Below are 57,671 nucleotides of genomic sequence, written 5' to 3' on the forward strand. Positions count from 1 at the left end.
CACTGTAATATAAATTGAACCGCCGTATACGGAACCGTACGTACGGTGGTGTGAGAGGGGCGAAAATATATAAATTATCTTCCCCCTACTCGATTATAGGGCCATTTAATGGAGGACAAATATGATAGTCAAAGCAGAGGTAATAAATCAACCTTTTTCAGGAGAATACAAAGAAAGGGTCTATGATATTTCAAGTCCTTGGAACTCTCAAAGTTGGAGTTGGATAAAATTCACCAACGAAAATTCAACTGAATGGTGTGGGAATTTTAGAGGATTTCCAAGTGGAGTTGCAGTATCAAGTAAATATAATGCCGTTCTTGTCCTAACTTCTGATTATTTATTTAGACTTAACGCTAATAATGGAGAATTAATTGGATATGAAGACCAACCTCAATATCAACACATAACAGTTAGTCCTTCAGGAGAGTTTATAGTAGCTGATTATTATGATATTGAAATTATAAATTCAACATTAAATAAGAAAGTACTACTAGCTAGTCCAATAAAAATGGATAGAATAAAATTTCATAATTGGTATAACAATAGACTCTTAATAACTTGTGAAGAATTTTTAAACTGGGACAACAAAGTGGAATTGGAACTTGACGGTGTGACGTATGTAATAACAATAAAATGATCAGGTTCACATAAATAGCAAAAATAACCGTAGTTCAATTAAAAGGCGCTTATCCGTAGCAAAGATAAGTGCTCTTTTTCAATTTTTGGGTCATTCCGTTAAATAAGGCATATTGAGATAAAAGAGCAAGCAGAATAGTTCAATCATTTGCCTCCCTGAATATAAATATATAAAGAAGTAGTGGACTCTTTTTTGCACTTATAACTCTCATAATCGCTATTATTGTCGGTGTTCATTTTCTTCCATTGGTCCATCTTTTCCAAGTAAGAATTGGTTAATAGCCCAAAATTTTAAGTATCATAACGTAAGAAGTAGATTAAGTGTTAAGTACAAGTCTTACACAAAGGATCTTAGGATACTGTCGAGGTGATCGTTAGTGGATACGAATCTGTCGTCGAAACCAGCGCAATCAAAATCGTCCTTTTGGGCGGGGATCGCTGTTTTTGTATGGTCCATTGCTTATATGCTGCCACACCTATATTGGGCTTTAGGCGGAAGAATGGGGCTGTTCCTACTAAAACCCAGTGTGGCTGCATCTTCCCAGTTTCAACTAATTAATTGGGTTGCTACACCAATCTTTATTGCTGCAGGACTCGTAGGCATTGGTTTCATTTATATAGGCAATAATAAAATTCTGCGCTCGTTGTTGCTTTCCATATCTATGTTAGGGTGTTCGATAGCCACTGCTCATGGCATTTTTGGCATTGTTTATCGTGGCTTGCAAATTGCAGGTGTGATTGGCTTGGGGAATGAGACATACCATATCCACGATGATATGTACGTAGTGTGGGATATGGTCATGTTCGAACCGTGGTTTTTGATTGAGGGCATTTTACTTGCTATTGCAGGATGGTGTTTATTGAAAGGAGCGCGGAGCAGGAAAATTTGGCTTGCGGTGTGTATATTTGGCACGCTTGTTGGGTTGGTCACAGCGATGCTGGGTGTGCGATTTGCCTAGTTAATGTGTTAAAGATACCAAGTGATGAGCTACTGGGACTGTTATACTGAGGTAAATACCGTATGAGGGGCAATAAATCGGTGGTAAAGTTTTAAATTGTCTGAGGTTATTGAACAATCGGGCGCTTTCCTTGAATAATAAGTTTTGAAGCGGGCTAGATGTGTTGAATCTTTTCTAAAGTCTTTGGATTTTTATGTTTGAATATATATGGATTGTGAAAAGACATTCTTAAACTATGGTGCAGAAAACTAAAAAAAGAGTTTTAAAATATATGGGTTTATCTATTAAGGAAGTCAAATAAATTCATATTAATCTTTATTTTCGAAAAATTAAGTATTGACAACTTAAGTCTATCGATATATTATCGTATTTAATTAAATAACAACAAGCAAAGATTGGAATTAGTAAAAGGATTTATAATTTTGTAGAGAGCCGATGGTTGGTGAGAATCGGTAGTTATAGCCTTTGAACTCATCCATGAGCTACTCCCTGAACATAAGCAGTAGGGGATGTCGGTTTTCTACCGTTATGAAGATAGGTGGTGATTGCCACCGAAAATAAGTGGGTTAATTTTATTACGATTAATCAATTAGAGTGGTACCGCGAGCAATGCCTCGTCTCTATAAAAATATAGAGACGGGGCTTTTTTATTTTAAAATAATCTAATCATTATAAATGAAAAGGTGGGAATCAGGATGAAAAATGTCGATAAATATTCCAGAGGTTACTTTATGCCCCCAGTGCAAAGCTTGAAATGGGCAGAGAAGGAGTATATTACAGAAGCTCCTACCTGGTGTAGTGTGGATCTTCGCGATGGAAATCAAGCGTTGGTCGTCCCGATGAGTCTAGAGGAAAAGCTAGAATACTTTCAATTGCTTTTACAAGTAGGTTTCAAGGAAATCGAAGTAGGTTTTCCTGCTGCTTCGGAAACTGAATTTGCTTTTTTACGTACCTTAATTGAAGAAAATCTAATTCCAGATGATGTAACCATTCAAGTTTTAACACAGTCAAGAGAACATATTATCAAAAAAACTTTTGAGGCGTTACGGGGTGCGAATAAAGCTGTGGTGCATTTGTACAATTCCACATCTTTGGCGCAGCGTGAACAAGTATTTAGAAAATCGAAGGAAGAAATTATTGATATTGCTGTAACAGGAGCAAAAATGCTTAAGAAATATGCAGCTGAAACGGAAGGGAATTTTCAATTCCAATATTCCCCAGAAAGCTTTACGGGTACAGAAATGGAGTTTGCACTTGAAATTTGCAACAAGGTACTTGATATTTGGCAGCCGACAGCTGAGAACAAGGTTATTATCAACCTGCCAGATACGGTACAAATGTCTATGCCTCACGTTTACGCAAGTCAAATTGAGTATATGAGTGATCATCTGAGCTACCGAGATCATGTCATCCTATCTCTTCATCCACACAATGACAGAGGAACTGGGGTTGCAGCTGCCGAGCTAGGAATGCTTGCCGGGGCGCAAAGGGTCGAAGGAACGTTGTTCGGAAATGGAGAAAGAACAGGGAATGTGGACATCGTCACGCTTGCATTAAACATGTTTTCACATGGGGTGGATCCAAAGCTTAATTTTGAAAATATCCCTGCCATTATTTCCAAATATGAAAAATTAACAAGAATGAAGGTTCATGAAAGACACCCATACGGCGGTGAACTTGTCTTTACAGCATTTTCAGGTTCCCATCAAGATGCCATTGCAAAAGGGATGAAATGGCGCGATGAAGAAGTACGTCAATATTGGACTGTACCTTATCTAACAATTGATCCGTTGGATATAGGCAGAGAATACGAGGGAGATATCATCCGAATTAACAGTCAATCCGGTAAGGGGGGGATCGGTTTTATCCTTCAGCAAAGTTATGGAATCGATCTACCTGCCGAAATGCGTGAGAGCTTCGGATATAGTGTGAAAAATGTTTCAGATCGTCAGCACAAGGAACTTATGCCGAATGACATCTATGACATTTTCATCAATGAATATGTGAATGTTAACACTCCCATCGAATTTATCCGCTACAAATATACTCAAAATGATCATTACGAAACGATTGTATCGGTCCAGATGAATAATGAAGAACATGATTTTACCGGTGTGGGAAATGGTAGACTTGATGCGATTAGCAACGCTCTTCAAACACAACTGGGCCTCGACTATACAGATTTGGTTTATAAGCAGCATGCGCTAGAAATAGGCTCAGGATCAAATGCTGTATCTTATGTAGGAATTACCGTGAAGAATGATGCTGTATATTGGGGTTGCGGAATTGACACTGATATTATGACTTCCTCGGTAAAAGCTTTGTTTAGTGCCGTTAACAATATGGTATCCATCTTACAACTCCCTGTTGAAAAAGATTATATCTATTCAAAATAATAAATTAATTATGCTGATAATTCTAAATAATAGAATTATCGGCTTAATTATTGAAAAGTTAGTTCTTGTTCAAGAAACCAAGAGGAAATTTGCAGTTTTACAATTCCTTTGTTAAGCAATACCAGCTAATAGAAGCTTTTTGTTTATTACAGAAAAGGGCGTGATTCTTCAATAAAGAAGATCGCTTTTTTTCGTTATAGGGCCATTTAATTGAATAAAGAGATTGTGGAATTTATGGTGATTTGAAATAATTGTTATTAAATAAATGTCAAAATTAAGAACTAAATAAAGGGAGAGATTAAATGTTTCCTACATTAGAAACAGACAGACTAGTATTACGAGAATTAACATATGAAGATGCAGAAGGCATTTTTGCTTGTTTTTCTAACAATGATGTAACACGTTTTTACGGACAAGAAACATTAAAAAGTATTGAAGAAGCAGAAAAATTCGTAGATTTCTTCTCAAGAAACTATTATGAAAAAAGAGGTATACGATGGGGGATTGAGCGAAAAGAAACCACAGGCATAATTGGAACAATTGGCTTCAATGCTTGGTCACCAAAACATAAACGAGCTGAAATTGGTTACGAAATTCATCCAGAACAGTGGAGAAAAGGATACACTTCAGAAGCTGTATCTAAAGTTCTTTCATATGGCTTTGATGTGATGGGTTTAACCCGTATAGGTGCCGTTGTATTTATTGAAAATGAAGCATCGAATAAATTATTAGAAAAAGTAGGTTTTCAAAAAGAGGGAGTTTTAAGGGATTATATGTACCAAGATGGAAATGCATATAATACATATGTTTATTCCCTCCTTAGGAAGTAATCTTCCATATAATGAAGCTTTTCTTTAACATCTGTGGAGCCTATATCCTACAAATAAACTTCCGTTATAGGGCCATTTAATAGAATAAAATAATGGTTTATCAGCGATGTACGATTAAGAAAGGGAAAGGATAAATCTATGTTATGATTAATAAAGACAATTGTTATGGGAAGGAACATTAGCTAGGAAGGAGAAACTAAAACAGTGGTGAATTTAAGTTTTCCAACTATTCAAAGTGGCGATAAAATAATTGAAAGAAAAATACGGTACGACTCCGTAGTTGTAGAATATAGCTGTAAGCTGTTAAAAGTACAAAATCAAAATGTAGTGCTTTTCCATATCATACAAGAATCCTTTACGATGATAGCAAACCAAACCACATTAATTATTCCTAAAGGTAGCTATACAATCGCATATTACTGGAAAGATCGTCCATATAATTTATACATCTGGAGAGATAATAAAGGGAAGTATTTAGGCTCCTATTTTAATATTGTAAAAAATACATATTTAACCGATAAATTGGTATCCTTTGAGGATTTGATTATTGATATTATGGTTCTTCCTAATGGAGACTATTTTATTTTAGATGAGGATGAGTTACCTGAGCCATTGGATCAATTTGAGAATGGGTCAGTCCTACAAGCGCTAAACTCATTAACGGATTCCATTGATATTCTTCTTTCTCAAATTATTTCAGAAACTGAAAATACCTATAAACATGAAGAAGTTCTTCCTTGGTTGAACAACAGATAACATTTATGAAAGTTTGTTTTAATACTTTGAATTACCACAATCGGGCGCGATTCTTCAATAAAGAAGATCGCTTTTTTTCGTTATAGGGCCATTTAACAGAATAAGCCTTTGGGGATATTCCTAGTAACAGGGGATGCGCCTTGTTCCACAATGGACAGCCAACACAACACCGCATGTATTTTGTGCTAAATGTAGCTTTCCTGACTAAAAGAAGTTTAGGAAAAAGGAAAAAAGGGAAAATCTGTTTATGGAATTAAACTGAAAATAGTATAGAAAATTCATAAACTAAAAGGTGAGAAATAAAAAAGAAAAGAGGAAGTGCGATGAAAAAACTAATAATACTAACTTTTATTATTGTGGTAATGACTGCTTGTGGAAATGAAGACGAAACAGTGTTACAAACGCAAAATAAAGAACAAATAGTAAACGATGTTGAAGTAGCTAATGGTCAGACGGAAGAACAAGGTACAGAAAATGAAGAACGTGTTGAAACAAATACAAATGGAGCAAGTGAAAGCGATACAGATCCAAGAAGTTTCCAAAGCATTATTCCAAGTGAATGGGACATTACGTTACCTACAGATTTCTTTGTCACACAAGGAAAATATTTAACTGCTATCGCATCTTCACAACAGGATGTAGTAACTTTTGAATTTTATGAAACAGAAAGAGAACTAGCTATAAACGATCCGAATATAAAAAAAACTGGGCAAATAATTGGGCATTTAGTAATTACTAAATATGCAACGGCAGAAGCAGCAAGTGAAGAAATAGATAAAACCGTTTTCACTGATGGTGAAACTGTTAATTTAGGTCATGGCATAACTGGGTATCAAGATGCAGGAGCGGGCTCATTATTTACAAGTTGGAATGAAGGACGCTGGGCCATTATCGCACGTTCAACAACAGAAAAATTAGAAGAAAGCTTAGCGACAGCAAAAGAAACTGTAGAATTTTTGGAAACGAATAGGATACCAATTCCAAAGCAGTATGGGCATTTGCATATTGATACAGAACATAAAGGTAGCCTTGCAAAATGGCAAAAACAAAACTTAGTTTATACTCTAACAGATTTTGGTGACAAAACACTCAATTGGCTTGTAACTTTTAAATAAATGGTATGAGATATTTCTCATACCACTTTTGTTTTTAAAATTCTTCTTTATAAGATAATATATTCTGCAATAATTCACAATTACATGTGCATGGTTATACAGATTATAATGGTAGTCCATAAATTCACGAGTTTTGTAACAAAAAATAAACCCTATCGTAACTACAAGATCAAGAGTTAACTATTTTTTCAGCACTGTTAAGTGAGAAAAAAGTTGTTTAATATAAATAAAGTTGTATAAAAGGATGTGAGTCATTCTATTCAACAATCAGACCATATTGTGGAGGAGCATTTTAAAAGAAAATTGGATATTTATCGATGAGATTGTGAGGATTGTACTTAAGCTAAACGAAGCAGGTTAGCGTGATTGTTAAGTGTTAGAATATTAGTTAAAATAAGAAAATATTACCCAATACTTAAGACTTTAGTTGTAGGGGATTTATTTACGAGGGGGAACGTACTATGCATTATGACGTAATTGTAATTGGAGCAGGTTCGATGGGGATGGCGGCAGGTTATTTTTTATCAAAGAGTGGGAAAAGAACTTTATTAGTAGATTCCTTTAGCCCGCCCCATAACAAAGGGAGTCATCACGGTGACACTAGAATCATTCGACATGCGTATGGTGAAGGTGAAGAATACGTTCCGTTGGCGCTCAAGGCTCAAAAATTATGGAACGAATTAGAGAAAGTGACGGGAAAACAATTATTTCTCCCAACCGGAGTTCTAAACGCGGGCCATGAAAAAACGGATTTTATTCAGAATATCATCTCAAGTTCAAAAGCCTATTCATTGCCACTTGAGGTTTTAGATTCAATTGAAGTGAATAAGCGTTGGCCGGGCATCACTTTACCAAACAAGTATATTGGCTGCTTTGAACCAACATCAGGAGTGCTGAAATGTGAGGAATGCATTGAAGCCTATCGAGAACTTGCAGAGCGACACGGAGCTACCATCTTAACCAATAGTAAAGTGAGAGAATTATCGGTTCATGATAAAAGAGTTACCATCAAAACCGAGGGTCAAACTTTTAACGCAGATGCGTTAGTAGTTTCAGCAGGAGCATGGTCAGGAAGTCTCCTTTCCATGTTAGATTTAAATCTCCCTCTAAATCCAGTAAGAAAAACATTTGCTTGGTTTGATGTCAATGAAGATTTGTATAATCATAAGGATTTTCCAGCCTTTACGTTTGAGACATCTCAAGGACAATATTATGGTTTTCCAAGCATCAATGGTTCCGGATTAAAAGTAGGCCGACATGATGGAGGAGAAACAATCAATCCAGATGAAGCCATCCTAGGATTTGGTGAACTAGAGAAAGACGAGACAGATTTAAGACAATTTTTACATCACTATATGCCTTCTACACAACAATTGAAGTACGGTAAAACCTGTATGTATACACTGACTCCTGATGAAGATTTCATTATCGATTTGCATCCTAACTATTCAAACGTTGCCATTGCATCAGGCTTCTCAGGACATGGCTTTAAATTTAGCAGTGTAGTTGGTCAGATTTTAAGTGAATTGATTATTTCAGGGAAGACAGAACAAAACATTTCTCCTTTTTCAATCAATCGATTTAAATAAACTTCTTTAACTAACGGAGTGCTTTAGCTTAGGATCGGAGCAGTCTTTAACAGGCAGCTTTTTTTTATGCAACTATCTGGGCAGTATAGTTGAAGAATCGTCTTTAGCTCTTATTCAACAATCGGGGTAGTTTGTGGAGCAACACATCTAAAGGTAATTGGATATTAAAGTGTTGAAGCAAATAATTGTATAAAGAAATTCAATAAACCTCCTTAAATAACCATTTGCCTTTTTTTCTGAATAAATATATAATAACGTCTAATTATTCGAATTTGATTTAAATTCTATGAAGAGAAAGAGTACGTTATTGTTTCTGTTCCAAAGAGAGCTGGTGTTTTGCTGAAAACCAGTATTCAGATAATAACCGAAAATCATCTCCGAGAAGTAAAGCCGAATGTTTAGTAAGCTTTATCGGTTTCCTCCGTTACAAGGGACAACGTATGATTGTACGTTTGTAAAGGGTAGTAAAGTGTTATTCAAACATTTTATTAAACAAGAGTGGTACCGCGAGTTTCAATCTCGTCTCTTACTGAGACGGGATTTTTTTGTTTTTTGGGATGTTTTTACAATAAAAATTTAAGAAAAGCAGGTGAAGGCGTAATGCAGACGCTACTATTTGTAACAGATTTATATTATGAAGCAAAAGGAAGAAACTATTATGAAGAGGATTTTTTTCTAACTTCTAAACTTAGAGAAGCCTTTAATTTGGTCATCTGTCATCCTGAAGATATTGAAGCATTTGAAGATCATGCTGATTTAATTGTTTTCCGAAATGCAGGTATAGTCGCAAATTTTAAAGACAAATATGAAGCATTCCGCAACCGAATTGTTTCTAAACATTTAAACACATATAATTCGTTTGATGGGAAGGCTGATATGAACGGAAAAGAATATTTAATTGAACTAACAAATGCTAATTTTCCTGTTATTCCAACGATTGATACCCTTGATTCCCTAAATAAACTCCCTAGCGTAGACAGGTATATCGTAAAGCCGAAAGATGGAGCAGACTCTATCGGGATGGAATTTGTTACAAAAGATGAACTGAGTGAAAAAGTTAATTCAGAATCGAAAAATACATTGGTACAACCATTTATCAATTTTGAATATGAAGTCTCATTTTATTTTATCGACAAAGAATTTCAGTATGCTCTTTATGCACCAGATAAAGATAAAAGATGGGAATTGAAAGAGTATGTACCTATGGAAGAAGATTTAGCTTTTGCTAAACGTTTCATCGACTGGAATAATCTTGACTGGGGAATTCAACGAGTAGATGCCTGTAAAAGCAAACAAGGGGAGCTTTTATTAGTCGAATTAGAAGATTTAAATCCCTATCTTTCCTTATTAGAATTATCTGAAGAGACACGTCAGAACTTTGTAGAAGCAATGAAAAAATCAGTACAAAAAGCTCTTCAGATTTAAATTTTTACTGTTCTTATAGAACTATACCAGGCTAATATAAGTACCTTAGTTATTCCATTGTAGGGTGCTTTTCTTTAATAAGAGGGCGTCTTTTGGTAATGCCTCAACACATTTAAGAGATTAGAGCTTGTTAGGATAAAGAAAAGATCGTGAAGATTTCTACTTAAACTTTAGGGTGGTTTACTACAATAAGGAGTAGGACCACTAATGTGTTCTCATCCTAATGGAGAAATATGTTTCAATAATTTTTCATTAGGATGGGAATTAAATAACTATAAACTAATCTTTTTTAACTGTATATCTAACTTGTTTAAAGGTTACTATGTCTCCATTTTCAGTATCATCTTTAGTTTGCATAAGTTGAACTTTTGGCTTGTAGTCCGTCCTATGAGCATCTTTGATACCCATAATGTTAAGTTTGTAGGATTCATCATTTTTTATTTTTTGTTCAAATACTTTTTTATTGGCAACAACGATAAAGGTCATTTTATTTTCATCAATTCCCTCAGTTATAAATTCTAATTGATTATCTTTTGTTGTAATTGTTGGTGTTAATAATTCAATACTTCCGTTTCCAGTTTCTTGTTTAATAGCAATTTCATAAACAGCTCTATCACTTGAATCTAAAGAATTTTCTATTATACCGGAACATCCGGATAACGTGATACCAGCAAATAGAATAAAACTTAATCCAATTATCTTTTTCATAAGAACATCCCCCAAAAAAATTTCGATTACGTCAGTCGTCAGCAAGGGAATGAATTGTCATTCCTAACCCGTTAGCGTAGAACATAACAACTCCCATGAAAGAAAGTAATAATCTTTCATTTTCTGTAGTGTAGTGTTGATTTTGCGCTACATGGATGGCTAACGGGGGCTTTACTTGAAGATCCTTGAGCTGTTTAGACAGCTCTTTTTTTCTTATTGTGTTAACGAAGCAGTTTAGTTGAAGAGTGTTATTTATCTTGTGTTCAACGGGCCATATTGCGGAATAGTTGAAAACTGACATATAACAATTGTTTTGTTATATGTCAGTTTTTTCTTCATATTCGAGTATATCACCAGGCTGACAATTTAATGTCTGGCAGATTTTTTCTAATGTGGCAAAGCGAATACCACGCTTTACCTGTTTTTAGTATTGATAAGTTAACTTGGGTAATTCTAATTTTTTCTGCTAACGCTTTTGTAGAAATTTTTCTTTCTAGCATTACTCGATCTAGATTGATTTTTATCATAGGGATTTCCCACCTAAATCACATTGTTAGAATCGTCTTGTAAAGATATGCCGTATTTTAAAACCACATAAAGCGTATAAACGATGGATAACAAAAGAATGTTTCCTATTAAACTTGGCCAAGAATCTGGAAAAATATCACTAACATTGTACACATGTACTTGCGCAAATAAGAGCTGACTAATGAAGTTCAAAACGGTAAAGCTAGTGATCGAGATTAAGATTAGTTTTAGGTATTTAAGATTTCGAGAAACAAAGAAGTGTTGTTCGTAAATATTACCAATTATCTTGTGTAGAGCGTACATAATGATAAACAAACAAGTAATAATTGCTAGCGCGACTAAGCAAGAAAGTACTAAAAACCATACTGATAGATTTGTGTTTGAGTTTAAATCTGCATACTGTAGCAATTGTTTTTTGACTCCGGTTGGTACTAACAATAAAGATCCAGACGCAAATAATAGCACTAATCCAACAAAGGCACATAAAACTTGAGCAATTAGCGACATAATTGATAAAAATTTTAGAACAGTCTTGGTAAAAAGATCTATTGGAAATCTCCTCCCTATTTTACATATTATACTAAAGAAGTAAAACATTATCGTCAAACGATAATGTTTTTAATGATTTTTTTCAAGGAGATTGATTCCTGAACTATAGCTTTAATATTTAGTTTGATCAAAACAATTCAAAAGTTTGGTGGTGTTCAAAATGAAAGATGGGCGAGGGCGGCTGGAAAGAAATCTTCCATAACTAAAACGATTGAAAATAGCCGTAATAATAGATTTGTTGATCCAACATAGCTTCCACAAACGGGAGTATTCAAGTTTCGTGCATTGCAACGTTTATATCACTCTTTGTGAGTGTCATTAATTATTTAGTAGCGTATTCGATAGGAAAAACGCGTATAACTGATGCGATTTTTAATAATCTTTATGTAAAGTATTTGGTTTACCTGACAGTTTTGTTCCTGGGGCTAACAATTCTCCTGTTAGTCTTTTTAATACTAAAACCTAAGAATAAGCAATTATATATAACCAATCAAGGTAGTGAATATACTAATACATATGCTTACCCAAATACGAGTGGGAATGGCCCGGTTGATGAATATGTGAATATACGCATAAAGAAAACTGAGTTATCCAAATTTCAGCAATAGGACTGGAATAAGGTAGAGTGAAGATGTTTAATATATCCTATTGTTGTCTTTTCAAGTATGCAATGCTAAAGGCTTCCGATGGGAGGCTTTTTTTCTTGTTTTACTAACGGTGCTGGTTAGTTTAATAATAGCTCTAATCTCATATTAATATTAGGAATTTTTATATTTTAGGGGAAGTAAACAAAATAAATGGAAAAAAGTTGATTTTAATCATATTCATATCGTGGTTTAAAAAATATATGAACTGCTTTCGAGGGGATGATCAGGGGCATCAGCTTACTTTATGGTAGCGTCTAGCTATTTTTTTGAACTCTTCCTAATTTAATTATAACATTTAAAAAATGGTTAATATAGACTTATTATTCTCATTTACTACTGCTAAAATCAATAGAACATTAATGGTTAGGAGAGATGTAGAATGAGTTCTTTGGTTCTCGGTTTTCAGGAGATAGAAAAAACACAGCTTTTGCTCGTTGGAGGAAAAGGGTTAAATTTAGGGAAATTATCAAAAATTGATGGAATACAAGTACCAGAAGGATTTTGTATTACAACAGTTGGATATCAAAAAGCCATCGAACTAAACAAAACGTATTTTGCTTTGTTGGATCAGCTAAGAATGCTAAAAGTAGAGGATCGTGATCAAATTGGTGAAATCAGCAGGAAGATTCGACAAATTATTATAGAAGTAGAAATTCCTTCCGATGTTGTGAAAGCAGTTGCTGACTATCTCACCCAATTTGGCGATGAACATGCTTATGCTGTGCGTTCTAGTGCGACCGCTGAAGATTTGCCACATGCCTCTTTTGCTGGTCAACAAGACACCTATTTAAATATCATCGGAAAAGAAGCCATCTTGCAGCATATCAGAAAATGTTGGGCTTCTCTATTTACAGATCGGGCGGTAATATACCGAATACAAAATAGATTTGACCACAGACAAGTTTATTTATCCGTTATCGTTCAAAGGATGGTTTTCCCACAGGCTTCAGGGATTTTATTTACCGCTGATCCGATTACCTCTAACCGAAAGTTACTATCAATCGCTGCCAGTTTTGGGCTTGGAGAAGCACTGGTCTCCGGCTTGGTATCTGCCGATTGTTATAAAGTGCAGGAAGATAAAATCGTCGATAAGATGATAGCAGCTAAAAAATTGGCTATCTATGGACTAAAAGAGGGCGGAACAGAGACACAGCAGATCGATCCTGATCAGCAAAAAGCTCAAACACTTACTGAACTTCAAATATTACAACTAGCTCAGATAGGAAGACAGATCGAATCTTATTTTGGTTGTCCACAAGATATCGAATGGTGTTTGGTTGATGATACATTTTATATTGTCCAGAGTCGGCCAATCACTACTTTATACCCGATCCCTGAAGCGAATGATCAAGAAAATCACGTTTACGTATCTGTCGGTCATCAACAAATGATGACCGAAACCATGAAACCACTGGGATTGTCTTTTTTCCTGTTAACGACTCCTGCACCAATGCGTAAAGCTGGTGGAAGGTTGTTTGTTGATATCACACATAATTTGGTTACACCTGTTAGCAGAGAAATTTTATTAGATACCCTGGGACAATCCGATCCGCTCATCAAAGACGCACTTATGACCATAATAGAGCGAGGAGATTTTATAAATTCGTTACCAAACGATAAAAAAGAACTGAGTCCCAGTAAAAGCAATAAAGGTATGTCGTCTGCAGGTTTTCAAGCACAAATCGAAAACGATCCGACAATCGTTTCTGATTTGATTAAGAGTAGTCAAACATCGATAGAAGAGTTAAAACAAAACATCCAAACGAAATCAGGATCTGAATTATTTGATTTTATTCTAGAAGATATCCAGCAATTAAAGAAGATTTTATTTGACCCACAAAGTTTGGGTGTGATTATGGCGGCACAGGATGCTTCATCATGGATCAATGAAAATATGAACAAGTGGTTAGGTGAAAAAAACGTAGCAGATATGCTTTCTCAATCCGTACCAAACAATATTACTTCGAAAATGGGTCTTGCGCTATTGGATGTCGCAGATGTGATTCGTCCTCATCCAGAAATAATTGATTTTTTACAACATGTAAAAGATGATAACTTTTTGGATGAACTGGTTAAGTTTGATGGTGGACAGGAAATCCAAGACGCAATAATAGCTTTTCTCAGCAAATACGGAATGCGATGTACCGGAGAAATCGATATGACTAAAACTCGTTGGAGAGAAAAACCAACTACACTTGTCCCTATGATTCTCAATAACATCAAAAACTTTGAGCCTAATGCAAGCAATCGGAAATTTGAGCAGGGGCGGCAAGTTGCTTTGAAAAAAGAACAAGAGTTATTAGATCGATTGAAGAAATTTCCGGATGGTGAACAAAAAGCCAGAGAAACAAAACGAATGATCGACCTAATCCGGAATTTCAGCGGGTTTAGGGAATATCCAAAATACGGCATGATTAATCGCTACTTCGTATATAAGCAGGCTTTACTGAAAGAAGCCGAACAACTCGTACAAGCCAACGTTATTCATGAAAAAGAAGATATATACTATCTCACATTTGAAGAACTTCACGAAGTCATATCCACAAATAAACTAGATTACCAGATCATCAGCAAACGAAAAGACGAGTACAAATTATATGACAAACTAACTCCGCCACGTGTAATCACGTCTGATGGTGAAATCATTGTAGGGGAGTACAAACGAGAAAATCTCCCAGCCGAAGCTATTGTAGGTCTACCTGTTTCTTCCGGTGTTATAGAGGGACGAGCACGTGTCATCTTAAACATAGAAGATGCTGATCTAGAGGATGGAGATATATTAGTCACCTCCTTTACTGACCCTAGCTGGACACCATTGTTTGTATCCATAAAAGGCCTAGTCACCGAAGTTGGTGGACTGATGACCCATGGAGCAGTTATCGCACGTGAATATGGCTTACCAGCAATTGTTGGGGTGGAAAATGCCACCAATCTGATAAAAGATGGGCAACGAATTCGCGTGCATGGAACAGAAGGGTTTATCGAAATATTGTAATTGCTGAATACGTCCAGATTTAATTAGTAGCACCGCTTCAGTGGCAAACATTAGTCATCTATTATTAAGATTGTAATGAGTATATCAGTGGTCTTGTAAAAATCGGCGAAATCACAGAGGGAGTCGAAATATTAGAAAACGATCCAGGAAATATCGAAATAACGATTGATATTGAAGAGAGGTGATTAATAAAAATGGACATGAAAGATTTTATAGTTTTTTGTAAAAGTGGCAACCCCATTTCGGGTGAGGATAAAGAATTGCATGTACTATTAACTCAATGTAGCTTTGAAATCCAATGCGAGCCATTCTATACAACAATTAGGCCATTTAACATTCATTATTTGGAATTATTTTTATCGCAGATTAACAATGTAATTATGCAGTTAATACAAAATATGATGACTAATAGCATAAACTTTGTAATTAAACTCCAATTTAAATGTTTACACAATAGAGTTATGTTAGAAAAAAGAATTTCTATTATCTAAATATTTAAAAATATTTTACTCTTTATTTTTAAAATTAAACGGTTAGAGCCTAAAACAATTATATACGTGCAAACACGAATAGATTTGAGGTGTTAAATGATTGGTGATAACCTGAAAATTTGGAAATATGCTTTTGCAAGCATAATGGTTACGATAAGTGTTCAAGGTTTTGGGAGAATGTCTTATGGTATTTTGATGCCATTTATGAAAAAAAGTTTATCGCTTACATATGCACAGGCTGGTCTGTTAGGGACGGCAACATCAATCGGCTATTTAGGGATGGTTCTTTTTGCCGGTATTTTAGCATCGAAGTGGGGATCGAAGAAATTAGTCATTCTCGGGACATTGCTTGTTGCCTTTGGGCTATTTTTCATTTCGATGATACAAAGTTATCTTGCTTGTTTGGCAGGAATGGCGCTACTTGGAATCGGAACGGCGTTTGCATATACGCCACTAGTTAATATTGTTGTTGGTTGGTTTCCGAAGCATAGAGGGCTGATGATCGGATTTCTTCTCTGTGGATTAGGCTTGGGAACTGTTATATCAAGCTTGTTCATCCCGTATTTTACCGCATGGTTTTCAAATAATGGCTGGCGCATCCTGTGGATTTTATATGGGATAATCTCCTTGCTGTCTGTCGTTTGTGCCTACTTTATCCTGCGGGATCCTCCCGTTCCTTTACGCAAGAAGGCTCAAAAAAGCGGATCCTTAATCCGTGAAGTCTATTTGCATAAAGGGGTCCTTACTGTAGCAATTATTTATGGATTGATTGGCTTTGCTTATTTAATCCCGCAAAGCTTCTTATTCAGTTTTATGTTAGAGGCGAATCTTGACCGCTATTCTGCTGGCCGGATTATGGCGTTAGGCGGTTTTATCTCGATATTTAGCGGACCAATATGGGGCGCGGTTTCAGATAAAATCGGCCGGAAGAAATCGCTGCTTATTACACTGTTTATTGGAGCTGTTTCGATGGTGTTTCCAGTCATTTATCCAGAATATATTGGCTTTGGCATCAGCCAGATTCTTTGGGGCAGTACAATTGTCGGCATGCTTTCACTTATTCTGGCGCTTTCAACAGAGCAGATTCATCAATCATACGCTCCGATCGCATTAGGCTACGCTACGGTCTTTTTTGCCGTTGGACAGCTGGCAGGTCCCGGACTTGGCGGCTGGATGATTGACCATATGGGAGGCATACCGTCTGCATTACTGCTTTGCTGCGGACTTTTGCTTTTAGGATTCATTCTATCTATGCAATTGAAAAAAGATGTGGTTAATGAACAGGCTGCACTTGAAAAAAATCGATGGAATGTTAATTCTAAATAGATAATTTTTTGGAAAGAGGATGAAATTAAAGACCAAATCGCAAATGTGATTTGGTCTTTAATTACTTCTACAAGGCCAGCCTTCCTGTAATGAGTTGTTCCACAGTCGGGCGCTATTGTTTAATAAAATATAGATTTTTTAACGACTTTATAGTTATATTTTTTAGTTTAGTGAAGAATCTTACATCAAAATAAAACAACTATATTTTTACCTCGTTTAAATTTAGAACGGGGTAACAAACATCTGCATAATCTCAACAAATAAGCAGCATTATGGAAGAAGTAGCCTTTCTGTTCTATTCAAAGGACGTGAATTAAATATACAGTTTGATCATTTAAAATTTGTTTGTTGTAAATGGACAAGAAATTGATTGAGAAATGCGAGTCATCTATTCAATAATCGGGCCATTTTCTGGAATAAAGAGAAGGGGTTATTAGGAAGTGAAAGAAGCTCTAAGTTATTCGATTAAGGGTCTAGTTAATGAAAAAAGAAGTAGATGTAAACGCTAGGCTGAATTTTACACTTTTGCTTCATCAATTTAAAACTCTAGTAAACTAATAATAATTGTTATTTTATTGAGGGGAGGATTTTGGAGGAGAAATTTATGTTGTATTACAGATACATCAATTGTATGTGCAAAAGTTTAGAAAGTCACAAATCGCAAAAGAACTTAAAGTGTCACGATCTACGATCTATAAATACTTACAGATGACATTTGAGGAGACTAAAAAACTTTTAGAAGGCCCTCATCGAAAACCTAGAAAGTTAGCATCTTATCGAGACTGGATTATTGCCTGGCTGGAAGAGTATCCGCACCTTAGTGCAGCAAAAATCAGAGATTGGCTCCTGAAGCGTTATCCTGACTTGGTGATTGGGGAAAGTACTGTCAGAACATATGTGAAAGAAATGCGTGAGATCCATATAACAAAGTTATAGAAATACTTTAACTAGCCATATTTACTTGACAGAAATTTCTTAAAACTATAACATTGAATATAACTTAAATATATGCACTAGGGGTGTTATTTAACTGAGATGAGGATTACCTCAAACCCTTTGAACCTGAACTAGCTGATACTAGCGTAGGAAAGTGTAAACTCTAATACATACTTAAAGAGCGATTGTGACTTATTCTTGCTATGTAGTTATTTGTTTTTACGCAACTTTCCTATGGGAAGGTTGCGTATTTTTTATTTTATCTATCATTTTATTATTTAAGTTTCATCAAAATTAAAAAACATAGGAGTTGTAATGATGAATAGAACAGTATTAGTAACTGGTAGTAGTAGAGGTTTAGGAGCAATTATTGTAAAGACATTGGCACAACAAGGATTTCAAGTGGTAATCAATTACTATAAAAGCAAAGATGCTGCTGAGAAGCTCGTTTCTGAGATTGGTGAAGAGAATGCTATTGCAATTCGGGCTGATGTAACAAATCGTAAAGAAGTAGATAACTTGATAAAAAAAGCAACGGAATATTTTGGTCAAATTGATGTTGTAGTCAACAATGCATTAGTAGACTTCAAATTTGATCCAAACAAACAGAAACCCTTCACAGAACTCACTTGGGATGATTATCAAAAACAACTAGATGGTACTTTAAAAGCATCATTTAATGTAGTTCAAAGCGTCATACCTCAATTTATTGAGCGGCAAAATGGGAGTATTATAGGTATAGGTACTAATTTATATCAAAATCCTGTTGTACCCTACCACGAATATACAACAGCTAAAGCTGGATTAATCGGTTTTACACGTAATATCGCTTCTGAATTGGGTATATATGGTATAAAAGCGAATGTAGTTTCAGGTGGATTATTAAAAACGACTGACGCAAGTGCTGTTACAACACCAGAAGTATTCGATTTAATTGCTCAATCAACGCCATTGAAGAAGGTGACCACACCTCAAGATGTAGCCAACATGGTCGCTTATTTATCTTCGGAAAATGCGAACGGTATTACAGGTCAAAATTTCACAGTAGATGGCGGTTTGACCATGAACTAATAGCTTAAATTAACATAGATAATCCTTCAAAAAAAGGAGTATACAAGTCAATTAATAATGATGTATTTTGAGGTGTAAACAAATGACAAAAACTAAAGAAAAACAACTGCACCTTGGTGTTTTGCTGTATGGTTGTGGACACCATAAAGCTGCTTGGTCAATGCCTGACTCAAGCGTTGAACGTATTGGAGACATTTCTTATTACCAATCCTTAGCACAGTTAGCAGAAAAGGGTTACTTTGACGCAGTATTCTTTGCTGATAATCAATCATTTCAAGGTAAAGATTCTAGTGATATGCCAGCATTTTGGTTTGATCCAGTAGTCAATTTAACTGCTATTTCTCAAGTGACAAATCATGTGGGATTAGTTTCAACAATTTCAAGTACTTTTTCTAATCCTTTCACAGCTTCACGACAACTATTAAGTTTAGACCATATTACAAAAGGACGTGTTGGTTGGAATCTCGTTACGTCAATGACTGATTTAGAGGCGTTAAATCATAGTATGGAAGAACTACCTTCTCATGACAAACGCTATGAGAAGGCAGATGAATTTGCTGCTTTAATGAATAAGTTATTTCTTTCATGGGACAGTAATGAGTTTCTACATCATCGAGAAGAAAGAAAATTGATAAATCCTTCAAACATTCAGCCTTTTAATCACATTGGTACCTATTTTAAAGTGTATGGCCCATCCACTACGCCAAAAAGTCCGCAAGGTAAACCAGTATCAATGCAAGCAGGAGCATCTAAACAAGGCATTGCATTAGCCGCAAAATATGCCGATGCAGTCTATTCAGTGTCGTGGAACTTAAAGCAAGCAAAAAAATTTCGTGAAAAATTAGATGAACAAGTTAAACAAAGCGAAGACAGCGATAGACATATTAAAGTATTTCCAGGCTTAGTAACCTATGTAGGTCATACTCATGAAGAGGCTTTAGCCAAAAAAGCAGCATTAGATGAGCAATTACCTCTTGAAACAGCTTTAAAACAGTTGAGTTTCTTTATTCAACAAGACTGTTCTAAGTGGGAAATTGATAAAGAAGTACCTCAATTACCCCCAGTAGAAGAATTTACTGGTCCAGTTGGACGTTACGAAACGATACTAGAAATTATTAATGATACACAACCTACAGTAAGAGAATTATTAGGATATCTTAATGCAGGCGGTGGACATCACACGCTGATAGGTACACCCGACGAAATTGTGGATCAGATGGAAGTCTGGTTTGAAGCTGGTGTGGCTGACGGATTTAATCTTATGCCTCCTACATTACCCGGTAGTTTAGAAGACTTTGTTGAACTAATTGTTCCTGAAATGCAAAAAAGAGGTATTTTCAGAAAGAAATATGAAGGTCATACCTTCCGTGAACATTTAGGATTAACATACTAAATTATTATAAAATGACTTTACTAGTAGAAGAGGTAAGATGTTGGTATTAGTATAAAAACTTGAGAATCTTCTAACCAGCCTCAAACATGTCTACACGTAGGGGATGAACTGTTTTACGTACAGGATCATGGTCCCGTGGGCCATACGACCTACCCCGTCTACAGTGTCATATATCGATATTAAAAATGCTCAATCAGAATCAACTTGCTAACCTTATAATACGATCGGGCCAAATAATTCAGGAAGGATCTAGAAAAAAATTGAAGCTCAAAAAAGAGCTGTGGACCTTCTTCATTTTAAATAAGAAGAATTAAATAAGCCCTCATCTTAATTGAGAGGGGCTATTTTTTATGTCCACCAACCAACTTGCTCTGATGCAATGCAGTTCCGGCGGTTGTAAATGATCCAGCTCTTAACAGGGATGAGGCACCAAATTTATTTCTAATCTTGTCTACTATATATCCAAGCTCTCGTTTTTTCCATCCGTCTGGCTCAAATAAATCTATTTGCATTTCATAAACATCAACCAAGTTACTAATGGACAGAGATATCTGCCTAACTGTGTTTCCTCGATAGCTTCCTTCAATAGTTGTAAACAAACATTGTATATTTCCATCGTAGTATTTGTTAGGCCCTCAATAGTCCTTGAACGATAAAAACCTCCACCAAATTCATCCTTCGAATAACCTAATCCAAAACTGATTGTTCTCCCAGCCTTTCAACGATTGAACGAAGCGTAAGCGAAGGTCTTAGCGAGAGTAGAACGGGACTAACCATCAGTGGGGGATGAAAAAACCCCCACTGATGGAAGTTTCACTTTATGAACCTTCTTCATCAGCTATATTTAAACATATATCTGAAACGTCGAAAAAGTTCTTAATAACTAAAGCACAGGCACCCATTATACATGCCTTTTTTCCGAATTCTGATATTAGCAGTTTACGGTAATGACCAACAGTTGACTTTAGTTGGGACTCGATTTCGGAGATAGCATTTGGATATAAACGAAGTAATTCACAATTAATAACTAATATTTCTGGGTTATACAGATTAATAATATTATTTAGGCCAATTGAGATATACTTGATGAATTGATCCATTTGATGACATATGACCGGATCTTGTTCTGTAATCCAATTTTGTATATCTCCATATTTAATATTCGTTTTGTTTTGGATTTCGGATACTTGTTTAAAAAAACTATATTCTGAAGCATATTGTTCCCAGCAGCCTGAATTCCCGCAACTGCATGGTCTGCCATCAGGCACTACAATCATATGACCAATCTCACCAGCATAGCCATGATACCCTTTGAGAGATTCACCATTAATCATAATTCCAAGGCCGATTCCCGAATACAAACTTACACTTAACAAATTCTCACTTTGATGATGCTTATATACTCTTTCGGCAAATGAACACAAATTCGCGTTATTTTCAATGTATACATCTATGCCTATTTCATTTTTAATGTCGGTTTTTAAATTTTTGTTATGCCATTGATGCTGAGGCACGAAATAAATCATCTCTTCATTATTAACAATACCGTGAATGCCGATGACTACGCCGACAAGTCCATAACGGGTTTTCATGCACCGTTTTTTATAACCCTTGATATGCTTGATTAAAAGCTCAAGAACTACATCGTAATCAGAAGTTTTCAATTCAACTGTATCGGTATGAACTGGAAAACCCAATAAATCAGAAAGAGTAAATGTAATTGTATTCTTGTCAAGATCAATACCTAAAGCAAATCCTGCTTCTTGGTTTATTGAAAGCATAATCGGCCTTCTGCCTAGATTTTTATGCTCTTGAAGCGTTTCGATGATTAATCCTTCATCTAATAAATCAGATGCCTGTACTGAAATTGTCGCTTTGTTTAAACCAGTAATCTTTGCTAAGTCAGCTCTAGATATCATTCCGTGCTCTATAATTTTGCTAATGATTATACATCTATTAATATTTTTAATATATGCAGCATCTCCAGTAAGCATATATTTCCCTCCTCGTGTTTTATAGGTTAATAAGCATCTCTTAAATAGAAGAGTACCGTTTTTTTACTTAGATACTTATTTAAATAAAAAAATTAATAATTCATGAATCTTTACTCAATAATAATTGACGAAAGAATAGCTTAATGATATTATACAGTTAATTAATTTGTTTGGTAAACAAATTAATATAAAAAATAATATATTTTAGTTATATAACAATGATACAATCATTATACTTCTATTTTTGAAAGGGATTACAACTATACTCTTTCAAATACTATTTTTGCGTAATCTATATTCTTATTTTGCAAAACTTTGAAGGAACTTAAAGAAAAGGGAGTGTAGTTATTTATGGGTATTTTACAAGAATTATTAAAAGATATTCCAGTGCCAAAAATGGCAAAGGTAAAAGTAAAGTTTGACGACAAGCAGATAGATGATCTTGAACAAGAATTGATGAAAAAATTACAACAAGATTCGATTGGAAAACTGATTCAGCCTGGTATGGAGATTGCGATTGCAGTAGGTAGCAGAGGATTAGATCGTCTTGTGGAAACGACTGCAACAACAGTGAAGTTTTTAAAAGATTTAGGAGCTAAACCTTTCATTGTACCGAGTATGGGAAGTCATGGCGGTGCAACAGCGGAAGGTCAGCGTGCAGTATTAGAACATCTTGGAGTTACTGAAGAAACAGCAGGTTGCGAAATTCGATCTACGATGGAAGTAGTGAAGCTAGGTGAATTACCGAACGGATTGCCTGTTTATATAGACAAATATGCTTCACAAGCAGATGGTATTGTTGTTATTAACCGCGTGAAACCTCATACAGCATTTAGAGGACCGGTTGAAAGTGGATTAATGAAAATGTTAAGTATTGGTTTAGGGAAACAAAAAGGGGCCGAGGCTTGTCACCAAATGGGCTTTAAATATATGGCTGAAAATGTTCCCGCTATGGCGAAAGTTATTATGGAGAAAACGCCAGTCCTTTTCGGTGTTGGAACAGTTGAAAATGCTTTTGATAGGGTAGCTGTTGTTGAAGTTTATACACCTGATGACATTATTGAAAAAGAACCAGCACTTCAAAAGAAAGCGAAAGAACTATTACCGAAGCTTTTCTTTGACCAATTAGAAGTTCTTGTTATAGATGAAATCGGTAAAAATATTAGTGGGGATGGTATGGACCCAAATATTACGGGACGTTATCCAACTCCATATGCACAAGGAGGACCAGAAGTTAACAAAATGGTCGTACTGGATGTAACACCGCAATCTGAGGGGAACGCTAATGGAGTTGGGACGGCAGATTTTACAACTCAACGTTTAGTAGACAAAATGGATAAAGAAGGAACATACGCGAATGGATTAACATCCACGGTTTGTTCTCCAACCAAAATAGCTACTACATTACCGAACGATCTACAAGCTATTCAAGCGGCAGTTAAAACAAGTAATGTATTAGATTTTACAACAGTAAAAATGGTACGCATAAAAAACACATTAAAGTTAAGTGAAATTGAAGTATCTGAAACATTATTAGATTATGTTGCTAAACATCCAAATATGGATCAAATTTCAGATGTATATGAACTTGGATTTGATGAAAAAGGAAACTTATTTTAAAAATTGGGGGAGTATTAATATGACAAAATTATTCGATTTAACAGGGAAAACAGCAGTTGCTATTGGCGGAAATAGTGTATTAGGATCATCGATTGCAAAAGGATTAGCTGCTCAAGGAGCGAAAGTTGCGATTGTCGGTCGTAATTTAGAAAAAGCAAATGAAGTTGTCAAAGAAATTGAAAGTAATGGAGGAACTGCAAAAGCGTTTCAAGCAGATGTAAGTTCACGTGATTCTTTAGTACAAGTTGCAAATGATATCGAAAAATGGTCAGGTGGATGGGATATTTTATTGAATGCACCTGGTACGAATAGTGCGACACCATTTTTTGACCTTGATATGGATGAGTGGGATAATATTATGGATGTTAACTTAAAAGGAATTGTTTTAACATGCCAAATTTTCGCTAAACGAATGATTGAACAAGAAAGAAAAGGTAGTATCATTAATATTTCATCTGTATCATCTACTACACCATTATCAAAAGTATTTACATATTCAGTTTCGAAAGCGGGTCTTAATAGTGTAACTCAGTATTTAGCCCGTGAATTCGCTCCAAACGGTATTCGTGTTAACGCGATTATTCCTGGCTTCTTCCCAGCAGAACAGAACCGGAAGATTTTAAGCCCTGAAAGAGTAGAGTCAATCATGAATCATACACCAATGAATCGTTTTGGTACTCCAGAAGAACTGCAAGGGGCTGCGGTTTGGCTTGCTTCTGAACAGGCTTCAAGCTTTGTTACAGGAACTCTTATTCGCGTTGACGGTGGTTTTGGAAGCATGACCATTTAAATTTGTGCACATAAAGCAATCAACAATTTAATATGGTAAACTGTGGTTGATTCATTCCTAGATAAAGAAACTTAGACTTAATGATGGAGGGAGATGAGACCGTGCTAACAGAGAAATACAATCAATTAACGTCGATTCTCCGAGAAATGGAATCAGTTGTCGTAGCATTCTCAGGGGGAGTAGATAGTACGTTCTTATTAAAGGCTGCTGTAGATACATTAGGTACAGATCACGTGCTTGCCGTAACAGCTGACTCTGAAACGTATCCATCTAGTGAATTAAAAGAAGCAATCGTATTAGCAGAAAAAATTGGTGTCAAGCATCAAGTAATAGAAACATCTGAATTGGCGATTCCAGGCTACTCAGAGAATAACAAGAATCGATGCTACTTCTGTAAAAGCAGTTTATTTGATCACTTACTTCCGGTTTTGGAGGAAAAGGGATTTCAAAATGTGGTATATGGAGTCATTGCTGATGACATGAATGAACATCGGCCTGGCATGAAAGCAGCTAAAGAAAAGGGAATACGAGGTCCATTGTTAGAAGCTAATTTGTTTAAAGAAGAAATTAGGGAACTTTCACGTAAATATGATTTACCAACATGGGATAAACCTTCATTTGCCTGCCTTTCATCAAGGATTGCCTATGGTGAGTATATTACAAAAGAAAAGTTAACAAAGGTTGAAAAAGCAGAAGCCTATCTAAAAAGCCTTAAGATTCGTCAAGTTCGGGTCCGAACGCACGAAGATATTGCTAGGATTGAGGTAGAACCTGAAGATATGAAGACCGTTTTAGAAAATCATGATGCTATTGTCAAAGAGCTTCAAGATTACGGTTATAAATATATCACATTAGATTTAATTGGCTATCAGAGTGGAAGTATGAACAAAGTTCTTACAACTTAATCTCATCCCACATTAACAGGCAGCCAAAAATGGTGGAAAATGCAGTAATGGCCCGATTGGTAAGATACAGTGAAACTTACCTTTGTGGTCTTCAATAGGATAGGTGAGGCCCACAGGATGTGGGTTATTACGACGAAAGTCTATAAGACGTGGAGTACTTGGTCTGTGTTCGTAGAACCTTAGATTGTAGTATCGCTTTATCTATGTTGCACGAAGGTATTAGCGGCACTAGGGTTGGACTAACAATCAGTGGGTTGAAAAAAACCTACTGATTGAAGTTTCACTTTATTGCTGCTTTTGTGCGATTTAGGTTAAAATTGTATCGGATACAAATGAAAAGGCTTTGGAGGGATCCAAAGCCTTTTCTATTAAGATTATGAATCAATATAGTTTTTTACTATAATTAATGTTTATATAAAAGGAAGATGAATCATGTCAAGAGAATTTGTAATTGGCCTTGATATTGGAACAACAAGTGTTAAAGCATGTGTTTTTAACTTGAATGGCAATGTAGTTGCAGAAGTTGAAAAAATGAACACATTTTATTACCCACAACAAGGCTGGGTAGAGCAGGATGCAGTAGAAATAGAACGATCAGCTGTAGTAGCCGTTAGAGAAGCTATTGAAAAAGCAAATATCACTAAAAACGAGCTGATTACGCTCGGGTTTTCTGCTGCCATGCATTCAATTATTTGCGTAGATCCCAATGGTAAACCACTTTCACCAGCGCTTATTTGGGCGGATGGAAGAGGTATTACGATAAGTGAAAGAGTGATGGAATTTCATGGGGACGAAATTTACTCAAAAACAGGGACTCCGATTCATCCTATGACACCATTCATAAAATTATTATGGATGAAAGAAACGGGATATAAACCATATCATGAAGCAAAATACTTTATGTCGATTAAAGAGTATTTGCTTCATAGCTGGTTTAATAAAAGGGTTATTGATTTCTCGATGGCATCGGCAACAGGGTTATTTAATCCAACAAATCGGGAATGGGATCATGAATTATTGGAATTAACGGGAATTGATATTGAACAGCTTTCTGAAATTGTCTCACCGACGGAACGATTAACAGGGATCAAAAGCAATATAGCTGAAGAAATGGGAATAATGCCTGAAATGCCTTTTGTTGTAGGGGCAGCTGACGGCCAATTAGCTAATTTGGGAATCGGGGCAATACTACCGGGAGAAGTTGCCGTATCTGTTGGTACAAGTGGAGCAATCAGACAAATAACTAATGGGTTTAAAATAAGTGAAAATCGTGAAACATTTTGTTATTCTTTTACGGAGGATTATTCCATTGTCGGAGGTCCGACAAATAACGGTGGGATTGCTTTACAGTGGTTAAAGGACTTATTGAATTACGAAGGCAGCTTTGAGAAATTTCTTGCAGAAGCGGAACAGGTAGCTCCAGGAGCAGAAGGAATGATCTTTCTTCCTTATGTTAATGGTGAAAGAGCACCATTATGGAATCAGAATGCAAAAGGGAATTTTTATGGAATGACCCTTACACACAAAAGAGAACACTTTATTCGTGCAGTTCTTGAAGGAATTACTTTAAATCTTTATCAAATTGGGAAAGCTTTAGAAAAGATAGCTGGTGAACCTGAAAAAATTTATGTGAATGGCGGCTTGGCAAGGTCTCCTTTATGGCTTCAAATGATGGCTGATGTTTTTGGAAAAGAAGTTTTAGTGCCAGAGAGTCATCATAGTGCCGCATGGGGAGCTGCCTGGACAGCGTTGGTTGCCATTGAAAAGGTTGAATCTTTTGCGGATATTAAAAAGAATATTCCAATGGGTGAAGTGATTAAGCCGAATAAACAAACGAATGAGTTTTATAAACATATGTATGAGAAATATGAAATGATGGTAAAAGACTTGTCGAAGTATTTTTAATTTTTTCCTACCACGAAAAAGAGCAAGAAATATTGGGGAGTGAAGATATGCTAGAGAATATTTTGGAACAAGTCCAAAACGGAACGTTAAGTGTAGCAGACGCAAAAGAACAATTAGCTACATATGAGAATTTAGGTTTTGCAAAAGTTGATCATCATCGGAAGAAAAGACAAGGTTTCGCGGAAATTATCTTCGGAGAAGGTAAAACGGCTGAACAGATTATTTCTATTTCCGAGGCACTAAGAAGCAAAAACAATCAAGTCTTAATTACTAGAATTTCAAAAGAAAAGGCTGAAATTGTTCTGAAAGCATGTCCTGACTTTATTTATAATGAAACGGCACAAATTCTTTATTGGAAAGATCAAGAAGTGTCCGATAGTAACTTACAAGGGTACATTGCTGTTATTTGCGCAGGAACATCTGACTTACGTGTAGCTGAAGAAGCAGCCGTAACAGCAGAAGTACTAGGAAGCAAGGTACATCGAATTTATGATGTAGGTGTTGCTGGAATTCATCGGTTATTGAATAATTTAGATGAAATTCAACATGCTACAGTCTCAGTTGTAGTTGCTGGAATGGAAGGGGCTCTCCCAAGTGTAGTAGGTGGACTTGTTTCCCATCCTGTTATTGCTGTCCCAACGAGCGTGGGGTATGGTGCGAATTTTAATGGCTTATCGGCTTTACTTACCATGTTAAATTCATGTGCTTCAGGGATAAGTGTTGTCAATATCGATAACGGGTTTGGTGGAGGATACAACGCTGTTTTAATACATCAACTTGCACAAAGAGGGGCAGAAAAGAATGAAGACACTTTATTTTGATTGTATATCTGGTATTAGTGGAGATATGGTTATCGGAGCACTTATCGATGCCGGAGCAGATCCAATGATTCTAGAAGAAGAGTTAAGAAAGCTTCAGATTGAAGAAGAATACCAATTGAAGTGGGAAAAAGTAATAAAAAACGGAATTACTAGTACGAAGTTTGATGTTTTATTAACGGACAAGCACAGTCATAACCACCAACACGATCATGCTCCTAAACATACACATGACCACGCTCATGAGCATAGTCACGATCATAAACACGACCACGCTCATGAGCATAGTCACGATCATAAACACGACCACGCTCATGAGCATAGTCACGATCATAAACACGACCACGCTCATGAGCATGGTCACGATCATAAACATGAGCATAGTCACGAACATGACCACGACCACGATCATGCACATTCTCATCATCATCGTGGCTATCAAGATATTGTGGAGTTAATTGAAGCTGCTGGATTTACTGACCATGTAAAAGAAACAGCTTTGAAAATTTTTAAGAAAATTGGCGAGGCAGAAGGACGTATCCATGGTATTCCATTAGATCGTGTCCATTTTCATGAAGTAGGTGCAGTTGATTCAATTATTGACATTGTTGGTGCAGCAATATTACTTCATCAACTCGATATATCGGTCATTAAATCATCGTCCATTCCTGTTGGTGCAGGAAGAATTCATATCGATCATGGTATTTATCCAGTACCTGCACCTGCTACATTAGAAATTTTAAAAGAAGTACCAATTGAGCAATCGAATATTAGAGCCGAGCTTACGACTCCAACAGGAGCAGCAATTGTATCGGTACTTGCAGAGGAGTTTTGTACCATACCTTCTATGAAGGTTAAATCAATTGGGTATGGAGCAGGGACAAAGAGCTTCCCTAATCATCCTAATGTGCTCCGTGTTATTATTGGGGAATAAGCTAAAACGAACCTAATAGCGAGAGGAGCAAAAATGATGGGTGCCCAACATCCTCCAAACCATGAACATGTTGATGAACAAATGATTAAAATGGAAGTCAATCTTGATGATATTCCAGGAGAATGGCTTGGATATGTGATGGATTTACTTTTCGAATCTGGTGCTAATGATGTATTCTATACCCCAATTTTTATGAAAAAAAATCGACCGGGTATATTACTTCAATTACTCTGTTCATCTAGCAAAATAAACAAAATGAAAGAAATCCTTTTTAAAGAAACAACAACACTTGGTGTACGCTACTATCCATTAACGGTTCACCGGTTAGAAAGAATGTTTAGTAAAGTAACCACTGAATGGGGAATAGTGACTATCAAAGAGGGAATATATGATGGACAAGTTGTACAACGAGCACCAGAGTATGATGAATGTAAAAACATCGCCCAACTCCATGATGTTCCTTTAAAAAAAGTGTATGAGCAAGTTTGGAAGTCATTTGAAAATGAAAAGTAAACATATCCATTTAATATATTCTTATTGAGACATGGAGTTCACACATTTGTTACACTCATAGCTGTATTAGTAATATCAGTGAGGTGTAATACAAATGTGTGAATTCTTTTTATTTCTATCTAATTTTACTAGATTAGACTAGCAGCTTTACGTGCAATGCCAGGACTTTCTATTATTCGTCCTGCTGATCAAAAGAAACAGCATGGCAATTAGCTTTGGAAAGCAAGGATACACCTACTGCACTCGTTTTAACTCATCAATGCTTACCGACTTTAAATGTGGATGAGCAGACTGTTTATGAAGGAGTGAAAAGATTTAAAGAAGTTACTTCCTCAATGAATTGATTTTAGAACTGACAATATAATACCAAAAATTTGATACTTTACTGAGTATGTTATAATTCCCCACAATTTAGCCTGTTGTGAACATTTAATATGATGTGTTTACTAGCTACCTGTGAGGGGATTTTTTATGGTGAAAAAGGACAAATCTTTACTTAGTCAGAGGCTCTGTTAAACTTGCCTGTTAATTGAAACGAAAAGCGTTCGCTTTCCGCTCCAATCAACATAGTGCTAAAAATCAACAATGAGCTTTAACACAGCCAGTCATTAAGAGTGAAGTAAGATAAGTTTACGGTTTTGAGCACACCGCAACTCATGAAATCAGAATGGAAATGATTATCTTATCTATTTATTTTTCAACTTCAACTTTTATGATAAGCATTTTTTCTATGATTGCTTTTTGTTCTGAGGGCTTATTGCTTCTTGTTTTTGTTTTCTATGATACAAAATTATGTCAATCGCTATAAAAAGTATAAAAAGAAACACGACGATATAGTCGAGAGTATTCCCAACACGAAAGGGACTAATAGCATTGTAAACTGCTGATTTTCGATTAAATCCTTGTATAATATCTAAGCCAAAATTAAGGCCAATTAATAGTACCATTATCAAAATTGAAATGCCTATGATTTTCACTCCAATCACTCTCCTTTACGTATCTTTAGCCAATCCTCTACGTCTATACAAAATTAATTGTATAAATAAAAACTTATTAAGAAACATTACTAATAAAACCCACGGAAGGTAATTACTTATGTATTTCAAACGTAATAAACAGAATAAAAACCAGCAAAATGTTCAAAATCACACAACTGAAGAAAAGATCAGCTCTTCTTTAACTGCCAATCTCGATTGGATTAAGAAAAAAACTGGTGAGAGTTCAGACCTTGTCATTCGCCCAATAAAAGCAGGGGTGAACTTTGATTTGAATGCTACTATTGTTTTTATTGAGGGGATCGTAGAAGGAGCATCTATCAATGATTTCTTAATTAAATCAATTTTAAGTTATCAGAATTGGAAGGAAGTAATTGCTACTGAACAGATTTTCGACATAATTTCTGAACAGGTGATTTCACTTGGGTCTACGAAAAAAATATGTGAATGGAACGATTTATTTTTGTCATTAATGGCAGGTGAATCCATTATTCTTGTAGATGGAGTAGTGGGAGCTTTGAGTGCGAGTACGACAGGCGGCGAGAAACGTTCTGTGTCAGAACCAACTGCTGAGAATGTCGTTCGTGGTCCTCAACAAGCTTTTACAGAATCAATTAGAACAAATACTGGTTTGGTTCGACGTATCATAAAGAATCCGGATTTGTGGCTCGAGTCTTTAAAGATTGGAAAAATGACCAATACTGATGTAGCCATCATGTTTATAAAAGGCACTGCTAATGAAAAAGTTGTTGAAGAAGTACGTAGCCGTTTACAGAGAATTGACATTGACAGCATTCTCGAATCTGGCTATATTGAGCAACTTGTTGAAGATCAGACGTTAACTACATTTCCAACCCTGTACCATACGCAAAGACCTGATGCAGTTGCTGGCAATCTTCTTGAAGGAAGAATAGCGATCTTTGTGGATGGAACTCCTTATGTGTTGCTGGCTCCCGCTGTCTTTATTCAATTTTTCCAGAGTACCGAAGACTACTATACACGTTTCGATATAGCTACATCTATCCGTTTATTAAGAGTAATTATATTTATTATTTCGATCCTTGGTCCTGCCATCTATATCGCGGCGACAACTTTTCATCAGGAAATGATTCCAACACAACTGTTAGTGATCATCGCCGCACAGCGCGAATCCGTTCCTTTTCCTACACTGATTGAAGCATTTATTATGGAGGTTGTGTTTGAAATTTTAAGAGAAGCGGGGATTCGTCTTCCTAAGGTTGTAGGCTCTACAGTGTCGATTGTAGGAGCTTTGGTCATTGGACAAGCAGCTGTTCAAGCAGGGATTGTTTCGCCAGTTATGGTAATTGTCGTAGCGATAACAGCGATGGCCAATTTTGCAACCCCAGCCTTTTCCATCGCTATTTCTGCTCGATTGATCCGGTTTTTATTTATGTTTGTTGCTGCTGTATTTGGCTTCTACGGAATTGTCCTTGGAATTATTATGCTGATTGTTCACTTATGTAGTTTACGTTCGTTTGGCACTCCTTACATGACACCACTAGCACCTTTTATTCCGGCTAACATAGGGGATTCAATCGTTCGTCAACCATTATGGGCGATCAATAAAAGGCCAAAATTAATCAGTAAAGAAAATGAGACAAGGGAAGGGCATGGCCTAAAACCTCAACCTGATGATGAACGAGGCATGAAAAATAGTACCCTAAAAAAAGGTGACCAAAATGAAGTGTAAAACGTTCTTTTTATCCTTGATGATTTCAAGTATCCTATTTATTACTGGTTGTTGGAGTCAAAAAGAGTTAAATGATTTAGCTATTGTCTCGGCATTCGCAATTGATAAAAATGAAAGTGAGAAGAATAAGGGACGATACGAAGTAACTCTTCAAGTGATTAATCCAGGAAATGTGGCGGGTAGTTTACAGGGAGGTGGCGGGCAAACCCCTCCTATTTCCACTTATACTTCTACTGCGAATACTATTCTGATAGCTAGCCGAGAGTTATCAAAGAAGGTATCACGTAAGCGTTATTATGCCCATACTAACTTGGTGGTTATTAGTGAAAAGCTTGCAAGGGAAGAAGGTATCACAAGAGTTCTAGACGCCATTGAACGAAGTCCGGAATTTCGAACAACAGCACAAATTGTCATTGCTCATAATGCAAAAGCAGCTGATATTGTTAAAATTTTGACTCCCATAGACAAAATATCTTCTAATGATGTAATTAAAACAATAAAGTTTACTGAAGATATATGGGGAGAAGTTGTAAAAGTTAATCTTCAAGATGTAATCAGGGCCCTTGTAACACCGGGGAAGGAACCAGTCATTACTGGATTTCGAATATTAGGAAGTAAAGACAAAGGAAGCAAATTGGAAAATATTCAAGATACGAAACCCTCAGGTAATATTGATGCTAACGGTATTGCTATTTTTAAAGAAGGGAAATTAATTGGTTGGTTTCATAATAAAACATCACGGGGAGTATCGTGGATTTTGAATAAAATCAAAACAACAGCAGTCGCTGTAGATTGGGAAGAAGAAAAGGAAGCGATTGTTTATAATGTAATCCGTCAAAAAACGAAGGTGAAGGCGGATATGGAAAAAGGAAGTCCAGTCATTTCCATACATACTGAAGTGGAAGGGGATATTGGTGAAGTAAATACTTCTATTAAGCTATCTGACCGTGATACATTATTCAAGATTGAAAAATCATTTGAAAAGGAAATTAAAGAAGAGATCAAACAAGCTGTTAAACAAGCGAAGAAAAATCAATCAGATATTTTTGGTTTTGGTGAAAAAGTATACAGGGCTAATCCAACTGAATGGAAGAATCTTGAACAGGATTGGAATGAAGTTCATTTTCCAAAGGCGAAAATCCGAGTATCAGTCGAAGCTTTTGTTCGTCGTACAGGTCTTACTAAGGAATCCTATATTTCTGACCTTGAGAATAAATAAGAAGGACGTGACAAACTAGTGGAAAAAGCGAAAATCAGCATAACCCAATTGTTTGTCCTCATTTTATTGTTTGAACAGGGCGACTCCATGTTGCTTCCTCTTGCTATGGAGGTGAAGCAAGACTCATGGATTTCTATACTGTTATCAACTATCGGGGGAGTTTTACTATTTCTAGTTTATTATCGATTATATCGATACTTTCCCAATGTCCTGCCAACCGATTATTTTCAAAAAATAGTAGGAAAAGTTTTGGGAAAGGGTCTTGCCTTTTTATACATCCTCTATTTTGTTTATTTTTCGGCACGTTTATTACGAAGTTTCGGTGAAATACTAGGGATTTTTGTTTACCCGTTTACTCCGTTAATTTTCATTAATATTTTCATGGTCATTGTCGTTGTTTATACAGTACGGAAAGGGATTGAGGTATTATCAAGAACAGCGGAATTGCTATTCATTGTCTTGCTGTTTCTTTCAGTGACTGGACTCATACTCGTTAGCAGTTCTGGTTTAATAAATATCCACAATCTAACACCTGTCCTTGAAAATGGCATTTCTCCTATATTAAAAAATGTATTTACAGAAACATTGTATATCCCTTTTGGGGAATTGATTGTTTTTACAATGATTTTCCCTTACTTAAACAGCTCAAAAAAAGTGAAATCTATTGGTGTAGTTAGTGTTATTTTAAGCGGTATGAACCTAGCTTTTGGCGCTGCATTAAATATTGGTGTTCTTGGTACTCATCTTGCTTCTCGGTATCAGTTCCCATTACTAACGACGATGCAATCGATCCAGATCCTTCAATTTTTGGAGCGTCTTGATGTGTACTTTCTTATTGCTTTAATCATAGGCTGTTTCTTTAAAATTGCGCTATTTTTTTATGCTGCTGTTATTGGAATATCTGACTTATTTAAAATAAGAGAACCTTCCCAGGTGAGCTATCCCCTCGGTTTTGTCGTATTATTTTTGTCGATCCAGATGGCGAGCAGCTATTCAGAACAATTACAAGAAGAACTAAAAATTCTTCCTCTAGCTATCCAGCTTCCTTTTCAAGTGATTATTCCTATTTTGCTGTTAATTATTGCGTTTTTTAAGAATAAAAAGAATCATTAACATGTACCTTGTTGAAGGAAAGCAGCTTGTAAATTGCTTGACTAATACATACGAAAATTCCCATACGAACTATAGATTTTGAATGGCCAATCATGGGAAATTAGATAAACACTGAAAAGTATGGGGAGGTAAAGTAGGATTTAAGAGGCAATGGTCAGGACAGTGGGTAGTATAACATATCTCTTGATAGAATTACCTAAGAAAAATTATTGAAACTAAAATGCTTATCTCCTTGCTCGCTATTATTTTTAGCAGTTTTTTCGTATAGTTTTTTATTGCTATGATGGTATGGATAAATAAATTTGCTTTTTTACCAACAATTAGTGGGTAAGCATGGTATTATAAAGACACTTATTAAATCATTTTAATAAGTGTCTTTATTAAGTTGAAGAACTTTAAGTAAGAATGATTTGTACTATCACTTGCAATATAAAAATTTTATTAGGAGCTGAATATCATAAAAACAGAAAAAGAAAAAATGTTGAACGGTGAATTGTATAATGCTGCAGACACTGAATTAATTAGAGAGCGATTGGATGCTCGAAGGCTAACTAGATTATACAATCAAACCATAGAAACAGAGGCAAGCGAGCGTACGGAATTATTAAAGGAACTTCTTGGTTCAACTGGTGATCATTTAATCATTGAACCAAATTTCAAATGTGATTATGGATATAATATCCATGTTGGCGAAAACTTTTATGCAAACTTTGATTGTGTGATATTAGATGTTTGTGAAGTTCGAATAGGGGATAACTGTTTCATTGCTCCAGGCGTTCATATTTATACGGCTGCACATCCATTGAATCCACATGAACGAATTGCAGGACCAGAATTCGGTAAAGCTGTTACGATTGGTAATAACGTTTGGATTGGTGGTAGAGCTATTATCAATCCAGGTATTCGTGTTGGAAATAATGTGGTTATTGCATCAGGTGCCGTCGTAACGAAAGATGTACCTGATAATGTAGTAGTAGGTGGGAATCCCGCAAAAATTATTAAACAAATTGAAGCTTAATATGTTACAAGATATAAATCATTAATTTCTAGCAAATTCACAGTAGTAGCACAAATAACTCATTTAAGAAGCTGGTGAACATAATGGATGAACGATTTGCTACACCAAAATCAATGAAAAAGGTCATTCTTCGTGTAATACGGACAACGCTGTTACAGCTTGGTAGTGCTACAAAAGTAGAACTTAGCAAGCTGTTAGGAATTAGCTTTCCCACAGTCAGCAAGATAATTGCTCAAATGGAACGAGATGGTGAGGTTTATGAAATCGGATTAGATGACTCTAGTGGAGGAAGAAGAGCAAAACGATATGAATTTAATCCAGAGCATATGCTTGGTCTGGCTGTTTTTTTAGAGGAAAATGAAACAGTTTACGCAGTTTTTAATTGTGTTGGGGAAGTGAAAGAACACGGAACTAGAGCAAGCGTATTCCAAGATGCTTTCAATTCGTTGACAGAGTTATTACATAATATCCTATTAGAATTTCCGAAAATCACTTCAATCGCGATTGGTGTACCTGGTGCTGTCAATAACGGAAGAATCTTTCATATCCCTAATTATCAAAGTTTCCATGACTTTGAATTGAAAACATACTTTGAGGATCTGTTTTCGATACCTGTTGTTGTAGAAAATGACATGAATGCTGCAGTTCTAGGGTTTCAAAAAAGGAGTGGGGGAGAGGATAAACAATCGCTTGTATATTTGTATTCCGGGAAAAATGGCCCAGGAGCTGGGATTCTTATTAATGGTGACGTTGTACGTGGAAGTACATTTTTTACTGGTGAAATTTCGTTCATGCCATTGTATGATAACCAGAATTTCCATCAAGCCATGTACCAGGGAAACAAGAAGAATACAGAGAACCCTACAATTCATGAGAAACATGAGATTCAAGCTATTAGTCGCTTAATAGCTTCTCTTGTAGCCATTATTAATCCTCATACTGTCATTTTTTCAAAAGAGGAAATGAATCAGACAGTACTAAATCGAATTGCGATAGAAAGTGCTAAGTATGTACCAAAAGAACATCTTCCTGAGTTTATTATGAGTGATTGGAAACAAGACTATCTTCATGGATTGCAGCGACTTGCTATTGAACGGATGATTACTGGTATTCGGATAGTTGATGAATTAGAGTGAGCAAAAAACACAAAGTTTAAACTATACAATGATTAAATGAAAAATACAGGGGTGGGACTTATTATAGCTACTATATTTTTAGTAATCATATATATGGCGTTTATTAGCTTAGGTTTGCCAGATTCTATGTTAGGCGTTGCATGGCCGGTGATGCAATCAGATTTTGGGCAACCACTTGAAATTGCAGGCTTGCTTTTCATGGTAATTGCAGGCGGTACAATTATTTCAAGTTTAGCAAGCGGACCTGTTATTAAGCGGATGGGAACAGGTAATGTTACTTTAATTAGTGTATTTATGACTGCCATTGCACTATTAGGGTTTTCTTTTTCACCATCGCTCATATGGCTTTTTATATGCGCTGTTCCACTCGGCTTAGGTGCAGGGGCAGTCGATGCAGGATTAAACAACTATGTTGCTACACACTATAAAGCACATCATATGAGTTGGTTACATTGTTTCTGGGGAGTTGGCGCTTCTCTTGGACCGATTATAATGTCCCAGTTTATCACCACTCAAAATTCTTGGCGACATGGATATGTTGCCATTGCAGTTATTCAGTTTGCGTTGGTTTTACTCCTCTTTTTTACTCTTCCATTATGGAAACGAGTAGCACTAAGAAGTCATGGTGATTTTAGTGAAGAACAGGATAACAAAAGAATTGTTTCTCCTGATGAAACTACGTTGAAGAATGTGAAACCTTTACAAATTAAAGGTGTAAAGTTTGCGCTCGTTTCTTTTTTATTTTATTCCGCTGTGGAAGCAACCATTGGGTTGTGGGGAAGTAGCTTTCTTGTAAATGTTAAGGGCATATCAGTAGCAGTGGCAGCTCAATGGGTTTCCTTATACTACGCTGGGATCACAGTAGGAAGATTAATTACAGGATTTATTACCTTGAAGGTGAGTAACCGTATTCTTATTCGTACAGGACAGATTATAGCATTAATTGGAGCTACTTTTCTTTTAATGCCCTTGCCAACTAACTTTTCACTTGTAGGGTTTATTTTGATTGGCTTAGGATTGGCACCGATTTTTCCATGTATGTTACATGAAACACCTGCCCGTTTTGGAAAAGAACATTCTCAGTCTATTATGGGCTATCAAATGGCAATTGCCTATACAGGGAGTACTTTTTTGCCACCTATTCTTGGAATGATTGTTTCGTATTCCACAATGGAAATTTTCCCATTTTTTATTGTCGTGTACATAATCACTATGCTTCTTGGATCAGAAAAAGTAAATGCCTTAATGAAATTACGACTGTATGAAAAAAATGTTAATGCTTGATTATATGAATACTAGTCTATGTATGAATGACTTATAATCTATTAAGTAGTCAATATTTTCATAACTAGTGATGGTTTATTCATTGGACAACTTATCACCTTTCTTACATGGGCATAATGCAGTCAATAACTTTGTTTTTTGGTATAATCATTTAGTAGTTATATTTGCGAAAGAATAATGGAATGCTCTAAGGTATAAATAATCAATATTATCTGAACTTGTAGGAATGGAGAGAAGCAAATGATTAAAAAAGTTGGTCAAATTATGTTATATGTAAATAACCAAGATGATGCATTAAAATTTTGGACAGAAAAAGTAGGGTTTAGTAAAATTTCTGAAGAAGACAATGGACAAGGATTGAGATGGATTGAAATTGCTCCAACAAAAGAAGCTGAAACGAGTTTCGTTCTCCATAACAAGGAATTCATTGCTAAAATGCAGCCGGAATTAAATCTACAAACACCATCAATAATGTTTTATTCGGAAAACCTGGATACATTATATAAAGACTTTTCCGATAATAATATCAAAGTCGGAGAAATTGTAAGTATGCCTTCTGGTAGAGTTTTTAACTTTGCTGATAATGAAGAAAATTACTTTGCGATTATGGAAAAAAAGTGAACATAAAAAACTAACACCTCTAAAATACTAATTTTAGAGGTGTTAGTGTGGAACAACATTAAAACTTTTTTAATACCGTCCTTAATTGGACGGTTCTTTGTATTAATATAATATAACTTTGATACTGTCTTTTTTATTGAAAACGTGATAAAAGGATGTAAACTATAACTGATTCTTTTTGCATTCTGATTATAGGAAATTTTAGCGATGTGGCAAAGTGATAACGAGATTGATAAACGATAAATAAGAGCAAAATCAACTTGATCTAAGACTTACCATTATTGAAAGGAGAAATTATGAAAGCCCAAAAAACTACGTTTAAATCGATTGATGAATACATTGTGCAATTTCCTCTAGAGGTCCAGGAAATATTAAAAAAATTAAGAGAAGTAATAAAAGAGACTGCACCGGATGCAGAAGAAAAAATTAGTTATCAAATGCCTACATTTGTTTTACATAAAAATCTCGTGCATTTCGCTGCCTATAAAAATCACATCGGGTTCTATCCAACTTCTAGTGGAATTGCTGCTTTTAAACATGAATTATCCGAATATAAAGGAGCAAAAGGGTCTGTACAGTTTCAGATTGACAAACCGTTGCCTTATGAACTAATTAAACAGATCGTTAAATTTAGAATTGCTGAGAATATAAAGCAAGCAGAAGACAAATTGAAAAAGAAGAAATAATTTAAAAAATTCCGGTTGGGATAATTGAAATGGATAAATAAAAAAACGGGTACTGAATCTAATAGAGAATTTCCTTTTAAGAATATTAAATTTGCGTTCAGATAATAGCTTACTTTTAGTTAAAAAAGCAAAGTCGAAATAATATCTGTAGTTAGGAATAAATTAAGGGTAGTTTAACAAGTAATAAATGTCAGTCATAGATAGTCAAAATGCCGCTATATTTCTTGTTATCAGAGAACGAAACTTTTGTGGTATTTGATTCGGCTTTTTTAGTTTACTTAGATTATGTAATAAATTATATTTTAAATTATTTGACAATTAACTTAATAATGGTACTATAGATGAAAATAAACTAAATATTAACATATACCACTAGGGGTGCTTTACTGGTAAAGAACAATATTACCGAAAAAGCTGAGATTAAAGTATTGCTTTAAGACCCTTAGAACTTGATCTGGTTTATACCAGCGTAGGGAAGTGGTGGCGTCGAAAATAGGTTTGTGTATTTTATTAAGACCAGCCACTTTCTTTATGAATTTAGAGAAAGTGGCTTTTTTATTTTGTTTAACACTTTGATACAGATAACGATTAGGGGGGATTTGCCCGTAACTGACTTTGTATTGTTAGTATGTAGCATAATTTGGTCCAGTTTTTTATGAAAATATTAGTTAGTCGAGGCTCAGTTTTTTGTATATTTGTAAGAAATAGAATGATGAAACAACCCTTTATCCTATGTGGTAGACGTTAGTAGTTGTTGCACATGATTTTGTTTTCAATTATTAACTTATTAGTTCACGAAAATTGGATTTTCTGTTAAGGAGTTTTTTTATGAGTGTACCTGAATTGCATATTATTTCTACTGGTAAGCAGCAAATTACAAAGTTCGTTGAGATTGCATCTGAAATTCATGAGTATATTGATTTCATCCATCTTAGAGAAAAGCATATGAGTGCAGCACAACTCTATCAAGCTGTAACTTTGTTATGTGAAAGGAATATACCGCTCTCTAAAATCATTGTGAATGACAGAGTAGATGTAGCATGGAGCCAGCAAGCTTATGGTGTCCAGTTAGCGTTTCATAGTTTAGATGTCAGCGTTGTAAAACAAGCATTCCCAGGAATTCGAGTGGGGCGTTCTATTCATTCCTTTGATGAAGCACAAACTGTTTTTGAAAAAGGAGCAGACTTCGCAATTTATGGACACGTTTTTCCTACCAATTCCAAATCAGGTTTACCACCTAAAGGTGTAGAAGAACTTAAAGAGATCACGATGAATATGAAACTACCAATTATTGCAATTGGCGGGATTACACCTTCCAATAGTGAACTATTAATTAATGCTGGAGCAAAAGGGATAGCTGTAATGTCTGGTGTATTGGATGCAAAGAGTCCAGTTCAGGCTGTTAAAGAATATTGCAGGTCGTTAGGGAAGGGGAGATAAGTTGTGAGATCCATATACGATGCAATTGTTGTAGGTGGTGGCGTTATTGGGGGATCGATTGCTTATCATTTAGCTAAAAGAGGTAAACAAGTTCTTCTGTTAGAAAAAGATCGACTTGCTTGTCAGGCATCTAGTGCAGCTGCAGGAATGTTAGGGGCACAAGCGGAGCTAAGCGCAAGTAACCCTCTTTTACCATTAGCAAAAAAGAGCAGGGAGATGTTTCCAACACTTTCAGCTGAATTAAAAGAATTCTCAGGGATCGATATTGAATTCATAAACAAGGGATTGTTAAAGGTAGCACTGACAAACGAGCAAGAAACAGAGTTAAAGAACTTGATAAATAGCCAAAGTTGGACAGGAGAGGAAGAGTGGCTTTCGACCACTGAAATTAAAAAAATAGAGCCACTCATATCTGATGATATTAGAGGTGCTATGTATATTCCTCGAGATGGTCAAGTCTCGCCATATCATCTTTCAATAGCATTTGCAAAATCAGCTGCTATGCTTGGGGCAGAAATTAAGGAATTCATCCAAGTGAGAGATTTATTGTTCGAGGATAACCGAGTAAAAGGAGTTTACACGAATGAAGGGGAATTTTTTAGTGAAAATGTCATTGTAGCAAGTGGAACATGGAGCAAATTTCTACTTGAGAAGGTTGGGGTCAAAATTGATACATATCCAATAAAAGGGGAATGTTTCTCGATTATGACACATCGTCCATTGCTTGAAAAAACGATTTTTTCTCATGGATGCTATTTAGTACCTAAAATTGGCGGGAGAATAATCGTTGGTGCAACAGAGAAGCCACATACGTTCGACCAAAGAGTAAGCATCGATGGTATTTCAGCATTAATGGAAAAAGCAAAGCGTTTACTCCCGGCTATTAAAGACACAGAGTTCGAACGAGCATGGGCTGGGCTCCGCCCCCAAACTGGGGATGGTCTTCCTTATATAGACGAACATCCAGAATTTCATGGACTATTTATTGCAACGGGTCACTATCGAAATGGAATACTCCTATCTCCGATTACGGGCCAAATTGTTGCAGATTTAGTAGAAAGAAACGCTTCATCTGAATGCTCTGCATTTCGAGTGGATCGTACATATCAAATAAATTATTAGGGGTGTAAGGATTGGAAATAGTTATTAATGGTGAAAAATTAGAAATTCCTATTGATGTGGCAACTGTTTCAGAGCTTTTGCAACATTATGGCTTAAATCAAAAAGTCGTGATTGTAGAATTAAACAATGAAATATTAGAAAAAGGAAATCACCAAGAAACACTTTTGTCAAACGGAGACAGAGTGGAAATGGTACATTTTGTAGGAGGCGGATGATATGTTGAGAATAGGACCTTTTGAATTTTCTTCAAGATTATTATTAGGAACTGGGAAGTATCCAAATTTCGATGTTCAAAAGAAAGCAGTAGATGTTTCGGAAGCGGAAATTTTAACGTTTGCTGTTCGGAGAATGAATATTTTCGAAGCAAGCCAACCGAATTTTTTAGAAAACCTCGATCTTAAAAAATATACATTACTTCCAAATACAGCAGGCGCCAAAACAGCAAAAGAGGCGGTTCGGATTGCAAAACTGGCTAAAGCATCAGGACTTTGTGACATGATAAAAGTAGAACTGATTGGTTGTCAAAAAACATTATTACCTGACCCAATTGAAACAATAAAGGCATCAGAAGAGTTGGTAAAAGAAGGATTTATTGTTTTACCATATACTTCAGATGATGTTGTCCTAGCGAAACATTTAGAAGATTTAGGCTGTCACGCGATTATGCCCGGAGCTTCGCCAATTGGGTCTGGACAAGGAATAATGAATCCTCTTAACCTACGATTTATTATTGAACAGACCACAGTTCCTGTTATTATCGATGCTGGAATCGGCACTCCTTCAGATGCTGCAATTGCCATGGAATTGGGGGCAGATGGAGTTCTTCTAAACACGGCTGTATCTGGGGCCAAAGATCCAATCAAAATGGCAGAGGCAATGAAGCTTGCGATTAAAGCTGGCCGACTTGGGTTCGAAGCAGGAAGAATCGCGAGAAAAGAATATGGTCAAGCAAGCAGTCCGGTTGAAGGAATGAGCATTGGATGAGTGAACGCTATTCACGTCAAGAATTATTTACGCCCATTGGAGTAAAGGGACAAGAGAGAATTCGTAATAAACATGTTTTGATAATTGGTGCTGGAGCTTTAGGAACTGGAAGCGCAGAGAACTTAGTACGGGCAGGAATCGGATCGTTAACGATTGTCGACAGAGATTATGTGGAGTGGAGTAATTTACAAAGACAGCAGCTTTTTTGTGAAAACGATGCCAAAAAACGACTACCAAAAGCAATCGCTGCAAAGAACCGATTAAAATTATTGAATTCGGATGTAAACATTACATCGCTTATAGCGGATGTATCAGTTGAAGAATTAGAGCAACTCATTGACGGTGTAGATTTAATTATGGATGCTACCGATAATTTTGAAACAAGAATGATTATTAATGATATTTCACAAAAACACAATATACCTTGGATTTATGGTGCTTGCGTAGGAAGCTATGGAATCAGTTATACGATTATACCGAGGATAACACCTTGCTTACATTGTTTAATGGAGGACATCCCTTTGGGTGGCTTAACTTGTGATACGGCTGGAATTATAAGTCCTGTTGTGCAAACCGTTGTTGCTTATCAAACAGTAGAAGCGTTAAAAATCCTTGTGGAAGATTATGAAGCTCTAAGAAACAAAATTGTTTCATTTGATCTTTGGAAAAACGAACATTCAGCTATTCGTGTAGCGCATGTAAAAAAAGATTCCTGTCTATCATGCGGAACACACAGAACTTATCCATATTTATCATATCAAAATCGAACGAAAACAGCTGTATTTTGTGGTAGAGATTCCGTGCAGATTCGCCCGGCGGTAAAGACTGATAGAGACCTAGCACAACTTGAAAAAATCCTACTTGCACAAAAAGGTGAGATTGAAAGAAACCCATATTTACTTTCCTTCACAATTGGTTCTCATCGATTAGTTGTTTTTAAAGATGGTCGTGCTATGATTCATGGAACAAATGATATTTCTGTAGCAAAATCATTGTATCATCGTTATTTAAGTTGATTTTTGATAAATTTTTATATAATTTCCTAGTAATGATAAGGTATAGAGAAGAATTCAGCAATTATCACATAAGCAGAATGACTAATAAGTCATAGGTTGTACAATTCCTTTGATAAGCAACCATTTAGTTGCTCATAATTGATGTCAGCGGAGAATTTAGGTGGATTACGCTAGTCTCTCCCGAGGAGCATGATGGTATTGAGCTTTTGCTCGAACCCAATAGTCATCCAGCAGCCAAAGAGTACCAAAAGAAGCTATTTGAAGAAGGCTTACCTGTAACAATGTTTGGTGTTGAAGATGTTCGCAAAGAGTGCGATAGGTTATTGAATCACAGCGTGAAGTTTACTATAGAGCCGACAGAAATGGGCGAAGTCACAATAGCTGTCTTCGACGATACATGTGGAAACCTTATACAGATAATACAGAAGTAACTTTATGTAAAACCCTGTCCTAATTTTAGGACGGGGTTTAACGTGTTTAATGTTTAAATATAAATAATATTGTGAATTCTTCACTTAAACTAATGGGTGCTTCAGCAAGATATGCAGGTTGATTCGGCAACCTTTTCTTATTCTTATTCGACAAACGAAGCAGTTTACTTGGATAAGATTATGATAAAATTGAAAAGTATAGAAGACGAAAAAGAATATTACAATTAAATGTGTATTAATATTAAGGAAGGAATTACAAAACTATGGATTTCGAAACAGTTATGCGGGAGCTTGAATCTTTGGGCAAGGAACGAATGAAAAAAATGTACATATCCAATGGTGCACACGAGCCGCTTTTTGGCGTGGCTACAGGCGCTATGAAACCAATCGCAAAGAAAATAAAAATAAATCAACGTTTAGCTGAGGAGCTTTATGCTACTGGTAACTATGATGCAATGTATTTTGCAGGCATTATTGCAGACCCAAAAGCAATGACAGAGTCGGATTTTGATCGCTGGATGGATGCAGCATATTTTTATATGCTGTCCGATTATGTGGTAGCAGTAACATTATCTGAGTCAGATATTGCACAAGACGTTGCCGATAAATGGATTGCAAGCGGTCAGGAGCTGAGAATGTCAGCGGGATGGAGCTGTTACTGTTGGCTTTTAGGGAATCGCCCAGACAATGAATTTTCTGAAAGCAAGATTTCCAATATGCTCGATATTGTAAAAAATGCGATTCATGATTCGCCAGAACGAACGAAATCTGCTATGAATAATTTTCTATACACCGTGGGGATTTCATATTTACCACTAAATGAAAAGGCAATTGAGACCGCAACGGAAGTAGGTACAGTAGAAGTTAAGCGGGAAAAGAAAAAGAGCAGTTACCTAAACGCTAACGAAAGTATTCAAAAAGAAATTGATAAAGGAAAGCTAGGTTTCAAACGCAAATATGTAAGATGTTAAAATTTAGCTTTGCATAGAGGTGTTGATCCAAGAAGGATTGACGCTCTTTTTGTTGAAGTTACTGAACTAACGAAGTAGTTTGGTTGAAGAATGATTTTTGATTCTAGTTACCGAATTATTTAAATTACCAATCAAGATCCAGGTGCGGTGCGAGGGGTCATCTCAGTCACAAAACTACTAAGGTAAAAAAATTGCTAAAATGAAAGAAGTGAAGGTTTTGATTAAATATAAATGTCTCCATCATGTAAGTCTTTCTGTGACAAATTTGGAAAGAGCAAAAGAATTCTATGGTAAAATTTTATGTTTAAAAGAAATACAGCGTCCTGATTTTGATTTTCCAGGTGCTTGGTATGAAATAGAGGGACATCAACTTCACTTGATAGTTGATCCCTCTTCACAGACGATTCGTAAGGATAAAAGCTTATCTAGCAGAGAAGGTCACTTTGCCCTTCGAGTCGAGAACTACTATGACACTCTTAAATGGTTAAAACAGAATGAAGTTGAAATCCTTGAAAAACCAAATGGAAAAAGTGGATTCGCACAAATTTTCTGTGCTGACCCAGATGGTAATTTGATTGAACTAAATGTTTATCAAAAAGATCTATAAGTAGGTAAGATAAATAAGGATGCTATTCCTGGCACTTTTTTTATTGAACTTAACTGGAGCTTTTCTTTACTAGATCGTTCTTTCCAAAAAAAAATTCATTGATTAATCTTCAAGAATCGAATGTGTTAGTTGAAGAAACCAATGATTATTTATGATGGTGAAAATTTTGATGTTGTAGTAGTAAATGAGGTCATATATTGTACAAAAAGGATAGATGTAAGCAGGTTTTATCCCTGTTCATTTATCCTTTTCCATTTACCCTATATAATATGCGACCTTATAATTATAAGGTTCTGTAATTATCTTCTTGACTTTTAATGAAAAATGAGAACGAGGTAATGTGAGTTTGGATAAAAACTTTATTTTCATCTTATAAGAGTGAATCCTATCTAGGATGAACAATACCAACTTTCTTTAAAATCAAGCATTAGAGGCAAAAAATGATTTATAATAAGATAAAGTTCTTTTCTCTTATAAATAGCTGCAATACTTGGATAGCTGGTCTATAGCGGAGAATATTAATATAAAATATGTAAAATAGAATACAATAACATACTGTAAACTATCAAAGGGGTTCAACATGGGAAAATTAGAAGAAATATACCCGATTGCAATTGAGCAAACGAAACAAAAAATTGTACAAGATATGGATCGCTATTTAGAGGTACAAGAAATGCTTCCTGCTTGTGAGACATACATAACAGACAGATTATCCTATATCGAACAAATCTGGATAAATGTTTGGTTGAATAAAGCTTCAAATGATGTGCCAAGAAAAGAAAAGAAAGCATTTTTGAAAGCTAAGGGTTATGACACCGAAGGAGTAGCGCATAAGTTAATCAATAATATGTTTCGTAATGAGTTGCGAAACATTCAACCATTCGAGGCAATCCCTTGGATAAAACAATCTTTTTCTCAAAATCAGCAAGACTGGGAGCTGAGATATAGAAAAGCAAGGGAAACGTACTTCAAAAGACTGGAAGAACAAAGACAGGCTGAAGAGCGGTGGAAAGTAAGAGTCAAACTTCAAGAAACAGTTCGTGAATTTTTTGAAGAAAATACACTGATTTTATATTTGCATGTTCGTCATTATATAGCTGGAGTTTTAGCAGATGATCTTCAAAATAAACCGAAATACCACTATACCGAGCCTTATCTGCTTGAAGAACGGTTGGTGGAGCAAGGATCGTTTGACAGCACAGAGTATATCATGGTAACGGATTTTTTTGAAGAACTGACAGGTGATATTCATTCTCTATATATTTGGGGACGAAGTGAATTTGAATATGAAACATATTACTATCGCTACGAAAAAATGGTTTTGGAATTTATTACGGACATCGCACCTAAACTAGCAATGGAACACTTACCAAACATGTTACTTCAGGATTTCTCAAAAACTTATGGCGAAGAATTGACTGTAGTAGCTCTTAAAGGATTGCTGCGTGATGAATGGGCTGATTTATCTGAAGCCTGTTTTGATGAGCTTCAAGAAGAATATTTGGCTGATCTACTAAAACTTAGTGATATTCCTTTTGATAAAGTATTGCATCAAGAAATCTTTGAAAAGGATGAGGCTGAACGGGAGCGAAAAATAGCCGAAGAATTGGCGGAACAAGCACGAAGGAAAGAAGAAGAGAAAAGGATTATTGATGATATTTTTGGTATGGCTTTTACTCCAACATTAGGACAAAGTAAAAAATATGTATTACATATTGGTGAGACAAATACAGGGAAAACTCACCAAGCGCTGCAAAAAATGAAAAAAGCAAAAAGTGGTCTGTATCTTGCCCCGCTCAGACTTCTCGCACTTGAAGTGTATGAAAAGCTAAATATAGAAGGCGTTCATTGCTCATTAAAGACAGGTGAGGAAGAAAAACTAGTGGAAGGCGCAAGCCATATCTCCTCAACGGTCGAAATGTTCCATGAGAAGGACTATTATGATGTAGTCGTCATTGATGAAGCACAAATGATCGCAGATAAAGACCGTGGTTTCTCTTGGTATCGAGCCATTACGAAGGCGAATGCAAAAGAGGTCCACGTAATCGGGAGTAAGAATATCAAAATGATGCTTCTTGATCTTTTAGAAGAAGCCGATATTGAATTACACGAATATAGCCGAGAAATCCCCTTGGAAGTAGAATCGAGAGAGTTTAGTTTGAAAAATACGGAAAAAGGGGATGCCCTAGTTTGCTTTTCTAGAAGGCAAGTACTTGAAACAGCGTCCAGGCTACAACGAAGTGGACATAAAGTTAGTATGATATATGGAAGTATGCCGCCAGAAACTAGGAAAAAACAAATTGATCTGTTTAATAAAGGGAAAACATCCGTTGTTGTTGCGACAGATGCAATCGGAATGGGGCTAAACTTACCGATCCGCCGCATAGTATTTCTAGAGAATGAAAAATTTGATGGGATTAGAAGAAGAAGATTGACTTCCCAAGAAGTAAAACAAATTGCAGGGAGAGCGGGAAGAAAAGGTATTTATAATACAGGAAAAGTGGCATTTACGTCTGACATAAAAATCATGAAAAGTCTGCTAGAACAAATAGATGATCCAATACAGACTTTTGCGATAGCGCCAACCACTCCCGTATTTGAACGCTTTCAGAAGTATTACCGGCATATGGGCACATTTTTTGAAATGTGGCAGAAATTCGACCCGCCAAAAGGAACGCAAAAAGCATCTCTTTCAGAGGAGCGAGAACTTTATGAGCTGATTTGCGATACCGAAATCGAAGTTCGTTTTTCTTTAATGGATTTATACGGATTTCTCCACCTACCATTTTCAACAAAAGAATCAGCACTCGTTCGTCAGTGGCTAGACACAGTAAAAGCCATTGCAGAAGAAAGGGAACTTCCCGAACCGGTCATTAAAACGAGAAATCTAGAGGAACATGAACTTTCTTATAAAGCCATTGGTCTTCACCTTTTATTTTTGTACCGTTTAGATAGAAGAACTGAAGCTGTGTATTGGGAACGTGTTCGGGAAGAAATTAGCGATGGTGTTCAAGATCAATTAAAAGATGAAGTGATTAATTTTCAGAAAAAATGCAAGCGATGCGGTAAAAAGCTGCCGGATGATTCACGTTTTCCTATTTGCGAAGCTTGTTACCGTAGTGGGCAAAGACGAACATTTAGATCACATCATCGCTGAAATTAAACAGGTTAAAGATCTGATGAAAAGGTCCAAATAATAGTAGTTTAAAAAGTAGGAAGGAAATAATTTATTTAATAACTTACTAAAAAGAGGGTAGCTAAAAAGGCTGATCTCGCACTTACTTAATACAGTATAGCGATACATACAATTATCTTATACTGTATTAAGTAAGTGCGAATCTATTCCTTTTTTATACCCTCTTTTTAATCTGTTCAAAAAGCGATTGGACACTTAATAAAAAAACTTTTCAATTATTTTAATGTCTGCTTTTACTCTTCCATTCACCATTTGTCGAAGATGCTGTATTTCAATTTTTTCACCGTTCATGAGAGCTTCTAGAATACATCGACCGGAAACACCGAAAATGTCAGATAAAACGAAGGTCAGTTTAATATTAGCGTCTTGAAGAATTTTGTGAATGCGATTCCGTTCAGAAGTCCGGGTATGAATCAATTTTTTCGGTAACGTGTTAGATCACGTAAATTTCTAATATCTTCAGGTGGAACAAACTTGTGTTCTATAAGTCCAGCGCGTAATAGTTTGGCAAGCCACTCTACATCTTTCCCGTCGGTTTTACGTCCGGGAACATTCTTCACATGTTTAGCGTTGGCAAGCACAAGATGGAAGTCACCTTCAAGAATGTTCCATACCGGTTTCCAGTAGACTCCGGTGCTTTCCATTACGACATCGGTGATTTGTTAAGAAGATAACCAATCGTTTAATGACAAAAGTCCATGGGTTGAAGTCGAAAAGGTTTGAATTTCTTTTTTTGGTCTTTTATCCAAAGGACCATATAAAATACAAGTTACTATAGTCTCTTGGTGCACATCTAGACCTGCACACCGTTCAATCATTGCTTCCATAGAACATTCACCTCAAAATAAGATTAACAATACATGTGACAGGAGATCCGTTACAGAAATTTTTGTATACGTACTTTACGTGCATTGGTTCTTCAAGACTGTCACAACCAGTTTTGACCCGGTTAATTTGTTAATTATACTGATGTACCTTTAAGACTGTTCTCTAGGAGATTGTTGCTTTTTACCATATTGAAAGGAACGATTCAGAGTATAATTTAAAAAACTACTTTAAAAAGCATCTATAATTCAAGCACAGCTGTGATTAGACGTGTCCAGCGCTTGATACTAAAAGATTAAATTATAAATACAATATCTCTAAAAAACACTAAATGTCAAAAATTTTTCAATTAGGTAAAAAAAATATATATATAAATATTTTGAACTTTCGTACAATTATTTGTATAGTAAATTAACAAAAAAGAGGAGGAAATGATGGGATCTACTAGATTAATGAGCCATGTTAATACAGTATGTGACTGGGTAATTAGACTACTTTATCTAAATTTTCTTTGGTTTTTTTTTACAATCGTTGGTCTGGTTATAGCTGGCATATTTCCTGCTACTGTTGCTTTGTTTTCTGTACTTCAGGAAAGTTTTCAAAAAGGGGAAAATGTAAGGGTTTTCAAACGTTTTTGGAACGTGTACAAAAGGGAATTTAGGAAAGCGAATGTATTAGGAATTATAATCGTGATGATTTCTATTATTTTTTACACGGACTGGCTCTTTACCAATCAAGTTATGGGTACTTTAGGGATGATTGCAAAAGGTATTCTTCTTGGAAGTTGTTTTGTATATGGAATTACATTGTTGTATGTGATACCGGTTTACTTACATGTAAATGGCAAGTTATTTACTACAATGAAATTAGCTTTTCTGATAGGAATTACCTATCCACAATATACGTTTTTCATGTTGCTTTCCATAGTTTCTATTATGCTAGTAAGCTTCTTACTACCAATGGCTGGATATCTCTTTTTCATAAGTGGCATAGGATCTGTACTCATGTATTTTTCCATACATGTAATAAAGAAAGTAGAAGAACGACAAAAAATAACAAAACCAGGAAAATCACGTTTGATCATCCATAATTAAAATTGGGAAAATGATACTCTTGGGAGGGTGGGTTATATGAGTGTTGATGCGAAAAGTGTGATGGAAAAAAATGTTGTAAAGAATATTAAATCTATAAAAATCAATAAGAAAAGTAAAATTGAGAAAAATGAAAACTTAGCCGGGCTATTATTTGTTTCTCCCATGTTAATAGGGGTCGGAATATTAACGCTACTTCCGATTATAGCAACGTTTATTTTAAGCTTTGCGGATTGGAATTTTATCATGGGAATTACACAAATAAATTGGGTAGGACTGGATAATTTTAAAGCTTTGTTTGAAAATGAAGGATTCCTTAAATCAGTCGTGAATAATTTACTTTTCTTGTTAACGGTTCCGATAACAATGATCTTTTCATTACTTATCGCCATTGTCATTGATAAACATGTATACATGAAGAGTTATTTTAAAGTAGCCTTTTTCATGCCGTATATCTCTAGTATTGTTGCCATTGCAGTAGTTTGGCAAGTATTATTTAATCCAACAAATGGACCGATCAATCAATTTTTATTCTCGATTGGTATTGAAAATCCACCTACATGGATAGCCGATCCGAATTTCGCGCTAATTTCTGTAATGGTAATTCAAATTTGGGCATCGATTGGATTTAATATGATTCTCTTTTTAGCAGGTCTCCAGTCTATACCTAAAGAACTATATGAAGCCGCTGATATGGACGGAGCGACAGCGTGGGATAAATTTAAGAACATCATGCTTCCTGCTTTATCGCCTACAACATTCTTTCTTTTGATTACCGGAATTATTGGTACATTTAAAGTGTTTGACTTGATTGCCGTATTAACAAAAGGTGGTCCAATTAATTCAACAACTATGCTTGTATGGCACTTATATGAAAGCGCATTCGTGGATCTAAAAATCGGCTATGCTTCCGCCATTGCCGTTGTCTTATTCATTTTTGTTCTAATCATTACTTTATTACAATGGGTCGGACAGAAAAAATGGGTGAACTATTAAGAAGAAGTCTTATGAGACTTTCATTGATTCAGAAATACAATCGTTAATATGTTGCTTGGGGAGGAAGATCCATGGAGAAAAAAATCACCCTACGAAAGATTATTATTACCATAATTGCTTTTGTAGTTAGTATCGCCTTTTTATTGCCTTTCATTTGGATGTTATCAACATCATTTAAGATTGAAGCAGATGTTTTTAAATTTCCAGTTGAGTGGATTCCAACAAGATGGAATGGGATTGAAAACTTTAAAGAGGTTTGGTTAGGTCAATATCCCTTTGCACTTTATTATTGGAACTCTATTAAAGTCACTGTGATAACAACAGCGATTTCCGTAACGGTATCAGCTATGGCAGCCTACGGTTTTTCGAAAGTGAATTTCCCGGCTGGTAAGTTTCTGTTTTTAATTGTTTTGACCACTTTTATGGTACCGCAACAATCAATCTTAATTCCGCAATTTATTTTATATCGCTATTTAGGACTATTTGATAGCCATTTCGGCTTGATTCTTTTAGGTAGCTTTAGCGTCCTAGGAACATTTATGTTAAGACAGTTTTTTATGGGAATTCATTCGGACTATATTGACGCTGCAAAAATAGATGGTGCTGGCCACTTTAGAATTTTTTGGTCGATTGCTTTGCCGATTGTAAGACCAGCTATTGCAACGTACGCAATTTTACGTTTTATTTGGACTTGGAATGATTATCAAAATCCACTCATCTTCTTACGTACAGATGGATTATATACTCTTCAGCTAGCTATGCAAAAATTTACATCATTAAATGGCGAATTCTATTCCTTAATTATGGCAGCAGCGGTATCAGCAATACTTCCTCTCGTAATTGTCTTTATTATTGGTCAAAAGCAAGTTATTGAAGGGATTGCTATGGGGGGAGTAAAAGGATAATTGGTTTCACAGAAAGAAAATATAAAAAATTAAACGAATACAGGGGGGAACGAACAATGAAGAGATTCTTAATGCTAGTTTTGGGTCTTAGTTTAGTTATTGGGATCGTAGCTGGTTGTAGCCAAAAGCAATCCACAAGTTCAAATGGTAAAGAAGCAGGACCAGAAACGATTAAATTTTATACACATGGAACTGAAGATGGGTATGCATGGAAGAGAACAATCAGTGCTTTTGAAGAAAAATACCCAGATATTAAAGTTGATGTTGTTCAATTAAGTGAGAAACAGGATTCACAAGAGGCGCTAAAAAAGATTGATTTAGCTGCAGCGTCTGGCGAAGAGATGGATGTCATTATGTTTACAAATGCTGCAAATTATGCCCAGCGTGTTAATTTAGGCATGTTAGAACCGATTGATAGTTATATCGAAAAAGATGGATTTAAAATGGAAGACGAATATAAAGTGGATACGAGTATTAACGGTAAATATTACGGAGTGCCGGGAAAATTTGTTTCGTGGTATGTCCTATTAAATAAAGATCGGTTAGATGCTGCTGGACTTGAAGTGCCAAAGAGTTGGACTTGGGATGAGTTTATGGAATATGCTAAAAAGTTGTCTTCTAAAGGTCACTATGCTACTTATTTTCATGGTCCATGGGATGGAGCTTGGATCAACTATATGAGCTTGCGACTACAGTCTCAAGAAAAAGATGCTGGTTTCTTAAAAACAGATGGAACTTCAAATATGGACAATCCATTGTATAAAGAATCGTTAGCGATGCGCTTAAAAATGGAGAAAGAAGATAAAACAGCTGTGCCATATTCTTCAATGATTTCACAAAAAATGAATTATCGTGATCAATTTTTTACACAAGCAGTAGATATGATAATTACGGGTACTTATATGACAGCAGAACTTGGTGGTTCAGAGCGCTTTCCGGCTGAGTTCAATGTTGCAGTAGCACCGTTTCCACAAAATAAAATTGACGAAAAAGGATCGTATTCAGTCGGTGAAGGTGATATTCTAGGTATATCCGCTAATTCCAAACATAAAGATGCTGCATACAAATTTATTAGATGGTATTCAACTGAAGGACAAGAAGCACAAGGACTAAATATTCCTTCATGGACTAAAGTGTCAGATGAGCAAATTGTAGAATTGATTAATAAAACTTTGGGTGAAGCAAAGAATCCAGAAAAAGTTGATAAAGATTCATTAATTCATTCGATTCAAACAATTATTACAGCAAAAGCTGGTAAGCCAGTATCATACCAATCTGAAATTGATCAAGCTTTATCAGCGGAATTTGAAAAATTAATTCTTGATAGACAAAATCTTGATGAAACAGTGGCAAACTCGAAAAAAATCGTACAAGATATTTTAGATAAAAATAAAAAGTAATTTAAATTTTGTTTTTCAGTTACATCGAATAAAAAAGCTAGATTAAATCTGAACTAGTTGAATCATTTTCCGCCTTAGCTGACTATTTAAATAGCCAGTTAAGGCTTTTTTTGTTGGTGTTATCAAGGACAGTTACATAGAGGACAATCCGCCGTAAATAGCCGTAATGTTTCTGTTTCCAAATAGTGGGAGTAAAGAATACTAGATGACAAGAAATTTCCCGAATTATAAAAGAGTTTTCTTGGAAGATATGATAATGATAAAATAGATAAAAGTAATTAAACTGATGAATTTTGTATTTATTTCCATTATATCCCTATTAAAAAGAGAACCCCAAAGATGAAGACAATGCGCTGTCTTCATTCAATTCTATTTCAGATATTGTTCAATTATACTTTTTGAATGGTTATGTTAAACAATATTGTTCATCAAGCGTTTCGTGGAGGTCGGGGCTAGAATGAGAGTCAAAATCAAACGCATCAAATAACATAGCCTTTTGAATAATAAATTTACCTTAGTACATCCAGCTTTTATTAGTCAAGAATTGTTGACTGTTATGGAGGTTTTGGCATGAAGACAAGAATAAACCAAATTGTATCATCCTTCTCATTTCGTGATAAAGTGCTTTTGCTAACCATAACTTGTCTAATATTACCGGCAATATGCACATTCTCAATCTATAATTATTTAACGAAAGATGCTGTGGAAGAACAAGCCATTATTAGCGCAAAAAATGAATTGAAACTAACAGACGAATACTTAAAGAAAATCTTTGAAGATATGTTATACACCCTAAATTTTATTCAATTAGACACAGAACTGAACACCATTTTTAGAAATCCTAAATTGAATACGGATGATTTAGAGCATGATAGTCTATATATAAATTTTATTAATGATAAAAAAGTGAATAGAATTTTGGAAACCCTTACTTTGAGAGATCAAAGTATATTTATCACGATTATACTTAATAATGGGAAATTTTATTCGAACTATTCATTTAATGAATATAGTCCGGAACTTGTAAGAAATGAGTCGTGGTTTAAAAAATTAAGCCAACTAACAGGATATCGTTCAATTTGGCTGGAGCCACATACAACGATGTTCGCATCTGAAAAACTAAAAAGTCCTGATTCAATATCTGTAGCAAGAGTATTACAAGATAGCATAACAGGAGTGTATGGATATGCGATCATTACGACTACTGTAGATAGAATTAGCGAGATATTGAAAAGTGAAAACAGCGATAATCACATTTTACTAATGAATGATACGAATCTACTAATTGGTACTAATCAAGATTTAGATAAAATGTTATCGACACACGTGAGAAGTAAAGAATATTTTAAAAATGAAACGATTATTCGGATCGAAGGTCAAGATTATTTGATCAATACTCGTGATCTTTCAATAACGGATTGGAAATTAATTTCACTAATCCCTTATGAAAAAGCCACGTTTCGAGTTAATGCAATTTTCAATAAAATCTTTATCGTTCAAACAATTGCATTCCTATTATTTTTATTTTTACTTACATTTATATTAAGTAAGATATTAAATCGGTTAGTTGATTTAAGGAATTTCGCGACAAATGTGCAAAGTGGTGATTTGTCTGTACGCTCATCTTTAACAGGAAATGATGAAATCGCCACTCTTTCCACCTCTTTCAACCTCATGTTAGATAAAGTGAGGGAAATGATTGAAGAAAATACAATCATCCAATCAAGAAAAAGGCAAGCGGAATTAGAAATGTTACAGGCGCAAATCAATCCACACTTTTTATTTAATGTCTTAAATTCTATCCGAATGAAAGTATTGATGAAGCGTGATCATGAAAGTGCTAAAATGATCAGCTCGTTGTCAAAGCTATTACGAATGACGATAGATAAAAACAAAGGGATGATCACTTTTCAAGAAGAGTTAGAGATTAATCGAGATTATATTCGCTTAATGAATATGCGCCAAAAACATGAAATTGGCTTGGAAATAAATGTTTGTAAAGAAACGCATCACATAAAATTACCGCGCTTAGTATTACAGCCAATCATTGAAAATGCCATTATTCATGGGTTGAACGGACAAGGGGGGGTTATTGAGATAGAAGCATTATTTCATAATCATACATTGAAAATTGTAATAGAAGATTCAGGGGGAGGAATAGAGGATGAGCATCTTTTAAAACTTAATGAAAATTTAAAGCATGAAGATTTAGGCTCTACCGAAGACAGTGAAATAAATGGTTTTTCAAGTATTGGTCTATCAAATGTTTATGAAAGAATGAAATTGACATTTGGTGAGAACTTTATCATGCATGTACAAAGTGAACTGAATAAGGGGACCAAAGTAACTATGGTAATTCCTATTCAGGAGGAGTGAATAGGATGTATAAAGTGATGTTAGTAGATGACGATTATCCAGTATTAGAGTATCTTTCAAAAATGATTGATTGGAGTGAACTTGGTTTAACTTTACAAAGTGTACATATAAATGGCATGAGTGCGTTAATAGAAGCGGAGACGAGCATGCCAGATATCCTAATAACAGATATTGGAATGCCGAAAATGGATGGCATTAATCTTACAAAAAAGTTAAAAGAAAAAAACTCATCTTTAATAGTTGCTATTCTTTCATGTCATAATGAATTTGAATTTGTACAATCAGCATTAAAATTAAAGGTACAAGAGTACATTTTAAAGGATAGATTAGATCTTGATCAAGTCGTACAATTATTACGTCAATTCAAACATACATTGGATGTTGAGCAAAATAATAAGAAAAGTCAATTGCAAATGGCCCATACCCTTGAAAGAAATAAAGCAATGATGATAGAGAAACTATTAAATAAAACGATCTATCAGCCACTTCATTATGAAAAAGATTGGTCAAAAGAGGCTGAATTATTTGGTATCAAAAGAAACCAGAAATACATCATTATATTATGTGTAGTCGATGCTTACCAATCATTGCTTAATCAGTTCCGTTCAAAGGCTCTGATGAACTTTCTATTTTATAATGTCATAACAGAAATGATGGATAAAGAAGAATTAAAAGGTGTGTACGGACATTTTGACAAGG

The 57,671-nt window shown here is 35.5% G+C and carries 46 protein-coding genes, 5 pseudogenes, 2 riboswitches and 2 other annotated features (1 of these 55 running past the window's edge); of the genes and pseudogenes, 43 read left to right on the forward strand and 8 right to left on the reverse strand.

The genetic code is table 11. From position 1 onward, the window contains the following. Positions 1 to 121: 121 nt before the first annotated feature. The 8 genes from HNP81_RS17160 to HNP81_RS17195 all read left to right on the forward strand — a co-directional run bounded on the left by HNP81_RS17160 (position 122) and on the right by HNP81_RS17195 (position 9,706). Positions 122 to 637, forward strand: coding sequence for a hypothetical protein (locus tag HNP81_RS17160; RefSeq protein ID WP_182503407.1), 516 nt, complete (start codon positions 122 to 124; stop codon positions 635 to 637). 376 nt (positions 638 to 1,013) lie between these two features. Further along, positions 1,014 to 1,595, forward strand: a complete 582-nt coding sequence (locus HNP81_RS17165) for a DUF3995 domain-containing protein (protein ID WP_312859696.1) — start codon at positions 1,014 to 1,016, stop codon at positions 1,593 to 1,595. Between the two features lie 382 nt (positions 1,596 to 1,977). Then, positions 1,978 to 2,220, forward strand: a binding site (T-box leader). 70 nt (positions 2,221 to 2,290) lie between these two features. Beyond that, complete coding sequence (locus tag HNP81_RS17170; RefSeq protein WP_182503408.1) at positions 2,291 to 3,991, forward strand: 2-isopropylmalate synthase; 1,701 nt, start codon at positions 2,291 to 2,293, stop codon at positions 3,989 to 3,991. Between the two features lie 302 nt (positions 3,992 to 4,293). Beyond that, positions 4,294 to 4,821 (forward strand): GNAT family N-acetyltransferase, encoded by a 528-nt coding sequence (locus HNP81_RS17175; RefSeq protein ID WP_182503409.1) that lies wholly within the window; start codon positions 4,294 to 4,296, stop codon positions 4,819 to 4,821. A 207-nt stretch (positions 4,822 to 5,028) separates the two neighbouring features. Further along, the gene (locus tag HNP81_RS17180) at positions 5,029 to 5,577 is read left to right on the forward strand and encodes a ribonuclease FAU-1 family protein (RefSeq protein ID WP_312859699.1); all 549 of its coding nucleotides are present in this window, start codon (positions 5,029 to 5,031) and stop codon (positions 5,575 to 5,577) included. Between the two features lie 323 nt (positions 5,578 to 5,900). Continuing rightward, a complete protein-coding gene (locus HNP81_RS17185; RefSeq protein ID WP_182503410.1) occupies positions 5,901 to 6,692 on the forward strand; it encodes a hypothetical protein in 792 nt (263 codons plus the stop codon). Between the two features lie 461 nt (positions 6,693 to 7,153). Continuing rightward, positions 7,154 to 8,281, forward strand: a complete 1,128-nt coding sequence (gene solA, locus HNP81_RS17190) for an N-methyl-L-tryptophan oxidase (RefSeq protein ID WP_182503411.1) — start codon at positions 7,154 to 7,156, stop codon at positions 8,279 to 8,281. Positions 8,282 to 8,558: 277 nt separating this feature from the next. Continuing rightward, positions 8,559 to 8,811 (forward strand) — a binding site (T-box leader). A gap of 70 nt (positions 8,812 to 8,881) precedes the next feature. Beyond that, positions 8,882 to 9,706, forward strand: a complete 825-nt coding sequence (locus tag HNP81_RS17195; RefSeq protein ID WP_182503412.1) for an ATP-grasp domain-containing protein — start codon at positions 8,882 to 8,884, stop codon at positions 9,704 to 9,706. Positions 9,707 to 9,985: 279 nt separating this feature from the next. On the opposite strand, the gene HNP81_RS17200 is transcribed toward HNP81_RS17195, so the two are convergent. From HNP81_RS17200 to HNP81_RS17210, 3 genes and pseudogenes are all read right to left on the reverse strand, one after another. Then, complete coding sequence (locus tag HNP81_RS17200) at positions 9,986 to 10,414, reverse strand: hypothetical protein (RefSeq protein WP_182503413.1); 429 nt, start codon at positions 10,412 to 10,414, stop codon at positions 9,986 to 9,988. A 316-nt stretch (positions 10,415 to 10,730) separates the two neighbouring features. After that, positions 10,731 to 10,941 (reverse strand): annotated as a pseudogene (locus HNP81_RS17205) (helix-turn-helix domain-containing protein). 13 nt (positions 10,942 to 10,954) lie between these two features. Continuing rightward, positions 10,955 to 11,539, reverse strand: coding sequence for a DUF2975 domain-containing protein (locus HNP81_RS17210; protein ID WP_220478617.1), 585 nt, complete (start codon positions 11,537 to 11,539; stop codon positions 10,955 to 10,957). A gap of 978 nt (positions 11,540 to 12,517) precedes the next feature. On the opposite strand from HNP81_RS17210, the gene ppsA reads away from it, so the two are divergent. The 5 genes and pseudogenes from ppsA to HNP81_RS17235 all read left to right on the forward strand — a co-directional run bounded on the left by ppsA (position 12,518) and on the right by HNP81_RS17235 (position 20,350). Then, on the forward strand, positions 12,518 to 15,133 hold the full coding sequence (ppsA, locus tag HNP81_RS17215; RefSeq protein WP_182503414.1) for a phosphoenolpyruvate synthase: 2,616 nt from the start codon (positions 12,518 to 12,520) through the stop codon (positions 15,131 to 15,133). A gap of 587 nt (positions 15,134 to 15,720) precedes the next feature. Next, positions 15,721 to 16,950 (forward strand): YbfB/YjiJ family MFS transporter, encoded by a 1,230-nt coding sequence (locus tag HNP81_RS17220; protein WP_182503415.1) that lies wholly within the window; start codon positions 15,721 to 15,723, stop codon positions 16,948 to 16,950. A 600-nt stretch (positions 16,951 to 17,550) separates the two neighbouring features. After that, positions 17,551 to 17,871 (forward strand): annotated as a pseudogene (locus HNP81_RS17225) (helix-turn-helix domain-containing protein); the annotation flags it as partial. An 84-nt stretch (positions 17,872 to 17,955) separates the two neighbouring features. Beyond that, a riboswitch (TPP riboswitch) is annotated at positions 17,956 to 18,056 on the forward strand. A gap of 148 nt (positions 18,057 to 18,204) precedes the next feature. Continuing rightward, positions 18,205 to 18,957, forward strand: coding sequence for a 3-oxoacyl-ACP reductase (locus HNP81_RS17230; protein WP_182503491.1), 753 nt, complete (start codon positions 18,205 to 18,207; stop codon positions 18,955 to 18,957). A gap of 82 nt (positions 18,958 to 19,039) precedes the next feature. After that, positions 19,040 to 20,350 carry an LLM class flavin-dependent oxidoreductase gene (locus HNP81_RS17235; protein ID WP_182503416.1) on the forward strand — a complete coding sequence of 437 codons (1,311 nt, stop codon included), beginning with the start codon at positions 19,040 to 19,042 and terminating at the stop codon, positions 20,348 to 20,350. 341 nt (positions 20,351 to 20,691) lie between these two features. Here the strand turns inward: HNP81_RS17235 and HNP81_RS17240 are convergent. Together HNP81_RS17240 and HNP81_RS17245 are read right to left on the reverse strand one after the other, a co-directional pair. Further along, positions 20,692 to 21,068, reverse strand: a pseudogene (locus HNP81_RS17240) (DinB/UmuC family translesion DNA polymerase); the annotation flags it as partial. A gap of 100 nt (positions 21,069 to 21,168) precedes the next feature. Further along, entirely contained in the window at positions 21,169 to 22,344 is a 1,176-nt protein-coding gene (locus tag HNP81_RS17245; protein ID WP_182503418.1) for an ROK family transcriptional regulator, read from the reverse strand. 351 nt (positions 22,345 to 22,695) lie between these two features. Between HNP81_RS17245 and HNP81_RS17250 the strand changes: the two genes are divergently transcribed. The 7 genes and pseudogenes from HNP81_RS17250 to HNP81_RS24715 all read left to right on the forward strand — a co-directional run. Continuing rightward, positions 22,696 to 23,964, forward strand: a complete 1,269-nt coding sequence (locus HNP81_RS17250) for a nickel pincer cofactor-dependent isomerase, group 22 (protein WP_182503419.1) — start codon at positions 22,696 to 22,698, stop codon at positions 23,962 to 23,964. Between the two features lie 19 nt (positions 23,965 to 23,983). Next, positions 23,984 to 24,754, forward strand: a complete 771-nt coding sequence (locus HNP81_RS17255) for an SDR family oxidoreductase (protein ID WP_028390884.1) — start codon at positions 23,984 to 23,986, stop codon at positions 24,752 to 24,754. A 101-nt stretch (positions 24,755 to 24,855) separates the two neighbouring features. After that, positions 24,856 to 25,659 carry an ATP-dependent sacrificial sulfur transferase LarE gene (larE, locus tag HNP81_RS17260; RefSeq protein ID WP_182503420.1) on the forward strand — a complete coding sequence of 268 codons (804 nt, stop codon included), beginning with the start codon at positions 24,856 to 24,858 and terminating at the stop codon, positions 25,657 to 25,659. A 432-nt stretch (positions 25,660 to 26,091) separates the two neighbouring features. Then, positions 26,092 to 27,564, forward strand: coding sequence for a gluconokinase (locus tag HNP81_RS17265; protein ID WP_182503421.1), 1,473 nt, complete (start codon positions 26,092 to 26,094; stop codon positions 27,562 to 27,564). Positions 27,565 to 27,611: 47 nt separating this feature from the next. Beyond that, entirely contained in the window at positions 27,612 to 28,385 is a 774-nt protein-coding gene (gene larB / locus HNP81_RS17270; protein WP_028390887.1) for a nickel pincer cofactor biosynthesis protein LarB, read from the forward strand. Positions 28,386 to 28,410: 25 nt separating this feature from the next. Further along, positions 28,411 to 29,829, forward strand: a pseudogene (larC, locus tag HNP81_RS23945) (nickel pincer cofactor biosynthesis protein LarC). 135 nt (positions 29,830 to 29,964) lie between these two features. Further along, positions 29,965 to 30,161: pseudogene (locus HNP81_RS24715) on the forward strand (hypothetical protein); the annotation flags it as partial. Positions 30,162 to 30,557: 396 nt separating this feature from the next. Here HNP81_RS24715 and HNP81_RS24920 read toward each other — a convergent pair. After that, positions 30,558 to 30,815, reverse strand: a complete 258-nt coding sequence (locus tag HNP81_RS24920; protein ID WP_512698953.1) for a YczF family membrane protein — start codon at positions 30,813 to 30,815, stop codon at positions 30,558 to 30,560. A 109-nt stretch (positions 30,816 to 30,924) separates the two neighbouring features. Here HNP81_RS24920 and HNP81_RS17285 point away from each other — a divergent pair, with 109 nt between their 5' ends. The 17 genes from HNP81_RS17285 to HNP81_RS17365 all read left to right on the forward strand — a co-directional run bounded on the left by HNP81_RS17285 (position 30,925) and on the right by HNP81_RS17365 (position 49,340). Beyond that, on the forward strand, positions 30,925 to 32,535 hold the full coding sequence (locus HNP81_RS17285; protein ID WP_182503423.1) for a spore germination protein: 1,611 nt from the start codon (positions 30,925 to 30,927) through the stop codon (positions 32,533 to 32,535). Beyond that, positions 32,525 to 33,754: a Ger(x)C family spore germination protein gene (locus HNP81_RS17290; protein WP_028390891.1), complete on the forward strand. Its 1,230-nt coding sequence runs from the start codon at positions 32,525 to 32,527 to the stop codon at positions 33,752 to 33,754. Before HNP81_RS17285 ends, HNP81_RS17290 begins: the two co-directional genes overlap by 11 nt. Positions 33,755 to 33,772: 18 nt before the next feature. Then, positions 33,773 to 34,867, forward strand: a complete 1,095-nt coding sequence (locus HNP81_RS17295; protein ID WP_182503424.1) for a GerAB/ArcD/ProY family transporter — start codon at positions 33,773 to 33,775, stop codon at positions 34,865 to 34,867. 457 nt (positions 34,868 to 35,324) lie between these two features. Next, a complete protein-coding gene (locus HNP81_RS17300) occupies positions 35,325 to 35,885 on the forward strand; it encodes a sugar O-acetyltransferase (RefSeq protein ID WP_182503493.1) in 561 nt (186 codons plus the stop codon). Between the two features lie 83 nt (positions 35,886 to 35,968). Beyond that, on the forward strand, positions 35,969 to 37,021 hold the full coding sequence (locus HNP81_RS17305) for an ROK family transcriptional regulator (RefSeq protein WP_182503425.1): 1,053 nt from the start codon (positions 35,969 to 35,971) through the stop codon (positions 37,019 to 37,021). Between the two features lie 63 nt (positions 37,022 to 37,084). Further along, positions 37,085 to 38,305 carry an MFS transporter gene (locus tag HNP81_RS17310; protein WP_182503494.1) on the forward strand — a complete coding sequence of 407 codons (1,221 nt, stop codon included), beginning with the start codon at positions 37,085 to 37,087 and terminating at the stop codon, positions 38,303 to 38,305. Positions 38,306 to 38,545: 240 nt separating this feature from the next. Then, entirely contained in the window at positions 38,546 to 38,926 is a 381-nt protein-coding gene (locus HNP81_RS17315; RefSeq protein ID WP_028390896.1) for a VOC family protein, read from the forward strand. A gap of 296 nt (positions 38,927 to 39,222) precedes the next feature. Further along, complete coding sequence (locus HNP81_RS17320; protein ID WP_182503426.1) at positions 39,223 to 39,612, forward strand: iron chaperone; 390 nt, start codon at positions 39,223 to 39,225, stop codon at positions 39,610 to 39,612. Positions 39,613 to 39,976: 364 nt separating this feature from the next. After that, positions 39,977 to 40,105: riboswitch (TPP riboswitch) on the forward strand. A gap of 335 nt (positions 40,106 to 40,440) precedes the next feature. Next, positions 40,441 to 41,052, forward strand: coding sequence for a thiamine phosphate synthase (locus HNP81_RS17325; protein ID WP_182503427.1), 612 nt, complete (start codon positions 40,441 to 40,443; stop codon positions 41,050 to 41,052). A gap of 3 nt (positions 41,053 to 41,055) precedes the next feature. Further along, the gene (gene thiO / locus HNP81_RS17330; protein ID WP_182503428.1) at positions 41,056 to 42,174 is read left to right on the forward strand and encodes a glycine oxidase ThiO; all 1,119 of its coding nucleotides are present in this window, start codon (positions 41,056 to 41,058) and stop codon (positions 42,172 to 42,174) included. An 11-nt stretch (positions 42,175 to 42,185) separates the two neighbouring features. Further along, positions 42,186 to 42,389: a sulfur carrier protein ThiS gene (gene thiS, locus HNP81_RS17335; protein ID WP_028390900.1), complete on the forward strand. Its 204-nt coding sequence runs from the start codon at positions 42,186 to 42,188 to the stop codon at positions 42,387 to 42,389. 1 nt (position 42,390) lies between these two features. Next, complete coding sequence (locus HNP81_RS17340) at positions 42,391 to 43,158, forward strand: thiazole synthase (protein ID WP_028390901.1); 768 nt, start codon at positions 42,391 to 42,393, stop codon at positions 43,156 to 43,158. Then, positions 43,155 to 44,174 (forward strand): thiazole biosynthesis adenylyltransferase ThiF, encoded by a 1,020-nt coding sequence (locus HNP81_RS17345; protein ID WP_182503429.1) that lies wholly within the window; start codon positions 43,155 to 43,157, stop codon positions 44,172 to 44,174. Before HNP81_RS17340 ends, HNP81_RS17345 begins: the two co-directional genes overlap by 4 nt. A 128-nt stretch (positions 44,175 to 44,302) precedes the next feature. After that, positions 44,303 to 44,605 carry a VOC family protein gene (locus HNP81_RS17350; protein ID WP_182503430.1) on the forward strand — a complete coding sequence of 101 codons (303 nt, stop codon included), beginning with the start codon at positions 44,303 to 44,305 and terminating at the stop codon, positions 44,603 to 44,605. A 263-nt stretch (positions 44,606 to 44,868) separates the two neighbouring features. Beyond that, positions 44,869 to 45,576, forward strand: coding sequence for a DNA alkylation repair protein (locus HNP81_RS17355; protein WP_182503431.1), 708 nt, complete (start codon positions 44,869 to 44,871; stop codon positions 45,574 to 45,576). Positions 45,577 to 45,793: 217 nt separating this feature from the next. After that, positions 45,794 to 46,183 carry a VOC family protein gene (locus HNP81_RS17360; protein ID WP_182503432.1) on the forward strand — a complete coding sequence of 130 codons (390 nt, stop codon included), beginning with the start codon at positions 45,794 to 45,796 and terminating at the stop codon, positions 46,181 to 46,183. Between the two features lie 580 nt (positions 46,184 to 46,763). Continuing rightward, positions 46,764 to 49,340, forward strand: a complete 2,577-nt coding sequence (locus HNP81_RS17365) for a DEAD/DEAH box helicase (protein ID WP_182503433.1) — start codon at positions 46,764 to 46,766, stop codon at positions 49,338 to 49,340. A 452-nt stretch (positions 49,341 to 49,792) separates the two neighbouring features. Here the strand turns inward: HNP81_RS17365 and HNP81_RS17370 are convergent, their stop codons facing one another. Continuing rightward, the gene (locus tag HNP81_RS17370; protein ID WP_182503434.1) at positions 49,793 to 50,023 is read right to left on the reverse strand and encodes an IS110 family transposase; all 231 of its coding nucleotides are present in this window, start codon (positions 50,021 to 50,023) and stop codon (positions 49,793 to 49,795) included. An 18-nt stretch (positions 50,024 to 50,041) separates the two neighbouring features. Next, entirely contained in the window at positions 50,042 to 50,206 is a 165-nt protein-coding gene (locus HNP81_RS17375) for a hypothetical protein (protein ID WP_182503435.1), read from the reverse strand. A gap of 429 nt (positions 50,207 to 50,635) precedes the next feature. Here HNP81_RS17375 and HNP81_RS17380 point away from each other — a divergent pair, with 429 nt between their 5' ends. The 6 genes from HNP81_RS17380 to HNP81_RS17405 all read left to right on the forward strand — a co-directional run. Continuing rightward, a complete protein-coding gene (locus HNP81_RS17380) occupies positions 50,636 to 51,298 on the forward strand; it encodes a YesL family protein (protein WP_182503436.1) in 663 nt (220 codons plus the stop codon). 36 nt (positions 51,299 to 51,334) lie between these two features. Further along, a complete protein-coding gene (locus tag HNP81_RS17385) occupies positions 51,335 to 52,291 on the forward strand; it encodes a carbohydrate ABC transporter permease (protein ID WP_084552259.1) in 957 nt (318 codons plus the stop codon). Positions 52,292 to 52,362: 71 nt separating this feature from the next. Then, positions 52,363 to 53,196, forward strand: a complete 834-nt coding sequence (locus tag HNP81_RS17390; RefSeq protein WP_028390906.1) for a carbohydrate ABC transporter permease — start codon at positions 52,363 to 52,365, stop codon at positions 53,194 to 53,196. 56 nt (positions 53,197 to 53,252) lie between these two features. Next, the gene (locus tag HNP81_RS17395) at positions 53,253 to 54,596 is read left to right on the forward strand and encodes an ABC transporter substrate-binding protein (RefSeq protein WP_182503437.1); all 1,344 of its coding nucleotides are present in this window, start codon (positions 53,253 to 53,255) and stop codon (positions 54,594 to 54,596) included. Between the two features lie 570 nt (positions 54,597 to 55,166). After that, positions 55,167 to 56,972: a sensor histidine kinase gene (locus HNP81_RS17400; RefSeq protein WP_182503438.1), complete on the forward strand. Its 1,806-nt coding sequence runs from the start codon at positions 55,167 to 55,169 to the stop codon at positions 56,970 to 56,972. A 5-nt stretch (positions 56,973 to 56,977) separates the two neighbouring features. Beyond that, positions 56,978 to 57,671 carry the beginning of a response regulator transcription factor gene (locus HNP81_RS17405; RefSeq protein ID WP_182503439.1) on the forward strand. The gene runs 917 nt beyond the window's last position, so the window shows 694 of its 1,611 coding nt (coding positions 1-694); its start codon is at positions 56,978 to 56,980; the stop codon falls past the right edge of the window.

The sequence above is a fragment of the Peribacillus huizhouensis genome (assembly GCF_014138605.1).
In the GTDB taxonomy this organism is placed as follows: Bacteria; Bacillota; Bacilli; order Bacillales; family DSM-1321; genus Peribacillus; species Peribacillus huizhouensis.

Excerpts from the sequence above, each read along its gene's own strand:
- HNP81_RS17185 (WP_182503410.1), top strand. The coding sequence starts at position 5,901 with ATGAAAAAACTAATAATACTAACTTTTATTATTGTGGTAATGACTGCT.
- HNP81_RS17325 (WP_182503427.1), top strand. The coding sequence starts at position 40,441 with ATGAGTGTACCTGAATTGCATATTATTTCTACTGGTAAGCAGCAAATT.
- HNP81_RS17220 (WP_182503415.1), top strand. The coding sequence starts at position 15,721 with ATGATTGGTGATAACCTGAAAATTTGGAAATATGCTTTTGCAAGCATA.
- HNP81_RS17245 (WP_182503418.1), bottom strand. The coding sequence starts at position 22,344 with ATGCTTACTGGAGATGCTGCATATATTAAAAATATTAATAGATGTATA.
- HNP81_RS17315 (WP_028390896.1), top strand. The coding sequence starts at position 38,546 with ATGATTAAAAAAGTTGGTCAAATTATGTTATATGTAAATAACCAAGAT.
- HNP81_RS17195 (WP_182503412.1), top strand. The coding sequence starts at position 8,882 with ATGCAGACGCTACTATTTGTAACAGATTTATATTATGAAGCAAAAGGA.
- HNP81_RS17345 (WP_182503429.1), top strand. The coding sequence starts at position 43,155 with ATGAGTGAACGCTATTCACGTCAAGAATTATTTACGCCCATTGGAGTA.
- HNP81_RS17365 (WP_182503433.1), top strand. The coding sequence starts at position 46,764 with ATGGGAAAATTAGAAGAAATATACCCGATTGCAATTGAGCAAACGAAA.
- HNP81_RS17395 (WP_182503437.1), top strand. The coding sequence starts at position 53,253 with ATGAAGAGATTCTTAATGCTAGTTTTGGGTCTTAGTTTAGTTATTGGG.
- HNP81_RS17320 (WP_182503426.1), top strand. The coding sequence starts at position 39,223 with ATGAAAGCCCAAAAAACTACGTTTAAATCGATTGATGAATACATTGTG.
- HNP81_RS17370 (WP_182503434.1), bottom strand. The coding sequence starts at position 50,023 with ATGGAAAGCACCGGAGTCTACTGGAAACCGGTATGGAACATTCTTGAA.
- HNP81_RS17265 (WP_182503421.1), top strand. The coding sequence starts at position 26,092 with ATGTCAAGAGAATTTGTAATTGGCCTTGATATTGGAACAACAAGTGTT.
- ppsA (WP_182503414.1), top strand. The coding sequence starts at position 12,518 with ATGAGTTCTTTGGTTCTCGGTTTTCAGGAGATAGAAAAAACACAGCTT.
- HNP81_RS17385 (WP_084552259.1), top strand. The coding sequence starts at position 51,335 with ATGAGTGTTGATGCGAAAAGTGTGATGGAAAAAAATGTTGTAAAGAAT.
- HNP81_RS17210 (WP_220478617.1), bottom strand. The coding sequence starts at position 11,539 with ATGTTTTACTTCTTTAGTATAATATGTAAAATAGGGAGGAGATTTCCA.
- HNP81_RS17230 (WP_182503491.1), top strand. The coding sequence starts at position 18,205 with ATGAATAGAACAGTATTAGTAACTGGTAGTAGTAGAGGTTTAGGAGCA.
- HNP81_RS17250 (WP_182503419.1), top strand. The coding sequence starts at position 22,696 with ATGGGTATTTTACAAGAATTATTAAAAGATATTCCAGTGCCAAAAATG.
- HNP81_RS17175 (WP_182503409.1), top strand. The coding sequence starts at position 4,294 with ATGTTTCCTACATTAGAAACAGACAGACTAGTATTACGAGAATTAACA.
- HNP81_RS17285 (WP_182503423.1), top strand. The coding sequence starts at position 30,925 with ATGTATTTCAAACGTAATAAACAGAATAAAAACCAGCAAAATGTTCAA.
- HNP81_RS17390 (WP_028390906.1), top strand. The coding sequence starts at position 52,363 with ATGGAGAAAAAAATCACCCTACGAAAGATTATTATTACCATAATTGCT.
- HNP81_RS17200 (WP_182503413.1), bottom strand. The coding sequence starts at position 10,414 with ATGAAAAAGATAATTGGATTAAGTTTTATTCTATTTGCTGGTATCACG.
- HNP81_RS17235 (WP_182503416.1), top strand. The coding sequence starts at position 19,040 with ATGACAAAAACTAAAGAAAAACAACTGCACCTTGGTGTTTTGCTGTAT.
- HNP81_RS17255 (WP_028390884.1), top strand. The coding sequence starts at position 23,984 with ATGACAAAATTATTCGATTTAACAGGGAAAACAGCAGTTGCTATTGGC.
- HNP81_RS17400 (WP_182503438.1), top strand. The coding sequence starts at position 55,167 with ATGAAGACAAGAATAAACCAAATTGTATCATCCTTCTCATTTCGTGAT.
- HNP81_RS17340 (WP_028390901.1), top strand. The coding sequence starts at position 42,391 with ATGTTGAGAATAGGACCTTTTGAATTTTCTTCAAGATTATTATTAGGA.
- HNP81_RS17380 (WP_182503436.1), top strand. The coding sequence starts at position 50,636 with ATGATGGGATCTACTAGATTAATGAGCCATGTTAATACAGTATGTGAC.
- larB (WP_028390887.1), top strand. The coding sequence starts at position 27,612 with ATGCTAGAGAATATTTTGGAACAAGTCCAAAACGGAACGTTAAGTGTA.
- HNP81_RS17375 (WP_182503435.1), bottom strand. The coding sequence starts at position 50,206 with ATGGAAGCAATGATTGAACGGTGTGCAGGTCTAGATGTGCACCAAGAG.
- HNP81_RS17305 (WP_182503425.1), top strand. The coding sequence starts at position 35,969 with ATGGATGAACGATTTGCTACACCAAAATCAATGAAAAAGGTCATTCTT.
- HNP81_RS17160 (WP_182503407.1), top strand. The coding sequence starts at position 122 with ATGATAGTCAAAGCAGAGGTAATAAATCAACCTTTTTCAGGAGAATAC.
- solA (WP_182503411.1), top strand. The coding sequence starts at position 7,154 with ATGCATTATGACGTAATTGTAATTGGAGCAGGTTCGATGGGGATGGCG.
- HNP81_RS17355 (WP_182503431.1), top strand. The coding sequence starts at position 44,869 with ATGGATTTCGAAACAGTTATGCGGGAGCTTGAATCTTTGGGCAAGGAA.
- HNP81_RS17170 (WP_182503408.1), top strand. The coding sequence starts at position 2,291 with ATGAAAAATGTCGATAAATATTCCAGAGGTTACTTTATGCCCCCAGTG.
- HNP81_RS17290 (WP_028390891.1), top strand. The coding sequence starts at position 32,525 with ATGAAGTGTAAAACGTTCTTTTTATCCTTGATGATTTCAAGTATCCTA.